At 53.8% G+C, this 57,671-nt stretch carries 40 protein-coding genes and 3 pseudogenes (2 of these 43 running past the window's edge); 14 read left to right on the top strand and 29 right to left on the bottom strand.

All coding sequences use genetic code 11. The annotated features are described in order from the left end of the window. The 19 genes and pseudogenes from MKY96_RS05910 to MKY96_RS05820 all read right to left on the bottom strand — a co-directional run. Positions 1 to 172, bottom strand: the start of a protein-coding gene (locus MKY96_RS05910; RefSeq protein ID WP_340939142.1) for a thiamine pyrophosphate-binding protein. It extends 1,598 nt beyond the left edge of the window; only the first 172 of its 1,770 coding nucleotides appear in the window; its start codon is at positions 170 to 172; its stop codon lies beyond the left edge, outside the window. Between the two features lie 43 nt (positions 173 to 215). Then, positions 216 to 1,097 carry a glucose-1-phosphate thymidylyltransferase RfbA gene (gene rfbA / locus MKY96_RS05905; protein ID WP_340939141.1) on the bottom strand — a complete coding sequence of 294 codons (882 nt, stop codon included), beginning with the start codon at positions 1,095 to 1,097 and terminating at the stop codon, positions 216 to 218. A 1,667-nt stretch (positions 1,098 to 2,764) separates the two neighbouring features. Continuing rightward, positions 2,765 to 3,205: pseudogene (locus tag MKY96_RS05900) on the bottom strand (collagen-like protein); the annotation flags it as partial. A 377-nt stretch (positions 3,206 to 3,582) separates the two neighbouring features. Beyond that, on the bottom strand, positions 3,583 to 4,464 hold the full coding sequence (locus tag MKY96_RS05895) for a hypothetical protein (RefSeq protein ID WP_445671472.1): 882 nt from the start codon (positions 4,462 to 4,464) through the stop codon (positions 3,583 to 3,585). A gap of 369 nt (positions 4,465 to 4,833) precedes the next feature. After that, positions 4,834 to 6,060 carry a hypothetical protein gene (locus MKY96_RS05890; RefSeq protein ID WP_340939138.1) on the bottom strand — a complete coding sequence of 409 codons (1,227 nt, stop codon included), beginning with the start codon at positions 6,058 to 6,060 and terminating at the stop codon, positions 4,834 to 4,836. Between the two features lie 263 nt (positions 6,061 to 6,323). Beyond that, entirely contained in the window at positions 6,324 to 7,544 is a 1,221-nt protein-coding gene (locus MKY96_RS05885) for a hypothetical protein (RefSeq protein WP_340939136.1), read from the bottom strand. Positions 7,545 to 8,014: 470 nt separating this feature from the next. Next, positions 8,015 to 8,472 (bottom strand): annotated as a pseudogene (locus tag MKY96_RS33885) (hypothetical protein); the annotation flags it as partial. A gap of 31 nt (positions 8,473 to 8,503) precedes the next feature. Beyond that, on the bottom strand, positions 8,504 to 8,803 hold the full coding sequence (locus MKY96_RS05870) for a hypothetical protein (protein ID WP_340939132.1): 300 nt from the start codon (positions 8,801 to 8,803) through the stop codon (positions 8,504 to 8,506). 258 nt (positions 8,804 to 9,061) lie between these two features. Continuing rightward, on the bottom strand, positions 9,062 to 10,183 hold the full coding sequence (locus tag MKY96_RS05865; protein WP_340939131.1) for a hypothetical protein: 1,122 nt from the start codon (positions 10,181 to 10,183) through the stop codon (positions 9,062 to 9,064). Between the two features lie 26 nt (positions 10,184 to 10,209). Further along, positions 10,210 to 11,319: a collagen-like protein gene (locus MKY96_RS05860; protein WP_340939129.1), complete on the bottom strand. Its 1,110-nt coding sequence runs from the start codon at positions 11,317 to 11,319 to the stop codon at positions 10,210 to 10,212. Between the two features lie 197 nt (positions 11,320 to 11,516). Then, positions 11,517 to 13,397 (bottom strand): collagen-like triple helix repeat-containing protein, encoded by a 1,881-nt coding sequence (locus tag MKY96_RS33880; RefSeq protein ID WP_445671471.1) that lies wholly within the window; start codon positions 13,395 to 13,397, stop codon positions 11,517 to 11,519. Between the two features lie 401 nt (positions 13,398 to 13,798). Beyond that, a complete protein-coding gene (locus MKY96_RS05855) occupies positions 13,799 to 19,999 on the bottom strand; it encodes a hypothetical protein (protein ID WP_445671419.1) in 6,201 nt (2,066 codons plus the stop codon). A gap of 147 nt (positions 20,000 to 20,146) precedes the next feature. Further along, complete coding sequence (locus MKY96_RS05850) at positions 20,147 to 20,809, bottom strand: hypothetical protein (protein WP_340944785.1); 663 nt, start codon at positions 20,807 to 20,809, stop codon at positions 20,147 to 20,149. Between the two features lie 13 nt (positions 20,810 to 20,822). After that, positions 20,823 to 21,449: pseudogene (locus tag MKY96_RS05845) on the bottom strand (hypothetical protein); the annotation flags it as partial. 53 nt (positions 21,450 to 21,502) lie between these two features. Beyond that, entirely contained in the window at positions 21,503 to 23,233 is a 1,731-nt protein-coding gene (locus tag MKY96_RS05840) for a glycosyltransferase (RefSeq protein WP_340939127.1), read from the bottom strand. A gap of 185 nt (positions 23,234 to 23,418) precedes the next feature. Next, complete coding sequence (locus MKY96_RS05835; RefSeq protein ID WP_340939126.1) at positions 23,419 to 24,471, bottom strand: sugar phosphate nucleotidyltransferase; 1,053 nt, start codon at positions 24,469 to 24,471, stop codon at positions 23,419 to 23,421. Positions 24,472 to 24,489: 18 nt separating this feature from the next. Beyond that, positions 24,490 to 25,263 carry a hypothetical protein gene (locus tag MKY96_RS05830; RefSeq protein ID WP_340939125.1) on the bottom strand — a complete coding sequence of 258 codons (774 nt, stop codon included), beginning with the start codon at positions 25,261 to 25,263 and terminating at the stop codon, positions 24,490 to 24,492. Positions 25,264 to 25,296: 33 nt separating this feature from the next. Then, positions 25,297 to 26,553, bottom strand: a complete 1,257-nt coding sequence (locus MKY96_RS05825; protein ID WP_340939123.1) for a glycosyltransferase family 2 protein — start codon at positions 26,551 to 26,553, stop codon at positions 25,297 to 25,299. Beyond that, positions 26,550 to 27,674, bottom strand: a complete 1,125-nt coding sequence (locus tag MKY96_RS05820; protein ID WP_340939119.1) for a glycosyltransferase family 2 protein — start codon at positions 27,672 to 27,674, stop codon at positions 26,550 to 26,552. The genes MKY96_RS05825 and MKY96_RS05820 overlap by 4 nt, the downstream gene beginning before the upstream one ends. Before the next feature lie 179 nt (positions 27,675 to 27,853). On the opposite strand from MKY96_RS05820, the gene MKY96_RS05815 reads away from it, so the two are divergent. The 3 genes from MKY96_RS05815 (at position 27,854) to MKY96_RS05805 (ending at position 31,942) form a co-directional block, all read left to right on the top strand. Beyond that, the gene (locus MKY96_RS05815; protein ID WP_340939117.1) at positions 27,854 to 29,020 is read left to right on the top strand and encodes a glycosyltransferase; all 1,167 of its coding nucleotides are present in this window, start codon (positions 27,854 to 27,856) and stop codon (positions 29,018 to 29,020) included. Between the two features lie 157 nt (positions 29,021 to 29,177). Then, a complete protein-coding gene (locus tag MKY96_RS05810) occupies positions 29,178 to 31,316 on the top strand; it encodes a glycosyltransferase (protein ID WP_340939114.1) in 2,139 nt (712 codons plus the stop codon). 68 nt (positions 31,317 to 31,384) lie between these two features. Then, positions 31,385 to 31,942, top strand: a complete 558-nt coding sequence (locus MKY96_RS05805) for an acyltransferase (RefSeq protein WP_340939112.1) — start codon at positions 31,385 to 31,387, stop codon at positions 31,940 to 31,942. Between the two features lie 24 nt (positions 31,943 to 31,966). Here the strand turns inward: MKY96_RS05805 and MKY96_RS05800 are convergent, their stop codons facing one another. Both MKY96_RS05800 and MKY96_RS05795 read right to left on the bottom strand, forming a co-directional pair. Beyond that, positions 31,967 to 32,626 carry a hypothetical protein gene (locus tag MKY96_RS05800; protein WP_340939110.1) on the bottom strand — a complete coding sequence of 220 codons (660 nt, stop codon included), beginning with the start codon at positions 32,624 to 32,626 and terminating at the stop codon, positions 31,967 to 31,969. Continuing rightward, entirely contained in the window at positions 32,616 to 32,921 is a 306-nt protein-coding gene (locus MKY96_RS05795) for a hypothetical protein (protein ID WP_340939108.1), read from the bottom strand. Before MKY96_RS05795 ends, MKY96_RS05800 begins: the two co-directional genes overlap by 11 nt. A 191-nt stretch (positions 32,922 to 33,112) precedes the next feature. On the opposite strand from MKY96_RS05795, the gene MKY96_RS05790 reads away from it, so the two are divergent. Then, positions 33,113 to 33,469 (top strand): hypothetical protein, encoded by a 357-nt coding sequence (locus MKY96_RS05790; protein WP_340939107.1) that lies wholly within the window; start codon positions 33,113 to 33,115, stop codon positions 33,467 to 33,469. Positions 33,470 to 33,699: 230 nt separating this feature from the next. Here the strand turns inward: MKY96_RS05790 and MKY96_RS05785 are convergent, their stop codons facing one another. The 5 genes from MKY96_RS05785 to rfbH form a co-directional block, all read right to left on the bottom strand. Further along, positions 33,700 to 34,071: a MerR family transcriptional regulator gene (locus MKY96_RS05785; protein ID WP_340944460.1), complete on the bottom strand. Its 372-nt coding sequence runs from the start codon at positions 34,069 to 34,071 to the stop codon at positions 33,700 to 33,702. Positions 34,072 to 34,279: 208 nt separating this feature from the next. Next, positions 34,280 to 35,380, bottom strand: a complete 1,101-nt coding sequence (locus MKY96_RS05780) for a glycosyltransferase family 2 protein (protein ID WP_340939106.1) — start codon at positions 35,378 to 35,380, stop codon at positions 34,280 to 34,282. A gap of 9 nt (positions 35,381 to 35,389) precedes the next feature. Then, entirely contained in the window at positions 35,390 to 36,490 is a 1,101-nt protein-coding gene (gene rfbG, locus MKY96_RS05775) for a CDP-glucose 4,6-dehydratase (protein WP_340939104.1), read from the bottom strand. Further along, positions 36,472 to 37,248, bottom strand: a complete 777-nt coding sequence (rfbF, locus tag MKY96_RS05770; protein WP_340939103.1) for a glucose-1-phosphate cytidylyltransferase — start codon at positions 37,246 to 37,248, stop codon at positions 36,472 to 36,474. The genes rfbG and rfbF overlap by 19 nt, the downstream gene beginning before the upstream one ends. After that, positions 37,245 to 38,573, bottom strand: a complete 1,329-nt coding sequence (gene rfbH, locus MKY96_RS05765) for a lipopolysaccharide biosynthesis protein RfbH (RefSeq protein ID WP_340939101.1) — start codon at positions 38,571 to 38,573, stop codon at positions 37,245 to 37,247. The genes rfbF and rfbH overlap by 4 nt, the downstream gene beginning before the upstream one ends. 198 nt (positions 38,574 to 38,771) lie before the next feature. On the opposite strand from rfbH, the gene MKY96_RS05760 reads away from it, so the two are divergent. The 4 genes from MKY96_RS05760 (at position 38,772) to MKY96_RS05745 (ending at position 46,978) form a co-directional block, all read left to right on the top strand. Continuing rightward, positions 38,772 to 40,466, top strand: a complete 1,695-nt coding sequence (locus MKY96_RS05760) for a collagen-like protein (protein ID WP_340939100.1) — start codon at positions 38,772 to 38,774, stop codon at positions 40,464 to 40,466. Between the two features lie 112 nt (positions 40,467 to 40,578). Next, the gene (locus tag MKY96_RS05755) at positions 40,579 to 42,258 is read left to right on the top strand and encodes a pyocin knob domain-containing protein (RefSeq protein WP_340939099.1); all 1,680 of its coding nucleotides are present in this window, start codon (positions 40,579 to 40,581) and stop codon (positions 42,256 to 42,258) included. A gap of 474 nt (positions 42,259 to 42,732) precedes the next feature. Further along, positions 42,733 to 45,801, top strand: coding sequence for a hybrid sensor histidine kinase/response regulator (locus MKY96_RS05750; protein ID WP_340939098.1), 3,069 nt, complete (start codon positions 42,733 to 42,735; stop codon positions 45,799 to 45,801). 43 nt (positions 45,802 to 45,844) lie between these two features. Next, positions 45,845 to 46,978, top strand: coding sequence for a response regulator (locus MKY96_RS05745; RefSeq protein WP_340939097.1), 1,134 nt, complete (start codon positions 45,845 to 45,847; stop codon positions 46,976 to 46,978). 263 nt (positions 46,979 to 47,241) lie between these two features. On the opposite strand, the gene MKY96_RS05740 is transcribed toward MKY96_RS05745, so the two are convergent. Then, positions 47,242 to 48,423: a hypothetical protein gene (locus MKY96_RS05740; RefSeq protein WP_340939095.1), complete on the bottom strand. Its 1,182-nt coding sequence runs from the start codon at positions 48,421 to 48,423 to the stop codon at positions 47,242 to 47,244. Positions 48,424 to 49,264: 841 nt separating this feature from the next. On the opposite strand from MKY96_RS05740, the gene MKY96_RS05735 reads away from it, so the two are divergent. The 6 genes from MKY96_RS05735 (at position 49,265) to MKY96_RS05710 (ending at position 55,937) form a co-directional block, all read left to right on the top strand. Then, the gene (locus tag MKY96_RS05735) at positions 49,265 to 49,792 is read left to right on the top strand and encodes a cupin domain-containing protein (protein ID WP_340939094.1); all 528 of its coding nucleotides are present in this window, start codon (positions 49,265 to 49,267) and stop codon (positions 49,790 to 49,792) included. Between the two features lie 225 nt (positions 49,793 to 50,017). Beyond that, positions 50,018 to 50,773, top strand: coding sequence for a LytR/AlgR family response regulator transcription factor (locus MKY96_RS05730; protein ID WP_340939091.1), 756 nt, complete (start codon positions 50,018 to 50,020; stop codon positions 50,771 to 50,773). Then, complete coding sequence (locus tag MKY96_RS05725) at positions 50,760 to 52,061, top strand: ATP-binding protein (protein ID WP_340939090.1); 1,302 nt, start codon at positions 50,760 to 50,762, stop codon at positions 52,059 to 52,061. Before MKY96_RS05730 ends, MKY96_RS05725 begins: the two co-directional genes overlap by 14 nt. A 117-nt stretch (positions 52,062 to 52,178) precedes the next feature. Further along, positions 52,179 to 54,218, top strand: a complete 2,040-nt coding sequence (locus MKY96_RS05720; protein ID WP_340939089.1) for a serine hydrolase domain-containing protein — start codon at positions 52,179 to 52,181, stop codon at positions 54,216 to 54,218. A 276-nt stretch (positions 54,219 to 54,494) separates the two neighbouring features. After that, positions 54,495 to 55,088: a DedA family protein gene (locus tag MKY96_RS05715; protein WP_340939086.1), complete on the top strand. Its 594-nt coding sequence runs from the start codon at positions 54,495 to 54,497 to the stop codon at positions 55,086 to 55,088. 36 nt (positions 55,089 to 55,124) lie between these two features. Next, on the top strand, positions 55,125 to 55,937 hold the full coding sequence (locus tag MKY96_RS05710) for an undecaprenyl-diphosphate phosphatase (RefSeq protein WP_340939085.1): 813 nt from the start codon (positions 55,125 to 55,127) through the stop codon (positions 55,935 to 55,937). A 116-nt stretch (positions 55,938 to 56,053) separates the two neighbouring features. Here MKY96_RS05710 and hflC read toward each other — a convergent pair whose 3' ends face one another. Both hflC and hflK read right to left on the bottom strand, forming a co-directional pair. After that, positions 56,054 to 56,920, bottom strand: a complete 867-nt coding sequence (hflC, locus tag MKY96_RS05705; RefSeq protein WP_340939084.1) for a protease modulator HflC — start codon at positions 56,918 to 56,920, stop codon at positions 56,054 to 56,056. Then, on the bottom strand, positions 56,917 to 57,671 hold the 3' portion of the coding sequence (hflK, locus tag MKY96_RS05700; protein ID WP_340944459.1) for an FtsH protease activity modulator HflK. 289 nt of this gene lie beyond the right edge of the window; the window shows 755 of its 1,044 coding nt (coding positions 290-1,044); the start codon falls outside the window, past its right edge; its stop codon occupies positions 56,917 to 56,919. The genes hflC and hflK overlap by 4 nt, the downstream gene beginning before the upstream one ends.

Raw genomic sequence — 57,671 nt, 5'->3', positions numbered from 1 at the left:
AAGCTTCAGCCGCAAAAGCACCTGCTTGTTCATGGCGAACCGAAACACATTCGATATCATTTCTAACCGAAACGGAATCAAGTAGATGGACAATGGCTCCGCCTATAAATTCAAAGACATGCGATATGCCTTGTTGCTTAAGATAATCTATTACATAATCAGATACCTTCAAGCACACTCACTCCTTACATTAATGGTCTTGAATCAGATATACCTCAGTTCGCAGTAAGGGATTCTTCGGCTATGCTTGATAAGTATTGTCCATACGCCAGCTTGTGCAGCGGCCGGGCCAGCTCCAGAAGCTGCTCTCTGGTGATATACCCCTTGTTGAAAGCAATTTCTTCTATACAGGCTACGTACAGCCCCTGCCGCTTCTGGACAGTCTCGACCAGATTGGCCGCCTCTAGGAGCGATTCGGGCGTTCCGGTGTCCAGCCAGGCCATTCCCCGTCCTAAGCGTTCCACGTTTAATTGCTCTCTCCTGAGATATTCCAAGTTAACATCCGTAATCTCGATTTCACCGCGCCAGGAGGGCTTGATATGCCTGGCGATCTCAATTACCTGGTTATCGTAGAAGTACAATCCCGGCACTGCATAATGCGAGCGGGGATACAGAGGCTTCTCCTCCAGCGTAACCGCTTTGCCCGAACTGTCGAATTCGACAACACCGTAGGCTGACGGATCTTGCACCCGGCAGCCGAAGATCGTGGCGCCTTCTTGCCGTAGGACGGCCTTTTCCAGAATAGAGCCGAAGCTCTGCCCATAGAAAATATTGTCGCCTAGAATCATGCATACCTGATCCGTGCCGATGAATTCTTCCCCGATCAGAAACGCCTCCGCGAGTCCGCGCGGCTGCTCCTGAACCGCATATTGAAGTGATATCCCCAATTGTTCACCACTGCCCAGCAAATCCTGGAACAGCCGGATATCCCGACCGGTGGAGATCAGCAGAATATCCCGAATGCCCGCCAGCATAAGGACGGACAGCGGATAATAGATCATTGGCTTGTCATATACCGGCAGAATCTGCTTCGAGATCGACTTCGTCAGCGGATGCAGCCTCGTTCCCGAGCCGCCCGCAAGAATAATTCCCTTCACTCTGTCCACGCTCCTGCTCTTAATGGCTTTTGTCTTTGTCCACTTGGTATAAAGTGAAGAACAACTCTCCGTTTCCTGAAGCTGCGGGAGTTGTTCTTCGGGTATTGCTTGTGCACTACAGAATTCCCCTCTTATTTGCTCTGTGTCTTATAGGCTCCGCTGGAGAGCGTATAGGCTAGCGGCTGATTATTAGCTTCAGGTGGAAGATCGAAGGTCCGGACGGTCAGATCATCCACGTCTACGCTGTATATATGCTGGGTTCCGATTACGACAACGAAACGGCTGTCCCTCGTGAAGTTGATTCCGCCCTGGTGAGTATAGTCTGTCATTGGAACGGTCCGTGAAGTTAACTCTGTGGTCGAGAACAACCTTAACTCACTAGTTCCCTGGATACAGATCCACTGCTCATCTGGTGAGAGCACCATAGCAAATTGGCCTTCCGGACCTGGGTAAGTGCCCACATCTTCCTTATTTCGAAAACGGGTGATTCCTGTCTCTAAGGTTGATTCTAATCCGGTACCCATTACATAAGAATCACCGTTCTCCAAATGAAGTACACCCGAAGTTACAGCAGCATTGCCGTTAATAGATTGTTCAATGAAAAAACTAAGCGGCGACCAGGTAAAATAGTAACCATATCTATTGGGAGTAAACCAAACCTCCATATTAACAGGTGTAACACCCAGCGGGTTGGAGAAGGAAGGCGGCCCACCCGATAACTCCTGCGCATATGCGAACATCCCGGTAATTGAACCTGTTGCAATCTCATAGGCATAGACCGTAGGTATATAAGCAACCTGGTTTGTGTAGACACAGAAGAAAACATAACGGCTATCAGGAGAAGCAGCGGAGAAGAGAACGTTGGATCCAAAATTAGTCAAGGTTCGGACCGTCTTCCTGTTCACAAGATCGTAGATCTGAACCTGGGGACTTGCTTCATCCGAGATGAAGAGATATCTCTCGTCAGGCGTCAGCAGCAAGTCGGTAGCGACCATGCCGGGATTCAAATCGACTCCCCAGTCCACGGTTTGTGCATTCGTATTGAACCGGTACAGTCTATCCTTCACCGCATAGTAAATATCACTGCCATGTGTAGCGGCATAGGCGGCCGTCAAGGGAGATTGGATATTGGGGTCCATCGGGACCGATTGTACTTGACCTACCAGAGCGTTGAGCGTCTGAACCCCGCCTGCAGCGAGGAAATAAACATTTTCATCTTGAGGATATGGTGTCTCCCCTCCCACTACCTCAGCCAACAAATACCGACTCTCAGCCGTCAGAGAAAAATTGCTTGGTACAGCAAAGTTTATCGCAACTTGTACTGAATACACTCCATTTCCAGGCTCAGGGGCATGGGTGAAGCTGAACGGATACTCTACACTGGCCCTCTCGTTAGGATTAGGCTGGCCGCTGCCATAGCCTTGCACAATGGACCGTAAGTCATACCACTTAATGGCTGTACCATTATAGAGTATTTCGATAGTCACCGGAATTCTGACCGCAACCGCAAGGGGCAGATAAGTGAAACGGAGATTCCCCGACAATACTACATTCTGTTCAGCCTCTGTTTGCAGAGATGCCAATTGGAGAACGGTCTGAGGAGTAGCTGTCAACACAATCGGATCTGTGGTGTATTGGTACAGGGCCGGAGGCAACACTGCTCCTGTTATACCCGTTGGACCAGTGGGTCCTGGCGGGCCGTCGGGGCCTTTCCCGCTAATGCCCGTCATTCCCATGGCTCCCCGTGCCCCTTCGGCACCCGGGTCACCCGTCGCTCCCTTAACGCTGTCACCGGTTGCTCCTGTCAATCCCGGACCGGTTGCTCCGGTCGGCCCGAATCCTGTCTGACCAGTAGGTCCTGTTGGGCCGGTCGGCCCGAAGGCGACTCCGCCGGTGATGCTTGCCGTTGCTCCCGTCTCCCCTGCATCTCCGGTAAGTCCTGTCGCTCCGTAGCCGGTCGGGCCAGTCGGGCCATTCGGACCTCCATCGCCGTCAAAGCCCGGATAGCCTGTGTTCCCCGTTGGCCCGGTCGGGCCGGTCGGGCCAGTAATGCCTGAATCCGCTCTCGCCGATTCCACCGTAGCGATAACGGCTACAGCTCTACCTATCAATGGATCGGGCTTGATATTGATGTAGCTTACCACTCTGGCTGTTATCGTGTAAGCATACGTACCTGGATTGGCCGGATGGATGATCGTGACCTGCATCGTTCTGGCCGTCTCCTCAAGACCGGCATGAGCCAGTGTAACCAATTGGGTGTGGATCAGGCTCCCGGAGCGCGACGCCTCTAGTTCAATCCGCAGCAAGGATGGGCCGGAGGTGATACTCTGGAACACAATCGGAATCTGAAAGGTAACATGCGCCTGAGACTGCGACGCAGCGATTTCGAGTGTCTCCGCCAGACGGACCACAGGTCCTGGCATTCCTAGTGGAAGAGACGTTAGGGTTGACATAACTTCACCACTCCTTTAAATTGTTACGGACTTCAGGTGTTAGTAGGAAGCACGGTGGCGGTTAACGCTGTTTGATAAATGTATATACCCCAACTCACCTGGGTGTCGCCGGATACCAGCACAGTGAGTGTTAGTGTAGTCGCCGGACCATTGTACATCACAATAAACGGTGATACTTGTCGGAATTCAGCAGGTTCAATTCCTTGTGTCTCCTTATAATCATTATATTGATACAGCATATTCCCTGCATGATCAGTAAGGGAGAACATTACTCCTAATCCCGGACCAGGTGTTGGATAAGGTGATATCATGTCTAATTCTACATAACCCTCTATTTGACAGCGTTCAGTCTCCGTAAGCGTTACGGGGAGCGTGGCAAGTACCGAAGGTTCGTTAATTATAATGGGAAGAGCATTCAGATGATAAAAGTATCTCAATATGGGAATATAAGCTCCTGCCGGAGGATCTCCAGCAGGCCCCTTGGCACCAGCCGGACCCGGGTTTCCTGTCTCCATGCCCGGCGCAGGCGCACCGGTGTAGCCGGTTGGGCCGGTAGGTCCGGCAGGTCCGGGGTCTCCCATAATCCCAGGACCGGTCTCTCCGGTAGCCCCCACTCCCGTCGCTCCCGCGGGTCCAGGATTTCCTGCTCCCTGTATCCCCGTCTCCCCGGTGGGACCCGTGGACCCTTCAACATACACCGTCGCTCCCGGTGCTCCCGTAGGGCCGGTCGCTCCAGCTGGACCGGGGAGTGATGGACCCTGCTCCCCCTCCGATCCCTCAGCCCCCCGCTCTCCGGTCAGACCGGTCGGGCCGGTCGGGCCGGTCGGGCCCGGCGGACCGATCGGGCCGTTAAAGATCACCGGCCCGGGACCCGTCTGCAGCAGCGGCGAGCCGATCAGAATATCGGAAGCGATATTCTGAGAATGAAGCAGTTTCAGTCTCAGCTCGTAACGATGGATACCCGCAGGCAATGAATCGCTGAAGCTAAGGATCGCTTCTGTCTGGACTGGACCCGCGGTGATCGCCTGGGATTCAATGAATACATCCCGGACGGTCACGAGGGCGTTCGCTCTCCATAGCTCATATTCCAGGTGCACATGGTAAGTGCCCGGGCCCAGGATATCCAGCAACAAGGGAACAGCCAGCCGCAAGTCCGCGTGTTCATCCGGCTGTTCTACATCCGTACGTATTCCCGATAGAACCACTATATTGCCGCTTCCCAACGGAAGCGACGAATAGATCTCCGTCACGTTTGCTCAACTCCTTTTTTTCAGATGCTTGTTTTAATTACCTTTTTGAAACACTCTTGCCGTAGCGTTAAATGATTGGTAGGAAACGGGTGTATTTCGGGTTATTCGGGACATGGTAGCTGAGAGATTGTAATTATTCTGACCAAGCTTCGGATTGGGATCTATTACATAAAATGCCAGAGATTGCTCAGATGGAATGGAATTGAAGGACGGATTATTTGAATAGTCATAGATCAAATTCCAGCTATGTCCACCAATAGTTATAAGATTATCCTTTATTACAAAATAATTAAGTTGATTGCTGTATTTAAAATCCGGTGGGTTCCCATAACTAATCTGAAGTGTTCCCGCAATGACCACACACTGATCTGTCGAGTCTATCCATACTGGCGGAAGTTGACCCACAATTCTTCCTTCATCCGGGCTGCTCGCCAGCAAGGTGTCGCTTACGGACATCGGCAACGCCCGGCTTGGACCCGTTGCACCTGTAGGCCCAGTCGGGCCAGTCGGGCCTGTAATGCTCGATCCCGGACCCGTCGCTCCGGTCGCTCCCGTTGCCCCGGTCTCCCCTGCCGGTCCAGGCGCCCCGTATCCGGTTGCACCGGTCACACCGCTCCCCGTTACTCCCGTCGGCCCGGTACTCCCTATGCCGTCCAGCCCCGTATTTCCGGTCGCTCCGGTGATACCTCCCCCCACATCTTCCACTGCCCCTGTCGGACCGGTGGCTCCCTTCGGTCCTTGTGTTCCTGTCGTGCCGATCCCTGTCGCCCCCGTCGGACCTGTTGTCCCTGTAGGACCTTGGACTCCCCGGGTAGGACTCGGTGCCCCTTTCACTCCTGTGGGGCCGGTTGGACCGATCTCCTCTGCTGCCACCGGTAACCCTTGTACCGATACCACAGGGGCGCCGATCAGAGGATCTGCCTCCATATTCTGAGACGACAGAACCCTCAGCTCCAGTTCAAACCGCTGTGCGCCTTCCCCGAATTTGCCTCTCACACTTGCATTCACATCGGACAGTACCGTATCCCCGGCGGTGCCGCTCCCGATATACGGATCTGTGAGCGTACGAAGCACTTGCCCGTCCTTTAGAACCGATAATTCCATAATGATGTGATAACTCCCCGACACTCTCAGCTTGAACGCCAGCGGGACGCTGAACTCTATTTGGGACAAAGGATGGCTCTCTTCCAGCAATACTGGACTTTCCAGCCGGATCGCCTCTCCCGGACTTCCCAGTGGAACCGGAATCCATGATGACATCTCGTCACAACCCTTCTGTCGATTTCTATTTGTCTTGCCTTCTGCAGGACGACAACTCTGCACATAGTATCTCTACATTCAGCTTATGCCGCAGGTAGATTGTCCAAGTCCGCTATATATCAGAAATTTAAATCCACTTAGTCCGGCAGCACAGTATATTCTAGCCGACTCAACAAAGACGCCGAAATTGGATTCCCGGCGCCTCGCTGCTCTGCTCATATAAGTGCAATGCAACCACTCTACTCTTTGAAGTTCTCCGGGCTTCAGGTGTTAGCAGGAAGCACGGTGGCGGTTAACGCTGCTGTAAAATACCGCATGGACCACTGATCCTGAGGATTGCCGGATATAAGCACAGTAAGCGTTAACGTTGTAGAAGGACCTTCATACATTACAATAAAAGGAATCACCTGCTCAATATTGAAATAATCACTCGGTTGTTTTTGCCAATAATCACTATAGTTGTACAGCACATTCCCGGCTTGATCAGTAAGCCTGACGACCATCGTTAACCCCTCGCTATTTAGTACTCCGATCATTTTATTAATATTGATGTCCGTGTAGCCCTCTATTTGACATTGTTCATTCTCTGTAAGGGTTACAGTAAGGGTGGCAATTACATGGGGAATGTTAAGAGTGAACTGATTATAATCATCAAACAAACTGTATCTCAATATGGGAATATTAGCTCCCGCCGGAGGATTTCCAGCAGGCCCCCTGGCACCAGCCGGACCCGGGTTTCCTGTCTCCATGCCCGGCGCAGGCGCACCGGTGTAGCCGGTTGGGCCGGTAGGCCCGGCAGGTCCGGGGTCTCCCATAATCCCAGGACCGGTCTCTCCGGTAGCCCCCACTCCCGTCGCTCCCGCGGGTCCAGGATTTCCTGCTCCCCGTATCCCCGTCTCCCCGGTGGGACCCGTGGACCCTTCGACATACACCGTCGCTCCCGGTGCTCCCGTAGGGCCGGTCGCTCCAGCTGGACCGGGGAGTGATGGACCCTGCTCCCCCTCCGATCCCTCAGCCCCCCGCTCTCCGGTCAGACCGGTCGGGCCGGTCGGGCCGGTCGGGCCCGGCGGACCGATCGGGCCGTTAAAGATCACCGGCCCGGGACCCGTCTGCAGCAGCGGCGAGCCGATCAGAATATCGGAAGCGATATTCTGAGAATGGAGCAGTTTCAGTCTCAGCTCGTAACGATGGATACCCGCTGGCAATGAATCGCTGAAGCTAAGGATCGCTTCTGTCTGGACTGGACCCGCGGTGATCGCCTGGGATTCAATGAATACATCCCGGACGGTCACGAGGGCGTTCGCTCTCCATAGCTCATATTCCAGGTGCACATGGTAAGTGCCCGGGCCCAGGATATCCAGCAACAAGGGAACAGCCAGCCGCAAGTCCGCGTGTTCATCCGGCTGTTCTACATCCGTACGTATTTCCGATAGAACCACTACATTGCCGCTTCCCAACGGAAGCGACGAATAGATCTCCGTCACGTTTGCTCAACTCCTTTTTTCAGATACTTTGCTCAGTTTCCTTTTTGGAATACTCTTGCCGTGGCGTTGAACGATCTGTAGGAAAAGGTTGTATTAGGCGATAATTCGACAACCCTAACAATTGCCCTGTAATTATTCAGACCCATCCGCGGATTCTCATCGATTGCATAGAATGCCAGAGATCGCTCGGAGGGAATGGAATTGAAGGATGGATTATTTGAATAATTATATCTCCAATACCAGTAAAAGGAGGTGTTCACATCGGTATTACCATCCTTTTGCACACCATAATTAATGCCGTTATTGTATATAAAATTCTGGGGATTTCCATAGCTAATCTGAATGGTTCCCTGAATGATCACACACTGATCTGCCGAGTCTACCCATACCGGCGGAAGCTGGCCAACAACCTCTCCTTCATTCGGGCTGCTCACCAGCAAGGTGTCGCTTACGGACATCGGCAACGCCCGGCTTGGACCCGTTGCACCTGTAGGCCCAGTCGGGCCGGGTGGGCCTATAATGCTCGATCCCGGACCCGTCGCTCCGGTCGCTCCCGTTGCCCCAGTCTCCCCTGCCGGTCCAGGCGCCCCGTATCCGGTTGCACCGGTCACACCGATCCCCGTTACTCCCGTCGGCCCGGTACTCCCTATGCCGTCCAGCCCCGTATTTCCGGTCGCTCCGGTGATACCTCCCCCACATCTTCCACTGCCCCTGTCGGACCGGTGGCTCCCTTCGGTCCTTGTGTTCCTGTCGTGCCGATCCCTGTCGCCCCCGTCGGACCTGTTGTCCCTGTAGGACCTTGGACTCCCCGGGTCGGACTCGGTGCCCCTTTCACTCCTGTGGGGCCGGTTGGACCGATCTCCTCTGCTGCCACCGGTAACCCTTGTACCGATACCACAGGGGCGCCGATCAGAGGATCTGCCTCCATATTCTGAGACGACAGAACCCTCAGCTCCAGTTCAAACCGCTGCGCCTTCCCCGAATTTGCCTCTCACACTTGCATTCACATCGGACAGTACCGTATCCCCGGCGGTGCCGCTCCCGATATACGGATCTGTGAGCGTACGAAGCACTTGCCCGTCCTTTAGAACCGATAATTCCATAATGATGTGATAACTCCCCGACACTCTCAGCTTGAACGCCAGCGGGACGCTGAACTCTATTTGGGACAAAGGATGGCTCTCTTCCAGCAATACTGGACTTTCCAGCCGGATCGCCTCTCCCGGACTTCCCAGTGGAACCGGAATCCATGATGACATCTCGTCACAACCCTTCTGTCGCTTGCCTATTTTCCTTGCTTCTGCAGAACGACAATAATGTACAAAGTATCCCTACTTTCAGCTTATGTTGCCGATAGATTGTCCAAGTCCGCTATATGCAGGATATTTCATATATCCGCTTGGTCCGGTAGCATGGTAATAGCAACTCTTAAAAAGCGAACAGCCTGATAGGCTCCGGGGCCGCGCAACAAAAGCGCCGAAATAGACTTCGGCGCCTGGCAGCACTGCTCAAATATATTAATTGATCCTGATAAGCTGGATGTTACCATTGAAATTAGCATCTTCTGAGATAGGTTCTCCGCTGTCATTGAACAGCCCCACACCCTGGACTCCTGTTGTCGCCATAATAGTCCCCCCGGACACAGTTGCAATAGCATCTACTATAGCGGAAGTTGCACCTCCGCCCGGGACTGCGGAAATTTTCGTTCCATTTGCCGGATCCGTGTAATATAGCTGAAATATCATAGGTGCAGGAGCAGCTAGGGCAGGATTCACACCACTCGCATAAAATTGCACTAAAATCGTAGCATCTGCCGGAAGTACAAAGTGATTATTATTAGGAGCAGCGTTAAGCACAATTTCTCCGCTTGCCGGACCCGGGTTAGTCCATGGTACGGCATCTCCGGAACCTATTGTTAAGCCGGCAGATACTGCAGAGTTATAGTCCGCGAAGAAAGCAACGCCAGTCTCTCCGGTCAGCCCGGTCAGTCCAGTCATCCCCGTCTCTCCGGTCATTCCTGTAACTCCAGTAGCTCCTGACTCACCGGTCAGTCCCGTAAAGCCCGTCACTCCAGTATCCCCTGTAAAGCCTGTAGGTCCTGTTACACCTGTGGCGCCAGTCTCTCCAGTCAGTCCCGTAAACCCGGTTATTCCGGTCTCTCCAGTAGGGCCTGTAAAGCCTGTAACACCGGTATCTCCGGTTAGCCCTGTAGGTCCAGTCTCTCCAGTAGGTCCTGTAGAGCCTGTTGGACCTTGATCTCCTGCAATTCCTTGATCTCCTTGGGGGCCTTGGGGACCTCCAGGAGCACCAGTCACACCCGTTGCTCCTGTAGCACCTACCAATATAGAAGCGGAGAGCACGGTCTCCAACTTGTTCGTGAGAATAAATTCCTTCTTGACAATGTCACGCATCATATTTCTCACACTATCATTCATGGCCAGGACATCGCCAATAGTCGCCTCAGGCGCTGTAATTCCCGGCAAGGTTCCCAGGATGTACTGCAGCTTCTCTCCTTCAGCATTGATGATATGACTAAGCCCCAATTCTTCCATAGCAATGGAAGACAACAGCAGGTTAACGGCATCATCCCGGGTAACATTTATCGTCGGGGTGATATTAGGCAGGTTAGCCTGAGACATGGAATCAGCTCCTCTGAATAAGATGGTTAGAGCAATTTGATAATCGAAATCGTGGCTGAGAGATCAGTCAGTCCCGCAAAGCTGATATTATTCAACAGCAGTGAATTGGGATTCTCAGTAATATCTGTAGGAAAAATACTTCCACCTGCAACCACATTGGGAGCTGCCGAAATAGCAGATATTGCTTGGCTCCCAGCTATGGGGGCTCCGTTGAGCGATAGCGACAGTCCCATTACCTCACCGGTCTCTGAAACAGCATGTGCCGAATATTGAACATAATATATCGCAGGCTCAGGGTTAGCAACTTCACCATTGTTCAATAAACTAAATGATCCTCCGCCACCAAGGGTAATGCTATTGCTTAAATCGGGGAAGGTAATAGTATCAAAAACCACCGGCCCCCCATCAGCCAAAGTTGTCATAGTAGAAGAAGCCGCTAACCGGGCTGTTGAAGGTACTCCTGTAGCACCGGTCACGCCAGTAGCGCCGGTAACACCGGTCGCTCCGGTCAAGCCGGTTGCTCCTGTTGCCCCCGTCTCTCCCGTAAGCCCAGTGGCTCCGGTCAATGCCGTAGGTCCGGTTTCTCCTGTCAGGCCTGTGGCACCAGTCGCACCTGTAAGTCCTGACATGCCGGTAACACCGGTCCCCCCGGTTTCTCCTGTTACACCTGTAGCTCCAGTAGAGCCTATCAGACCCGTTAGACCAACAGTCCCCGTCTCTCCGGTAAAGCCCGTTGGCCCCTCCTCGCCGGTGTCTCCCAGTGGACCTGGCAGACCTCTTGGACCCTGTGGACCTTCAAGGGGGCCTGATGCTCCAGTTAATCCAGTAGCCCCAAAATCAGTAGGCGCTGCGAGCAGGCTCTCTAATTGGCTGGTCTGCAGCCAAGCGCTTTTTACGGTTTCCCCCAACATATTCCTTACGCTCGTAGTGACATCATAAAGATTGGAAATGTTGATGACCGGAGCGGTTACTCCCGGGAGAGTACCCAGCACATATTGCATCTTCTCTCCTTCCGCATTGATAACATGGCTAAGTCCCAATTCTTCCATAGCGATCGCTGATAACATCATATTAATAGCATCGCTTCTGGTGAGAGAAATGGTTGGTGTAATATTCGGCATATTGGCCTGAGACAAATCAATCCTCTCCTTTCTTGATTAGAATAGTCCATCATATGCCGTTCGTAACAAATGGTTCATTAATCTGTCCAGGCTATTTATAGAAAATCCAAAGCATCCATATTCCTATATAAAGGAAAATAAGGCCAGCCTAAGTTTCGGCTGGCCTTATTATAGAAGCAGATGGATGAATAATTACTAGCTATGTGTATATTTTAACCAAGCAAGACAATAGTGACTTTGGCCGCAAAAAACGATGTAGGCATTCCTATAATTCTACTGGTTACGGAAGTCCCTTCAAACATAAGAGCCAATTGAACCTTTGTGAGTGCCTGAGCTTCAAGGATATGGGTTCCATGTACAATAGAGGTACCACTACTCATCGGAGCTGCAATTTGACTCAATGCTAAAGGAACACCGTCTATTATAAGCTCCAGACCAGCCGGTCTGACATTGCTAGATTGAATATTGGCTTGATACATAATCAGATAATTGCCGCTCTGTAGTACAAATTCATCGGTATCCTGACTCTCCGGCCCTATATAATCACCATTACTGGATTGATAAACGTAACCGAAATGAGGAATAGGGAAATGATCGGTGGAAGCCACAACACTTGGTACAATTGTACTAAAGACAAATTGGGCATAACTCTGCGACATGTATCCAGTCGGACCGACGATTCCAACCCCCGTAGCACCAGTTGGGCCTGCAAATCCGGTCGTTCCCGTTGCACCCGTAAAACCAGTTATTCCGGTTGGACCTGTAAATCCAGTGGCTCCGGTTAATCCGGTTAATCCGGTCTCACCGTTGTTCGGGGCGGGCGCGTCTTGTCCAGGCTTCCCTGTAGGTCCTGTTATTCCTCTAATTCCGGTAGGACCTGTTACTCCTGTTGATCCTGTTGGGCCTGTCGCTCCTGTCTCAACAACGCTTAATCCCGTGACTCCGGTTGGACCCGCTTGCCCCGTGGTTCCGGTCGGACCATCCAAGCCTGTCGTCCCCGTTGGACCATCCGGACCTGTGGTTCCTGTCGGACCGTCGAGTCCCGTGGTTCCCGTTGGACCATCCTGCCCCGTCGTCCCCGTTGGACCATCAAGTCCCGTCGTTCCTGTCGGACCGTCCAAGCCGGTGGTTCCCGTTGGACCGTCCAGCCCCGTCGTTCCTGTTGGACCATCCAGACCTGTCGTTCCTGTCGGACCGTCCAACCCGGTGGTTCCCGTCGGACCATCCAAGCCCGTCGTTCCCGTTGGGCCATCCAGACCTGTCGTTCCTGTCGGACCGTCCAACCCGGTGGTTCCCGTCGGACCATCCAAGCCCGTCGTTCCCGTTGGGCCATCCAGACCTGTCGTTCCTGTCGGACCGTCCAACCCGGTGGTTCCCGTCGGACCATCCAAGCCCGTCGTTCCCGTTGGGCCATCTAATCCTGTGGTTCCCGTTGGACCGTCGAGTCCCGTCGTTCCGGTAGGACCATCTAATCCTGTGGTTCCTGTTGGACCATCCAGACCTGTGGTTCCCGTCGGACCGTCCAACCCGGTGGTTCCCGTTGGACCATCTAAGCCGGTGGTTCCCGTTGGACCGTCCAGCCCCGTCGTTCCTGTTGGACCGTCCAACCCGGTGGTTCCCGTCGGACCGTCCAACCCGGTGGTTCCCGTTGGACCATCCAAGCCCGTCGTCCCCGTTGGACCGTCGAGTCCCGTCGTTCCCGTTGGGCCATCTAATCCCGTCGTTCCGGTAGGACCATCCAATCCTGTGCTTCCCGTTGGACCATCCAAGCCGGTGGTTCCCGTTGGACCATCCAGACCTGTGGTTCCTGTCGGACCGTCGAGTCCCGTCGTTCCCGTTGGGCCATCTAATCCCGTCGTTCCGGTAGGACCATCCAATCCTGTGCTTCCCGTTGGACCATCCAGACCTGTGGTTCCCGTCGGACCATCCAATCCTGTCGTTCCCGTTGGACCATCCAGACCTGTGGTTCCTGTCGGACCGTCGAGTCCCGTGGTTCCGGTTGGACCATCAAGCCCCGTCGTCCCCGTTGGACCGTCCAGCCCCGTCGTTCCTGTTGGACCATCCAGACCTGTCGTTCCTGTCGGACCGCCCAACCCGGTGGTTCCCGTCGGACCATCCAAGCCCGTCGTTCCCGTTTGGCCATCCAGACCTGTCGTTCCTGTCGGACCGTCCAACCCGGTGGTTCCCGTCGGACCATCCAAGCCCGTCGTTCCCGTTGGGCCATCTAATCCTGTGGTTCCCGTTGGACCGTCGAGTCCCGTCGTTCCGGTAGGACCATCTAATCCTGTGGTTCCTGTTGGACCATCCAGACCTGTGGTTCCCGTCGGACCATCCAAGCCGGTGGTTCCCGTTGGACCATCCAGACCTGTGGTTCCTGTCGGACCGTCGAGTCCCGTGGTTCCCGTTGGACCATCAAGCCCCGTCGTCCCCGTTGGACCATCAAGTCCCGTCGTTCCTGTCGGACCGTCCAAGCCGGTGGTTCCCGTTGGACCATCTAATCCCGTCGTTCCTGTGGGACCATCCAGTCCTGTGGTCCCCGTCGGACCATCCAGTCCTGTTGTTCCTGTTGGACCATCCAGTCCCGTCGTTCCCGTCGGACCATCCAGTCCTGTCGTTCCCGTTGGACCATCCAATCCTGTCGTTCCCGTTGGACCGTCGAGCCCTGTCGTTCCTGTTGGACCGTCCAGCCCCGTCGTTCCTGTTGGACCATCCAGTCCTGTTGTTCCTGTTGGACCATCCATCCCGTCGTTCCCGTTGGACCATCTAGCCCGGTGGTTCCCGTTGGACCGTCGAGTCCCGTTGTTCCCGTTGGACCATCTAGCCCGGTGGTTCCCGTTGGACCGTCGAGTCCCGTTGTTCCTGTTGGACCGTCCAGCCCTGTCGTTCCGGTAGGACCATCCAGACCTGTGGTCCCCGTCGGACCGTCCAACCCGGTGGTTCCCGTCGGACCATCCAAGCCCGTCGTTCCCGTTGGGCCATCTAATCCCGTCGTTCCCGTTGGACCATCCAACCCCGTCGTTCCCGTTGGACCGTCCAGCCCTGTCGTTCCCGTCGGACCATCCAATCCTGTGGTCCCCGTTGGACCATCTAGCCCGGTGGTCCCCGTTGGACCATCTAGCCCGGTGGTTCCCGTTGGACCGTCCAGCCCCGTCGTTCCTGTTGGACCATCCAGTCCCGTCGTTCCCGTTGGACCGTCGAGCCCCGTTGTTCCCGTTGGACCGTCGAGTCCCGTTGTTCCCGTTGGACCGTCGAGCCCTGTCGTTCCTGTTGGACCGTCCAGCCCCGTCGTTCCTGTTGGACCATCCAGACCTGTCGTTCCTGTCGGACCGTCCAACCCGGTGGTTCCCGTCGGACCATCCAATCCTGTCGTTCCCGTTGGGCCGTCCAGACCTGTGGTCCCCGTTGGACCATCTAGCCCGGTGGTTCCCGTTGGACCGTCCAGCCCCGTCGTTCCTGTTGGACCATCCAGACCTGTCGTTCCTGTCGGACCGTCCAACCCGGTGGTTCCCGTTGGACCATCTAATCCCGTCGTTCCTGTGGGACCATCCAGTCCTGTTGTTCCTGTCGGTCCATCCAACCCTGTTGTTCCTGTCGGTCCATCCAACCCTGTGCTTCCCGTTGGACCATCCTGCCCTGTTGTTCCTGTCGGTCCATCGAGCCCCGTCGTTCCCGTTGGACCATCCAGCCCCGTGGTTCCTGTTGGACCATCCAGCCCCGTCGTTCCGGTGGGACCATCCAGACCTGTGGTTCCCGTCGGACCATCCAAGCCCGTCGTTCCCGTCGGGCCATCCAAGCCGGTGGTTCCCGTTGGACCATCCAATCCCGTCGTTCCCGTTGGACCATCTAATCCTGTCCTTCCTGTTGGACCATCCAGCCCTGTGGTTCCGGTCGGACCGTCGAGACCTGTCGACCCCGTTGGACCATCTAATCCCGTCGTTCCCGTCGGACCGTCGAGTCCCGTCGTTCCAGTGGGACCGTCCAGCCCTGTCGTTCCCGTCGGACCATCCAGCCCCGTCGTCCCCGTTGGACCATCAAGTCCCGTCGTTCCCGTCGGACCATCCAGTCCTGTTGTTCCTGTCGGTCCATCCAGCCCCGTCGTTCCGGTGGGACCATCCAGACCTGTGGTTCCTGTCGGACCGTCGAGCCCCGTCGTCCCCGTCGGACCATCCAGTCCTGTCGTCCCCGTTGGACCATCAAGCCCCGTCGTTCCCGTCGGACCATCCAGCCCCGTGGTTCCTGTCGGTCCATCCAGCCCCGTCGTTCCGGTGGGACCATCCAAGCCCGTCGTCCCCGTCGGACCATCCAGACCTGTGGTCCCCGTCGGACCATCCAATCCTGTCATCCCCGTTGGACCATCCAACCCCGTCGTTCCCGTTGGACCATCCAACCCCGTCGTTCCCGTTGGACCGTCCAGCCCTGTCGTTCCCGTTGGACCATCCAACCCCGTCGTTCCCGTTGGGCCATCCAGCCCCGTCGTTCCGGTTGGACCATCCAGACCTGTGGTCCCCGTCGGACCATCCACTCCTGTTGTTCCTGTTGGACCGTCGAGTCCCGTTGGACCGTCGAGCCCTGTCGTTCCTGTTGGACCGTCCAGCCCTGTCGTCCCGGTAGGACCATCCAAACCTGTGGTCCCCGTCGGACCATCCAATCCTGTCGTTCCCGTTGGGCCGTCCAGACCTGTGGTCCCCGTTGGACCATCCAGCCCCGTGGTTCCCGTTGGACCGTCGAGTCCCGTTGTTCCCGTTGGACCATCCAAGCCGGTGGTTCCCGTTGGACCATCTAATCCTGTTGTTCCTGTCGGTCCATCGAGCCCCGTCGTCCCCGTTGGACCATCGAGCCCCGTCGTTCCTGTGGGACCATCCAGTCCTGTTGTTCCTGTCGGACCATCTAATCCTGTCGTCCCCGTCGGACCATCCAGTCCTGTTGTTCCTGTTGGACCGTCGAGCCCTGTCGTTCCCGTTGGACCATCCAGCCCCGTGGTTCCCGTTGGACCGTCGAGTCCCGTTGTTCCCGTTGGACCGTCCAGCCCTGTCGTTCCGGTCGGACCATCCAGCCCCGTCGTTCCTGTCGGACCATCCAAGCCGGTGGTTCCCGTCGGACCATCGAGTCCTGTTGTTCCCGTTGGACCATCGAGTCCCGTCGTTCCGGTAGGACCATCCAGTCCTGTTGTTCCTGTTGGACCGTCGAGCCCTGTCGTTCCCGTTGGACCATCCAGCCCCGTGGTTCCCGTTGGACCGTCGAGTCCCGTTGTTCCCGTTGGACCGTCCAGCCCTGTCGTTCCTGTCGGACCATCCAGCCCCGTCGTTCCTGTCGGACCATCCAAGCCGGTCGTTCCGGTCGGACCATCCAATCCCGTCGTTCCCGTTGGACCATCCAGCCCCGTCGTCCCCGTTGGACCATCAAGTCCCGTCGTTCCGGTCGGACCATCCAACCCGGTCGTTCCGGTAGGACCATCCAATCCCGTCGTTCCCGTTGGACCGTCCAATCCCGTTGTTCCTGTCGGACCGTCGAGCCCCGTCGTTCCGGTCGGACCATCCAACCCGGTCGTTCCGGTAGGACCATCCAATCCCGTCGTTCCCGTTGGACCATCCAGCCCCGTCGTCCCCGTTGGACCATCAAGTCCCGTCGTTCCTGTCGGACCATCCAACCCGGTCGTTCCGGTCGGACCATCCAATCCCGTCGTTCCCGTTGGACCGTCCAATCCCGTTGTTCCTGTCGGACCGTCGAGCCCCGTCGTTCCCGTTGGACCGTCCAATCCCGTTGTTCCTGTCGGACCGTCGAGCCCCGTCGTCCCCGTCGGACCATCCAATCCCGTCGTTCCCGTTGGACCGTCGAGTCCCGTCGTCCCCGTTGGACCGTCCAGCCCCGTGGTTCCCGTTGGGCCATCCAGCCCCGTCGTTCCGGTGGGACCATCCAAGCCCGTCGTCCCCGTCGGACCATCCAAGCCGGTGGTTCCCGTCGGACCATCGAGTCCTGTTGTTCCCGTTGGACCATCCAAGCCCGTCGTTCCGGTTGGACCATCTAATCCTGTCGTTCCCGTTAGACCATCGAGTCCCGTCGTTCCGGTAGGACCATCCAAGCCCGTCGTTCCCGTTGGACCATCCAAGCCGGTGGTTCCCGTCGGACCATCGAGCCCCGTGGTTCCTGTTGGACCGTCCAAACCGGTGGTTCCCGTCGGACCATCTAACCCCGTCGTTCCCGTCGGACCATCCAATCCCGTCGTTCCTGTGGGACCGTCCAGCCCTGTCGTTCCCGTCGGACCATCCAGCCCCGTCGTTCCCGTTGGACCATCAAGTCCCGTCGTTCCCGTCGGACCATCCAGTCCTGTTGTTCCTGTCGGTCCATCCAGCCCCGTCGTTCCGGTGGGACCATCCAGACCTGTGGTTCCTGTCGGACCGTCGAGCCCCGTCGTCCCCGTCGGACCATCCAGTCCTGTCGTCCCCGTTGGACCATCAAGCCCCGTCGTTCCCGTCGGACCATCCAGCCCCGTGGTTCCTGTCGGTCCATCCAGCCCCGTCGTTCCGGTGGGACCATCCAAGCCCGTCGTCCCCGTCGGACCATCCAGACCTGTGGTCCCCGTCGGACCATCCAATCCTGTCGTCCCCGTTGGACCATCCAACCCCGTCGTTCCCGTTGGACCGTCCAGCCCTGTCGTTCCCGTTGGACCATCCAACCCCGTCGTTCCCGTTGGGCCATCCAGCCCCGTCGTTCCGGTTGGACCATCCAGACCTGTGGTCCCCGTCGGACCATCCACTCCTGTTGTTCCTGTTGGACCATCCAGTCCCGTCGTTCCCGTTGGACCATCTAGCCCGGTGGTTCCCGTTGGACCGTCGAGTCCCGTTGTTCCCGTTGGACCGTCGAGTCCCGTTGTTCCCGTGGGACCGTCGAGCCCTGTCGTTCCTGTTGGACCGTCCAGCCCTGTCGTCCCGGTAGGACCATCCAAACCTGTGGTCCCCGTCGGACCATCCAATCCTGTCGTTCCCGTTGGGCCGTCCAGACCTGTGGTCCCCGTTGGACCATCCAGCCCCGTGGTTCCCGTTGGACCGTCGAGTCCCGTTGTTCCCGTTGGACCATCCAAGCCGGTGGTTCCCGTTGGACCATCTAATCCTGTTGTTCCTGTCGGTCCATCGAGCCCCGTCGTCCCCGTTGGACCATCTAATCCTGTCGTCCCCGTCGGACCATCCAGTCCTGTTGTTCCTGTTGGACCGTCGAGCCCTGTCGTTCCCGTTGGACCATCCAGCCCCGTGGTTCCCGTTGGACCGTCGAGTCCCGTTGTTCCCGTTGGACCGTCCAGCCCTGTCGTCCCCGTTGGACCATCAAGTCCCGTCGTTCCGGTCGGACCATCCAACCCGGTCGTTCCGGTCGGACCATCCAATCCCGTCGTTCCCGTTGGACCGTCCAATCCCGTTGTTCCTGTCGGACCGTCGAGCCCCGTCGTCCCCGTCGGACCATCCAATCCCGTCGTTCCCGTTGGACCGTCGAGTCCCGTCGTCCCCGTTGGACCGTCCAGCCCCGTGGTTCCCGTTGGGCCATCCAGCCCCGTCGTTCCGGTGGGACCATCCAAGCCCGTCGTCCCCGTCGGACCATCCAAGCCGGTGGTTCCCGTCGGACCATCGAGTCCTGTTGTTCCCGTTGGACCATCCAATCCCGTCGTTCCGGTTGGACCATCTAATCCTGTCGTTCCCGTTGGACCATCGAGTCCCGTCGTTCCGGTAGGACCATCCAGCCCTGTGGTTCCGGTCGGACCGTCGAGACCTGTCGACCCCGTTGGACCATCTAATCCCGTCGTCCCCGTTGGACCATCCAATCCTGTCGTTCCCGTCGGACCGTCTAACCCCGTCGTTCCCGTTGGACCATCCAACCCGGTCGTTCCAGTTGGACCGTCGAGTCCCGTCGTTCCCGTTGGACCATCAAGTCCCGTCGTTCCGGTAGGACCATCCAGCCCTGTGGTTCCGGTCGGACCGTCGAGACCTGTCGACCCCGTTGGACCATCTAATCCCGTCGTCCCCGTTGGACCATCCAATCCTGTCGTTCCCGTCGGACCGTCTAACCCCGTCGTTCCCGTTGGACCATCCAACCCGGTCGTTCCAGTTGGACCGTCGAGTCCCGTCGTTCCCGTTGGACCATCAAGTCCCGTCGTTCCCGTCGGACCATCCAATCCAGTCGTTCCAGTGGGACCGTCCAGCCCTGTCGTTCCCGTCGGACCATCCAATCCCGTCGTCCCCGTCGGACCATCCAGTCCTGTTGTTCCTGTCGGTCCATCCAGCCCCGTCGTTCCGGTGGGACCATCCAGACCTGTGGTTCCCGTCGGACCATCCAATCCCGTCGTTCCTGTGGGACCATCCAAGCCCGTCGTTCCCGTCGGGCCATCCAACCCGGTGCTTCCCGTTGGACCATCTAATCCCGTCGTTCCCGTTGGACCGTCGAGTCCCGTCGTCCCCGTTGGACCGTCCAGCCCCGTGGTTCCCGTTGGGCCATCGAGTCCTGTTGTTCCAGGACCGTCGCGTCCTGTCGTTCCGGTCGGACCGTCGCGTCCCGTCGTCCCCGTCGGACCACCCAGCCCCGTCCTTCCCGTCGGACCCGCAAACCCCGTAGTTCCTGTCGGACCTGTAGTACCTGTAGTACCTTGTAGTACCTGTCGCTCCAGTTGGACCTGTAGTGCCTCTACCTGCGGCTCCTGTGCTCCCTCTCGCACCTTGAGTACCAGCTATCCCTGGAAACCCGGTGGTTCCTGTAGGTCCTGTAGGCAAATCCTGAGATAAGTAAGAAACGGCTACACATCCTATTTCAAGGAAGGTATCCGTTTCAAAATTAAGGAAGAAGCGATTATTATTTTATACAATTAGCCTAGGGCAAAAATAGTTACAGCAGCATATGAGAATGCTGTTGGAACATTTTGCACATTGGTTGATGTAGCTGTATTTGCCGCTAAAAGCACTACTTGTATGTCAAGATCTCCGTTTGTTGCATCTATTATTCTAACAGCAGACACTTGAACTACCCGCTTGTTCGGATCACCGATTGCTCCAGAATAAATCTCCGTTCCAGGATCAACGCTCCCCTCATAATATAGACCAAGACCAGGTGCAGATGGAGTATTAGTATTTAGTGAATATTTTATAGATGCTTGATATGAGATGTAATACATATGCCCCCCAGGCAGAGTAAAGGTACTGTTGTTAGGGCCAGTTACCACGATCATATCATTAGGTCTGGGGTTATATGCTTGAAAACCTCCAATCGGCGTATTTGCTACATTGGCTACTGTTGAACTTTTAGCCGTAAATGATCCAAATATAGTTGTAATCGAACCTGTCGCTCCTGTGTTTCCTTGTGAACCAGTGAACCCGGTAAACCCGGTCGCTCCTGTGAAGCCCACTCCCGTTGCTCCGGTAAACCCGGTCGCTCCTGTAAAGCCCACTCCCGTTGCTCCGGTAAACCCGGTCGCTCCTGTGAAGCCCACTCCCGTTGCTCCGGTAAACCCGGTCGCTCCTGTGAAGCCCACCCCCGTTGCTCCACCCTGTGGCTCCCGTGAAGCCCACTTTGCTCCGGTAAGCCCACCCCGTTGCTCCGGTAAACCCGGTGGCTCCCGTGAAGCCCACTCCCGTTGCTCCGGTAAACCCGGTCCCGCTCCCCGGTCGTGAAGCCCACTCCCGTTGCTCCAGTAAACCCGGTGGCTCCCGTGAAGCCCACTCCCGTTGCTCCAGTAAACCCGGTGGCTCCCGTGAAGCCCACTCCCGTTGCTCCGTAAACCCGGTGGCTCCCGTGAAGCCCACTCCCGTTGCTCCGGTAAACCCGGTGGCTCCCGTGAAGCCCACTCCCGTTGCTCCGGTAAACCCGGTGGCTCCCGTGAAGCCCACTCCCGTTGCTCCGGTAAACCCGGTGGCTCCCGAAGCCCACTGTTGCTCCGGTAAGCCCCGTGAAAACCCGCCCAAGCCCACTCCCGTTGCTCCGGTAAACCCGGTGGCTCCCGTGAAGCCCACTCCCGTTGCTCCAGTAAACCCGGTGGCTCCCGTGAAGCCCACTCCCGTTGCTCCGGTAAACCCGGTCGCTCCGGTTTCACCGTTATTCGCGGCGGACGGGCTTTGTCCAGGCTTCCCTGGCGGTCCGGTTGGTCCAGTTGGCCCTGTTGGTCCAATTGTCATATTTTTCTTCCCCTTTCTGATAGAACACTACAATTATTTTGATTCTCATGCCGTCAGGACAGTTGTCTATTGTGAAAAGTAACGGAACTGATTCTATTCATACTTCCAGGTACCGCTACAAACTCTCCGCTAATTGGATTACAGCCGAGCACTGTCTCACGGTGAGCCAGACGGTTCCTCTGAACTCTCCATATTTCCCGGTCTATTCCTTCTTCCTGCAAGCATAGATTAAGAGAGACCATAGTTTTCTGACTCCCTAACGATTTCTTTAGACTTCCAAGTGCGCCCAGGTCTTCTCCGCTGATGTCATCATAGGGATTCAACCAGAGCACATAAGTAGCGGTGAGAGTCTCCTGTATATTCTCCCATAGCTGAAAGGGATCTCCGCCAGCGGGTAAACAAAGTACCTTTGCTTCCAATTGGTCGGCAAGCCGTCTGGCGGCCTCATCCATTCCCGCATCGATAATGATCCATTCATCCCCAAGCGGGCTCCACTTCTCAGCCCAATTGTACAGAGCGGGGAACGAATCCTCTTCCCTGCCAAGCAATACTGCTATGCACCATGCATTCTCCGGGGCATCGGTTGAACGAAGGAGGGGGGGCCGAGGAGCGGATAAGGAGAGGCTGTGGCCATCTGATGGAAGGCATCCCGCCTCTTGCCCCCCTTGATTCAGATGCGATAGCTTAACCGCAGCTTCCACGAATGCAGGCGAGTACTCCAGCGCTCGGCGATACCAGTCTATGGCTTCATCCGGCATCCCGAGCAGTTCATAGCAATTACCGAGATAATAGCAGGGGTAGAAGGTTCCCGCTCCTTTGAGAACCATATAATGAAGAGCATTCTCTCCTAGAGTAAGACAATACTCGAAAGCGGAGATTGCAGCCTCCACTTGCCCGATATGCATCAGAATGCATCCTTTATTGAGATGCAGATCCACATAATCCGGGTAGAGACCAATGGCTTTGTCAATACCGGGCCAGCCTTCCCTGAAGCTGCCCAGCGCCAGCAGACAGCCATATTTAAGCTTGTAAAAGAGTGAGGGTGGCAGCTTCTTCTCGCCAAGCGAGGCCGCTATGGCCAGATTGACCTGCCTGAAGGCATTCGCATATTCCCCAATCCGTTGATACTCACTCGCTATATGATAAAGACTCCACGGATCGGGATTCGGGTTATCTGCAGTGGATTGCTGGAGCAGCTTCAGATTGCGTTCATGTTTGGACTTAAGAGTTGTCAAGGACTGCAGGTACCCATAATGGAATAGCCGGACCGGAAGCGGGAACGGAGTGTCTATGTTCTCGCCGCCAAGTAGCCCGGACAAGCTTAATTGTTCATGGATGCCGCCGGTGAAATGGAACCCTTCCCCATTACGAAATAGACGGCACTGATTCAGCCGGTAAGCTTCGTTCGGCTCGGGCCGGAAAACACTACTGAAATGGACCGTTTCGAGAGAAGCCAGCTTGCTGTTGCTAATGCCGCTTACCTGCCTCAGCTTCGGCGCTTCAGCAAGGGCAATTTCTTCATCGGCATCCATCCACATCACCCATTTCCCTGTCGCATGGCGGAGGCTGTAATTGCGGGCCTCTGCGAAGCTCCCCGGCCAGGGGAATTGGAGAATCTTCGCGCCGAGACTATAGGCAATGTCCATCGTTCTGTCACGGGAACCTGTATCCACGACAATAATTTCATCCACAGCCTCCTGTACACTCAGCAAACTGCGCGCAATCCACGGCTCTTCATCTTTGACGATCATGCACAAGGAGATTAGAGGGACGGTCGCCTTCATTACTGTCTGTCATGCTGGAGCTGCCTCCTTTCCATAATGGATTTACCGGACCGTGCGGACGGACCGGACAGGATGATGCGGTTGCAGTTTGACATCACCTCTCTACCTTATGACAGTTGTCGCCCGCATAGAACATTGTCGGATAAAGTCGGACAGCCTGAGGTTATTTTTTTTCACTGGTTCAGTTAGTTGTTATGAAGGCCTTCCTTCCATGTCTCTAAGTCCGACGCAGGAAGCAGATGCTTCAGTTGATCCGCAGCATCTTTGCGGGCAACCAGAATCCCCCCGGGACCTGCTGCAACAATCACATCGTCAAGCCCCACAAGCATCACTGGAATATCAAGTTCATTGACAATCTGGCAATTCAATGAATTTGCGCTAATCTGGCCCCAGCCCAGGATAGAAGAAGCCATTTCTTCGGAGAGTGTGTTCCAAGTACCCAGATCCTTCCAATTATTCAGATAGGGGACACAGATCAGGCGGCCGTTTCCCTCCAATACCTCAACATCGAAGCTGCTCTTGGGAAGGGTGTGATATTCTTTCTGTAGTTCCGCATAATCCGCCGGGAAGCCCTCTGACTCCAGCCGGTTCAGAAGGTCGCAGAGACGAAAAGCAAAGATACCGCAATTCCACATTGCTTGCTGCGCCAGGAGGGTCTCTGCCGTCCTCCTGTCAGGCTTCTCCACAAAACTATCTACATGCGTATACGTTTGGTTCTCCCCAGTCCTCACCAGAGAGCCGGGGGAACTCGCCGGAACAATATATCCATATTTCTCCGACGGTTCACTTGGTCTCGCGCCAAGCAGGGCAATTTCCGCTCCGGAGTGACGGAGAACCTGATCCAGTTCGGACAGCTTGTAAAAGAAATCCTCGCTCACATAAGCGTCCACGGGTAAGACGATTATCGTCTCGTCCAGGGAAATCTTCTCCACGGAATGAAGATAGGCTGAAGCCAGACATACTGCGGGGAACGTATCTCTGCGCCGGGGTTCAATGATAATCGGCGGCATTGCTGCACCAAGCTGCTTCCGTATCAGCGTTTCCTGTCCGCTGGATGTTGCTATATACGCTTCCTGGTTAAGACCCGCAGCAGTCAACTGCCGCCATATGCGCTGGAGCATTGATTCGCGGCCGCCGCCCGGAGCAGGCAGTACTTGAAGAAACTGCTTGCTTCGGATACTGCTGGAGAGCGGCCACAGGCGTGTGCCGGAACCGCCGGATAGAAGTACCAGCTTCATGGTTCCACCTCCATTCTCCTATTCAAAGCTGTCCGGTGTAAGCCCGACCGCAGCAAACTGCTCCTCCGTATCACAGAAGGTTAGCACTCCATACTTCTTTCGGTTGTCCAAATATTGCGGGATTCCCGCCTTTCTCAAGCCGTCGCTAACGATGACATATTCGTGACGGCCGCTGCCGTCCTCGTACTGGACATAATCCAGAATTTCGCGGCGCATCAGATACGTGCAATGAATAACATCAACCTGTACCAGCCCTATTGCAATCTGATACAAGTAGTTCATATACATATCAGACTTTAGGAAATAGCCAAATTCATCCACTGTATGATGGAAATTGGAATAATAGCTTAATGGAGACTCAGCCACTGTAAGCAATGGACCGATTACCGGCAAATGAGTGGAAAGAAGACTCTTTAGCGTATCGGATGCGATGAAATTATCACAATCGGGCACAAAATAATGAGAATTCCTGGCTTTAGCCCATTCGATGGACTCCTGCCGCACTCTGCCCATGACTCTTAGACGGAGATAATTCCATTCATGCGGAGCAAAGTCCTGAACAGGTTCTTCCACATCGCTGGCATCAAAATGTACCTCGTGGTATCTTTTGCCTACCCGCTCTAACCATTCTTCAAGAATTTCTTGGGTATTGTCATTGTTGTTGTTCGTACGAATATACAGATTGATCCGGGAGGCGGGGTACGTCTGTCTCTCAATCAGTTCAAGGTAGAGCGGAAGTACATGTGCCTTATCCTTGGCAAGTATAGCAATCGTGACCAAATCATCTTCCATATATATCCTCCTTTTCTATGATGATGCTGCATTCTACATATCAGAGGGCATTGTAACGACAACCTTCCGGTCTTCCTGCTCTAACCAGCTGCTTATGGTTACTCCGCTGGAGTAGCCAAAAAATGTGCTCTCTCTCGTTTTTTTGACATCCTCCGGATAGATTCTCTCGCCAGCTTGCCTTATCAAATAACGGTCACCATCTGCACCAGAAAGAAGCACAACCTGGTATTCGTGGAACAGGGATAGCTTAAGCCCCATGAATCTCCGGCGTTCATCTGCAGTCAGAACATCGCCTTCCTGAAGCCAGAGGATATAGGGCTCTACCGACATACGGGTAATCCATTCACGGCAATCCCACATGCTTAGTTCACCTTTAGCTGAATAGACCTGACGGGTATAGCGGGCCGCAGTTTGGACAATGTCTTCATTTCCTGAGGTGTTCACAACAATAACCTGTTCAGCCACATCCGTAAATGAAGACAGCGTATCCTCCAGTGCAGCTGCATTGCCGGATGCGATGATCCCTACACATAGGCGTATAGGAGGGGCGTAGATTAATGAGTGAATGTCCGCCCCCCATTTCTGGAACGCCCTCTTCTTATTCTGCTGCAAAAGCGTGGACAGATCGAAGGAAGGATTCTGTCCCATACTGGCATGGCCGATATGGTGAATGAACGAATCCTCTGCGATAAGCAGCTTATACCCGTGTAAAATCGCCCGGAGACACAAATCATCGTCTTCGTAATTCCCAAGTCCGTAACGTTCATCGAACCAGCCAATCTCATCCAGAACGCTGCGTTTGACCAGCAGACAGAAGCCAATCAGACGGCGAACCTCCATCACTGAGCCGCGTTTCGTTTCGCAGTACTCCCGGGCAAATTCCTCCATATCCTTCACATCACTGTAGGTCACAGGAATACGCTGATGTCCGCTGATGTAATTCGTCACAGGTCCCGACATGCCAACTGTACTTTCACTGTGCAGCGCCTTGAGCATGGGCGTCAGCCAACCGGGCGGGACTACGGTGTCATTGTTCAGGAAGAGTATTGAATCCCCTTCCGCTACCTCAATCCCTTGGTTGCAGCCCTTGGCAAAACCCAGATTTTCCTTATTTTCGATTAATTTTAACTCCGGGTAATAAGTCTTTAGATAACTCGGGCTTCCGTCCGTGGAAGCATTGTCAACGATAATGATTTCATGCTCTTCCGGAGTTCCTCGTTTGATGCTCTCCAGACATTGAATGGTTAAGGGAAGCTGATTGAGGGTGAGAATAACGATGCTCGTCTTCATTGGATCAACTCCTTTTGTTCTTCAAGCTTGAAGCCTTCTATTTGCACATGGTTATCTCCGAGAAATTGTGTATAATAATTCCGGTTATATTGGGCGCTGGGATTGGCAGGGTATTGCGCAAATGAAACCTCATTGCAAAAGTCAGCATGCTTATGCTGGCCCACCTTGTCATAGCAGACACAGAGCTGCAAATGGGGTAGCCAGGTTCGGGAAGAGATATTATCTATTCCCAGTCCTTCTCGTTTCGGCAAGGACACTGCAAGCTCAAACCAGTAAATCGCCTGTTCATACTGCTGTAGATCCATGAAATAGTAGGCTATTTTACAGCAAGTTTCTGCACGTGGAATGTCATAATCGAAGGCGTGGACCAGAGACAGTAGTTGCTCCACTTTCTGTCCAAGCGCCCCGTAGCTGTCCGCCATCCTCGAACATGCTTGAATATTATCCTCTGCCCAACCCTTGCCTTCAGACAGGAAGATCTCATAGTTCTCAAGCGCCTGATGATAGTAGCCATGATCGTATAACTCATTGGCGAAATATAACCGGTCTCTAGGGGTGAATTCCTCCCCGGCAGCCTTCATCTTCCGGAAAATGTCCAGATTACGTTCCGTATACTCTTTATCTTTTTTATGCGTAACGCATACATCGCTCTCCAGCGTAGGCCATGTAACCTCAATATATTCGTGTACAGCGCCACTCCACTGGAAGTGGCAGTCGCGTCTAAGCAGACGGTTTCGCCTCAAGGTTGAACTCGGCTTACCCTCAGCATCAGTGAGTAGAATATAGGTCATGGACACCGCATGGTATTCGGAAGACAAAGAGGCTTTCAAGGCCTTGAAACGTATCCTGTCTGCTTCTTCAATGACATCATCAGCATCAAGCCATAACAGATACTCACAGGTTCCTAAGCTGAATGAATAATTACGTGCTGCTGCGAAGTTGTCAACCCATTCAAAGTCATAGATCCGGGCTCCGAATTCTGCTGCAATTTCTTTGGTGCGGTCTGTGGAGCCTGTATCCACAATAACTATCTCATCCACTATGTCAGCCACCGATGACAGGCATCGCCCCAGGCTCTTCTCTTCATTGCGAACAATCATGCACAGACTGATGGTCGGCAAGTCTTCTCCTCCTTCTTGCATATTGTGAAATTTCGGATGTACCGGATTTCTCGTATATGTATATGCAGGACCTGCCGGATCATTCAACCGGATTTGCCGCATGATTTCCATTCCGGTTCATAAGCTAGTACAGATGCAGCACCTTATACGCTCATATCAGATGAATGAAGGAGGCTCACATGAAGTATATTTCCCCCTCTCTCTTTTATCGTTTATACCGGTACGGAACTGGCTGCAGGATCGCCATGGACGGATTCCTCTCACTGCCGGAACAGACGGCCTTCGGTACCGATGTAAAGATTCGGGCAGGATACCGGTTGGATATCCCTGTTCCTGCGGAGAACGGCTCCCCCAGAATAGTTATCGGGAACCGCTGTGATTGTAGTAACTTTCTGACCATAAGCGCAATAAACAGGGTGGAACTGAAGGACAATGTGATGACGGGTCCCCATGTGTTTATAACCGATGCCAGACAAGTGTGGGAGAAGGAGGGCAGCAGCGTCTCAACGGTAGTGATCGGTGAAAACTCCTGGATCGGGGCACATTCCTCCATCTTGGGGAATGTGAAGATTGGTACAGGCTGCGTGGTTGGAGCAGGCAGTGTTGTTCTACGTGATATACCGGATTATTGCGTAGTCGCCGGTAATCCGGCCGAATTCCGCCGGATCTACGATCCTTCAAGCGGAGATTGGGTCCGGGTGAACAGCGAAACAGAGGCCCGGGAGCTGCTGGACCGGAGGAGAAAGGATCCGCTATTGTCCATATGCTTGACTGTACACGACCAGACAGAGGAGTTGCGACGCTGTCTGGAGTCTATCTATACGCAAATCGGTGATGACGGGCTCATTGAGGTCTGCGTCCTTGATGATAGCGCGGCAGAGGAGACAGAAGAAGCAACTTGCTATTACCGGAGCCAGCACACCAACTTCCGTTATATTCGTAATTCGGCTTCCGCCAGTGACAACAGTCTGTTTCTTCAAGCTGTAAGCATGGCGCGCGGGAGATTCGTAATGCTGCATAACTCAGAGACATGCCTGGCCGAAGGTTCTCTTCTTCCCTTTCTGAACGTGCTGCACACTCATATGGATTGCGCCTTCGTGTTGATGGAGCATATGCATATCCCCAGCGCTCCACAAACGGAACGGCTAAAAGGCTTGTCAGATTACCTCAAGCACACCGCAGCGCAACCTCCTGTGCAGTACCCGTTTGTTCTAAACCGCCGGGAGTGGGAACAGTTGATCGGTTCTTTCCAACCCGGGGAATTGGACCCATGGGTGCACCTGCATTACGCACTACTGAAGACCAATCCTCATTTCTGCCTCTGCCGGTACAAATTGTCCGAATAATACCGGCCTCTGCCAAATTTTATTGATGTTTGGGCGTTCTATGAATATACATAGACTAAGCTCAAGCAAATAACAATACCGCAAGCTCCGGGTCCGGGAAGTCCAGCAAATCAAAAAAAGACCCGACTCGGAGGGTGAAAGAGAGGATATCAGCGACATGGATGACCGTAAAGTTTGTTTTATCTCGTGTGTGAATGATAATGAGCTGGCGGAACACAGCCTCAAGAATCTTAAGCAGTTAATAGTCCCGGACGGATTCACTGTAGACATTCATATGGTGACCGGCGCCTCCGGACTGGCTGCAGGATATGATGAGGCCATGCGCCAATCAGACGCCAAATACAAGGTGTATATTCATCAGGACGTCCATATCCTCAATCCCCAATTCATTGCAGACATCGTCCGCCTGTTCACCGATCATCCGTCATTGGGCATTCTTGGAGCGGTGGGGGCTAAAGTACTGCCGTCTTCTGGAACCTGGTGGGAAGCCCCACACAAATATGGCAGAGTGATAGAGAGTCATACGGGTACGCTCAAGCCAATGGAATTTCTGCAGCCGGTGGGAGATTATGAAAGTGTGGAGACTCTCGACGGACTGCTGCTGGTCACGCAATATGATCTCCCTTGGCGTAAAGACTGGTTTGAAGGATGGCATTTCTATGATATATCGCAATGTCAGGAGTTTCTCGCAAATGGTTATGAAGTGGGCATACCCAAGCAGTCTCTTCCCTGGTGCCTGCATGACTGCGGTATTCCCAATACGGCCAACGGCTTCGCCGAAGCCCAGCAGGTCTTTCGGGAACGTTATGGCTATGGCCAAAGCTCTGGCCGGCACCAATTCCACAGGCTGGGCAACGGATGCGATATCCATCCCACCTGCGATTTATTTGGCACACACGGCATAGCTCTGGGCAATGACATCAAGCTTCAGGCTGAATGCTGGATGATGCTGCCTTACAACAACTACAGCGGTGAGCCGCGGATCGTGATCGGCTCAGGAAGCGACATCGGACGCAGGTGCTGCCTATCTGCGGTTAACCGTATCGAAATCGGTTCCCAGGTAATCATTTCGCCGGGTGTCCATATCTCGGACCATAACCTCGCCTATCAGAACCCCGATCTCCCCATCAAGCAACAGGGAGTGGATTCTTGGAGCCACACCGTAACCATTGGCTCCGGAAGCTGGATCGGTATGAATGCCGTGATCGCAGGACAAGTGTCCATCGGCAGAAACTGTGTCATTGGTGCAGGCGCGGTTGTGACATCCGGCACGGTGATTCCCGATTACTGTGTGGCAGTCGGTGCTCCGGCACGGGTAATCAAACAGTATGATTCTACGATCCGGCAGTGGCGAAGAGTAGGTGTACGCTCCGATGAAGAAGAGTATTTGCCAGAAATCCATACCCGGCCCCTCCTGCTAAGCATTTGCATTCCTACCTATAACCGTGAAGAGGAGCTTAATCTTTGCTTGAACAGTATTTACAGCCAGAACGCCAGAATGGAAGACTTCGAGGTGGTCGTCTCGGACAATGCCTCCACAGATCGCACTGAGGAGCTCGTCCGAAAGTATCAATTACGTTACTCCAACCTCCGCTACTACCGCAACGAACGTAACGAAGGCGCGGACTACAACTTCCTGAAATGTGCCGGCTATGCCCGCGGTGAATTCATCAAGCTGCACGGTGACGATGACTACTGGCTGCCGGGCTCTCTTGAGGCTTTGTGCAGTGTTACAGAACAGAACAAAGACTGTAGCCTAATCTTCCTGGATATTCTTCAGAACACCGGACAGGTCGATCGGGGGGCTGGCATAAGCGATTATGTAAGGCATGTCTCTATCTACAGCACATTTGTATCCGGAATCACCATGCGCAGGAAGGAATTTGAACAGATTCCCACGCCAGAGCTTTTCATTGGCTCCAATCTTATCCAGGTCTATTTGGAATTCTCCATTCTTGGTATTACACCGGATTATTGTGTCTATCGCCGCAAGCTGCTGACGAGCAGCGGCAAGATAACCGGCGGATACAGCTTCGCCCAAACGTTCATTCATTCTTATCTGAATATTCTAAATTACTTCTTGGATAAAGGATTGAGTGAAGCCGCGCTGGCGATCGAGAAAAAACATATTGCCTACTCCTTTCTGCTCTGGTGGTACAACTATTTACTGGAGAACAACCTCCAGCAACTGCAGCCCGCAGATTTCGAAGGAGTCTTAGTCGAGGCCTACCGCAACGAGTCATACTTTGAGGACCTCCATACACAAATCAAAACGATTCAGGCCAGACACCAGTAAATCTGACAAACACAACATTGGGCGGGCCTGAGAAGGTACGCCCGGTGTATTGAAAGGTGGATTCTAAGATGGACTTCATCAGCGAGGATGTTCAAAATCGGTTCTACCAATACGGACCCGGCAGTCTGATCATGCAAAAGGCCGATATCAACTGTCCGGAGAAAGTCGCTATCGGCAGCAAAGTGCATATCCTTGAGAACAGCTGGTTCACCGTGATACACCCCGGTCAAGGGGAGCCACCCGCCATCACCATTGGAGACGGCTGTTATTGCAGTCGCAATCTGGTTATCGCCGCTGCAAACAGTGTTGTACTGGAGGAGAATGTCGTCGTCGGACCTGATGTCTATATTGCTGACACAGACCACCAGTACCGCCAGATCGGCATTCCAATTCGTGACCAGTGGATCACCTCAACCAGCCAATGCGTGCGGATCGGTGCCGCAAGCGAGATCGGCGCCCACTGCGTCATTGTGGGCAACGTCAGCATCGGTCAAGGATGCAGGATCACACCCAACAGTGTAGTTACCAGAGATTTGCCGGATTTCTGCATTGCAGCAGGAAACCCTGCCAGAATTGTGAATCATTACGACCCCGAAGCCGGAGTATGGCAGCTTCCCGGCGGCTGACAACGGCCGGCGGACTGGCATACTCTAGAAGGAACGCTTCAGGTTGGACGAGGTTACAATTCCTGAATATTCTACGGGTTGACTTGCCTTCAGGTTTGGTGTTTTCTTCGACGACTGCGGCTTCAGCTCGAGCTTAGGCTTCGGCAACTGCGGCTCCGGTCTTTGCTTCGGCGACTGCGACTCCAGCTTCTTCTTGGGCGGCTGCGGCTCCAGCTTAGGCTTCATCACCTTCGGCTCTGGCACACTGGGCTGCCGCAGCGTCCTTGTACGTTCTCCTGTTGTACGCACATGCTCCGTCCGGCTTCTCTTCGCGCTGGAAATGCGCTTGCGCTTAACCTGCGGAGAGCGCTTCTGTATGAACCGGCCTGCTTTACGCTGGGCAAAGGCAGGCTTACGCATGGATACAAATGGAGCAGCGGCGGGACGGACGGCGTTCTGGACAGCCTTCTTAATGAACGCCGCAACCTCTACTTCGGGCTCTTTCCATTCTTTCTCCGGCTCCTGGCCGGATGTCTGAACCTTGTCAAGCAGCCTGCGGGTCTCCTGCATGAACAGCGCCAGCTCCTCATCTGCATTGACTGAGAGGCGCAGACAGGCGTGCTTCAACTGCTCCATTTGTCCCATGGTTTTATGGATCGCGTTCACCAGCAGTTCATCCTCCGATTTCCGGGATTCAGTATTCATAGTCATTCACCTCTCCCAGCAGCCGCCTGCTGGTATCCAGTGTCCTGCAGATCATGGCCTGTTTCTGTGCCAAGGCTAGAATGACTCTGGCTAACGCCTCCCTCAAAGCGCTGAGATTCTCTATATTCGATTCTGTCCACAAGCTTCCTTCGGCGGCCATCATATATTCAAGCTTGCGGATTTCAGCCGCGATCAAAGCTGAGACCGCCTCCTCTTCCAGTGCCGCAGCCAGAATAATCGCTTTGATCAACTGTTCACGCTTCTGCATCGCTTCTTCACCTCCGCCGCTTAGCATCATTTCTATACCGTTATATATATGTGCTTTTGACTTGTCCCTATCACCTTCAGTCCAAGGTATATCGGATTTGGCGGATTTCAAAGAATAACAGGCATAGGACAATCTGTATCTGATGTATACATAATATGACCAGACGGCACAACGCAAGGCAAGGCAAGGCAACCTTTCACGCTTTGGAGGAGATCTGCATGTCAATGCCCCACATTCCCAATATAACCCCTGATATCTCGCTTACGCGGGAGGACAGCATCTCTCTCCTGCTCACCTCTATCGCTATTAACGAGATGTCATTGTCTCACATCATCAATGCAGAAGCGGAAGCTATGCAGGCCTTCGTACTATCCAATCCCGGAAATATGAACTTCCGCAACATGATCCAGTTAAATAATACAACCGCCAGATTGTTGGAAGAGATCACCAAGGGCCAATGGCTGAGTCTAAGCAAGATGGACCGGATTCTGCGCCTGCTGAGTGACACTGGTGTCTTGTCGGAAACATTGCTGGAAGAAGAGCTTGAAATAGACATTGAAGAGGAGGAAGAATAACAGGCTTCCGTCTTTCTTCAGCCAGCTCGTAACAATATACTGAGGGTTGCGGCGCAGCAGGGGGACACCCGATGCTACGTACAGGCGGCTGACCTACTTTCTGCCTGTTCCGGGGACTGGAGCCCTCAGTCTTGGTGTATACTCGAACCGGCAGGCACTCTGGTATATGGACATGGACAAGCCTTAATCACAGAATGAACAACTCAAAGAATTCTCCGGGACTTGTGCAGCTATTGCACCTTCCAGTGATTCAGATGATCCGCAATCCGGACAAGCTCACTCGCAAGAGACGATAGGGAGGCGACAAGCTGCTGCTGTCTGTCAGGCTGCGGAGACTCGGCAGCGTCGATTTCCGTTCGCTCTGAAGCGGGTGCCTCTTGTTCTGCCTTGCCGTACATTGGGAATCCTTCCTCTATCAGCAGACGCACAATAGTGCTTAGGTGATAACGCTCCATGCGCAGTTCACTGATCCGTTTTAGCAGTTTCAAAGTTTCATAGGGATAGAGCACTTGGTCTCCCTGACGGGTTCCCGGCACAAAATAAGAAAAATACTCCAACCATCTCTTCACTGTAGTGGGGGGCAATTTCGATAAATTGATCATTTCCAGTTGTGTGTAGTGGCGTACCATATAACATCTCTCCTCTATTAAGTGGATAAATGGACTTATTTACTTTAATGGTATTCATGCGCCTCAAAATAAATGTGTAAAAATACCTATTTTCGTTTGTTACATCAAAAAAAGAACGGGCAACTGCCGTGAAAGCAGTTGTCCGTTCTTTCCTGCGGCTATGGAAAACACCAGCCTTGTCTTACGAGGATGCTTGAATTAAGTTCACATAGGAGTCACCCAGGAGGTCCTGGAAGTATTTACGATTGCTCTGCATGCTGGGGTGTGACGGATAGTAGGTAAGTGCGACCTCATTGTGGTAATTTGCTTTGACATGCTGCCCCAAACGGTCATAGCATACACATAATTGCAGATGGGGAACCCAAGTGGTGGAAGTCATATCCTGTAAACCCATCGTTGCTCTCTTGGGAAGCGTGGTTGCCTTCTCAAACCAGTAAACCGCATGGTCAAACCGGCCTTGATCCATCAGCTCGAACCCAAGGCGGCAGCAGAACTCCGACCGGGGAATATCATAGTTCAAGGTTCGGTACAGCGCCTGCAGCTTCCCCTTCTTGTTCTCCAGACGTTCATAGCATTCAGCCATCTTCAGACAGGCCTGGTAGTTATCCTCGACCCAGCCTTGGCCGGTCTGTAGGAACTTCTCGTAATACTCTAATGCTTCTTCATTGAAGGCATGATCCCGGAGCTCGTTGGCAAAATAATATAGATCGCGCGGAGAGAAGTCCTCCCCTCTGGCCTCGCGTCCGCGGTAAATCCGCAGATTGCGGTCCGTGTAAGATTTATCTTTCCTATGTGTGATGCATACCTCGCTCTCCAGCATGGGTCCTCCCGCTGCCAAATATTCATGCACCGGGCCTATCCACTGGAAATTGCAGTCCCGCCGAACCAGCCGGTTCCGCCGGAGGCTTGAGGTCACCCTTCCTTCGCTGTCCACTCCCAGATTGTACGGCATGCTTACAGAATGATACCCTGAGGACAGTGAAGCCTTCAGCTTCTTGAACTTCTCCCGGTCTACTTCCTCAATAATATCGTCAGCATCCAGCCACAGAATATATTCCTTAGTCGCCTTGCTGAAGGCTACGTTGCGTGCTGCGGCGAAATCATCAATCCATTCAAAGTCATAGATCACCGCACCATATTCCGCAGCAATTTCCTTGGTCCGGTCCGTTGAGCCGGTATCAACAATGACAATTTCGTCTGCAATATCCTTTACGCAATCCAGGCAACGGCCCAGACCATTCTCTTCATTGCGCACGATCATACATAGACTGATAGTAATCATTTCGCCCTCCTATGCGTTCTCTGTCATATATTCGCGTATTTGAAGCTCACTGAATCCCCGCATATCCTGCCCTGCTTCCAGCGCCCGGTGCCATTCCACCGTCTTCTGCAGTGCCTGTTCTACACCCCAGCGCGAGCGCCAGCCCAGCAGGCGGCGGGATTTGGTACTGTCAAGCTGCAGCTCCCCGGCTTCGTGCAGTCCGGAGGAAGCGGCAAGATCCACACCTGCCCCTTCTCCCCAGAGCGCCGCAAGCCGGACTGCAACGGCTTCCACACTGGTCACGCTCTGCTCCCCGGGGCCGAAATTCCAGGCGGCTGCATAGTCCGCCCCTCCCCGCACCAGCATCTCTGCTAGCAGCAGGTAGCCGCCAAGCGGCTCCAGCACATGCTGCCAGGGCCGTGTTGCCCCCGGACTGCGCAGCAGCGGCCGCTCCCCCGCAGCGAATGCCCGCAGACAATCCGGTACCAGCCGGTCCGGTGAATCGTCGCCGCCTCCAATGACATTGCCCGCTCTGGCGGTTGCGACAGCGACTCCATGCTCGGCATAACGCGCCGGTAGGAAATAGCTGCTCCGGTAAGCCTGTGTAACCAGCTCCGAACATGCCTTGCTGGCAGAATAAGGATCATAGCCGCCCAGCGGATCAGTCTCCCGGTAGCCCCAAATCCACTCACGGTTGTCATAGCATTTATCCGTAGTCACATTGACGACAGCCTTAATTCCCATTCCGGAATCCACGGCGCTGCATACAGCCTCCAGCAGATTCACCGTACCCATCACGTTCACCTCAAAGGTGTCTGCGGGGATTTGGTAAGAAGTGCGGACCAGCGGCTGGGCGGCAAGATGGAACACTACCTCCGGTGCAGCCTCCCGCAATGCTGCATCGAGACGCTGCCGGTTCCGCACATCTCCCCAGACGGTCTTGACCTCCCGTTCGGCTCCGGTTAGTGTGAAGAGCTTATGCTTATCCCGGTCCCAAGCGTACCCGCTTACCCGTGCGCCCAGCATCGTCAGCCACAAGCAGAGCCAGCTGCCCTTGAAGCCGGTGTGTCCGGTCACGAAGACGCGCCGCCCCTTCCAGAATTCCGCCGGTATCAGTGCGTTTTCATCCATGAGAGGCCTCCCTCCCGCCACAACTGCTCCAGATACCGCTTATCACGAAGCGTATCCATCGGCTGCCAGAAGCCGTGGTGCTTATAGGCCCTCAGCTCATCCCGGGCGGCCAGCTCCCGGAGCGGCTCCTGTTCCCAGACGGTGCTGTCGTCTTCAATCAGGGAGAATACCTCAGGCTGGAGTACGAAGAAGCCGCCGTTTACCCAGCCCTCGTCTCCCTTAGGTTTCTCCACGAACCCAGTCACCCTGTTGTCCTCTGCGATATCCAGTGCACCGAAACGGCCACTCGGTTGAACAGCCGTTACCGTTGCCAGCTTCCCGTGTGAGCGGTGGAAGTCCAGCAATTCCGGTATATTGACATCCGCAATACCGTCTCCATAAGTCAACATGAACGGTTCATTGCCGATGTATTTCTGGACTTGCCGGATTCTTCCGCCAGTCATCGCCTCTTTGCCTGTGTCCGCGAGCGTTACCTTCCAGTTCCGCAGCTGACGGTTATGACGGGTGATCTGGTTGCCATTGCCGAAATCGAACGAAATATCCGAGCTCTGGAGATAGAAATCAGCGAAATATTGTTTAATGACATGCCCTAAATACCCCAGGCAAATGACAAAATCATCGTAGCCGTAAGCGGCGTAATTCTCCATAATATGCACCAGGAGGGGCTTGTCGCCGATCTCAATCATCGGCTTGGGCTTCACATCTGTCTCCTCGCTGATGCGCGTCCCGTATCCCCCAGCCAGAATAACCACCTTCATGGTCTAACCTCCTTGCCCTTCAGCAGGCCGAGCAACACCTCGGCAGTGTAGTCCAGCATATCCGGGGTTAATCCCGGATAGATGCCTGCCCAGAACGTGTCGTTCATGATTCTGTCTGTCTGTGTCAGCGGCGCGGCAACGCGGTGGGCAACGCCGGAATAAGCCGGCTGCTTGAGCAGGTTCCCGGCGAATAAGAGCCGGGTGCCAATCCGCGCCTCCTCCAGCTTTCGCACGAGAGTATTACGCGAGAGAGGGGCATCTTCTCTCATTGTTATCGGAAATCCGAACCAACTCGGCTCACTCCGAGGCGTAGCCTCCGGCAGAATAAGCCATTCTTCGGCAGGCTTCAGCGCAGCCTTCAGATACTCAAAGTTGCGTCTACGTGCAGCATTAAAGCCATCCAGCTTATCAAGCTGAGCCACGCCGATGGCAGCCTGCATATCGGTCGCCTTCAGATTGTAGCCGATGTGGCTGTAAGTATATTTATGGTCATACCCGGACGGAAGTTCTCCCTTCGTCCAGTCGTACCGCTTACCGCAGGTATTGTCGTCTCCCGGCTGGCACCAGCAGTCCCTGCCCCAGTCGCGGAGAGATTCGACAATTTTTTTGAGCCTCGCCCCGGAGGTAAGTACGGCACCGCCCTCGCCCATGGTCAGATGATGTGCAGGGAAGAAGCTGACGGTCGCCAGATCGCCGAAGGAACCGGCCGGCCGGCCTTCATACAGCGATCCGACAGCATCGCAGGTATCCTCGATCAGCCAAAGCCCGTGCCGGTCGGTGAATGCCTTGACGCTGGCCAGGTCGAAGGGATTCCCCAGCGTGTGCGCCAGCATAACCGCTTTGGTACGGGGGCTGAGCGCGGCGTCCAGCTGGGCTGTATTTATATTGTAAGTAGGCAGCTCAACATCGACGAATACCGGAATAAGTCCATGCTGGATCAGCGGATTGACCGTGGTCGGAAATCCGGCGGCAACGGTAATCACCTCATCGCCCGGGAGCAGCCGTCGTTCGCCTAGCAGCGGCGAAGTAAGCGCCGCAACCGCTAGAAGATTGGCACTGGAGCCGGAGTTGACCAGCAAGGTGTGCTTTCTGCCCATGATCTGCGCGAAACGCCTCTCGAATTCACCGGTATATCTCCCTGCCGTTAAATGGAAATCAAGCGAAGCATCGACCAGACTCATTAATTCATCCCCGTCGAACACCTTGCCGCTGACCGGCACATAATCGCGTCCCGGCACAAATGACCGGCCAGGCCAACGGCTGCTGTAGAATTGGCCGGTCAGCTTCAGAATCTGTTCACGCAAGATTGAAGCTTCTGTGGACAAAAGATCCCCTCCTTCACTAGCTGTCTGCATTTTGTGGATTTAACGGACTTAGTAAATCATTTATATGCAGGCCGGAGGTTAAATACGAATGAAAATTAATGGAATTTATTTGGACCTTGTCTCTAACCTAATGTCCAGCACCGACAAGAATCGTCAAGAATACCATATATGATCCCACCAAATAAGGAGGTTTTTATTTTGTCTACACCCAATATTCCTAATATATCCCCGTCGATTACATTGACACGGGATGATGTTGTGAACCTCTTGTTCTCTTCTATCGCTATGGAAGAGCTTGGTTTGGCGCATATCATTAATGCGGAAGGAGAGAAAATTCAGTTCGCCCTGGGTACGCTGCCGGGAATTACCGGACCAGGGGCTACCCTGCAGCAGGTGCTGGATGTGAACAGCAGCACGCAAGACATGCTGAATGCGATCTTACGGCAGGAAATGATGCTGGACTCGAAGCTGTCGACGGCCGCCAGTGTTCCTACCCTGATTGGACCTACAGGTGCTTCCGGCACCACGGGTGAAGCGGGTGAAGTCACCAGCGTCAACGGCCAGATCGGGGATGTGGAACTTGACGCTGCAGACGTAGGCGCATTTCCCATAACTGAGGAGTATTCTGGTTCTGATCTTAACTCCTTCATAGAGGCCGGTGTTTATAGCTCCAATGACCCCACTGGCCCAGCACCCCAGAATGGTCCGACGGGAGTAGCGCATCCGCCGGTCTGGACCTTGTATGTCTCCCAGGTTGGGGAATATGTGCAGCAGATCTATATCTCGAACCCTGTACTCTTCTACCGCAGCAGCCAGGATAGCGGGAACACATGGCCCAACGGCTGGCTCCCAATTGGACAACAGGGGGCGACTGGCTCTACTGGGGTTACCGGGACAGGGGTCACCGGACCCACAGGGGTCACGGGCCTTACGGGCGCCACGGGCGTCACAGGTTTCACTGGCCCTACCGGTGATACTGGCGTGACAGGCTTTACCGGCCCTACCGGTGATACCGGCTTTACCGGCCCTACTGGCGTTACCGGCCATACTGGCGTTACTGGCATCACAGGCCCTACTGGCTTTACCGGCCCTACTGGCTTTACAGGCGTCACAGGCCCTACTGGCGTTACCGGCCCTACTGGCGTTACAGGCGTCACAGGCCCTACTGGCGTTACCGGCCCTACTGGCGTTACAGGCTTTACCGGTGTCACCGGCTTCACCGGCATCACGGGGTTTACCGGCCCTACTGGCGTTACCGGTGATACCGGCGCTACCGGAATCACCGGTATGACCGGCATTACGGGCTTTACAGGCCCTACCGGTATTACCGGCTTTACCGGCGCTACCGGCGCTACCGGCGCTACCGGCGATACCGGCATGACTGGCGCTACCGGCTTTACTGGAGCTACCGGCTTTACTGGCGCCACCGGGATAACTGGAGCTACCGGCGCGAACTTGAATGCTATGTTCCAGCCTGCTGCTGCAGTTTTGACTGCCACGCCAGCTACGATAGGATTGTCTGAGCTATTTAATAACAGTAACGGATCAATTACACTAACTGGTGGAAATACCCTTTCATTACTTACGGACAGCACTTATTATCTTTCATTTTCATTTAGAGTGACTATAAATCCAGGTAATGTCGCTGTAACTCAAGGGGTTGTACAACCCTATCTGAACGGCGTTGCCCTCCATATCTCCAATGTTGGAGGCAAAGGTCCTGGTCCTAACGGAAATGCAACAGCCATGACACTGGAATCAAGCGGGTTATTCCAAACAGGCCCTACCGGAAATCAGATACTTCGACTGGATGCAAGTATGACTTTTGCAGGAACGACTACCGGTACGATATATCAACCATGGTCCAATGTGAGCATCTTCCTAATAGAGTAAGCTTCATAGGCTAAGGAAATCCCCTCTTGCGAAATTGTCTTCTGGCGCAAAGAGGGGAGCTTAGCTTAAGAACCGAAGTGAAATCTAAAGTACGAGCGAAGGAGGGGTTTCATTGTCAACACCCAATTTACCCAATATTACCCCGTCCGTGTCATTGACACGGGATGATGCCGTTAATCTGATCTTCTCTTCCATCGCTATGGAAGAGCTGGGTCTGGCACACATTATTAATGCAGAAGGTGAGAAAATTCAGTATACCTTGGGGACCCTGCCGGGCCTAAGCGGCCCGCCCGCTACAGTGGCACAGCTACTGCAGGTTAACAACAACGTGCGATCCATGCTCAACACGACCTCCATGCTGGAAATGATATTGGATTCGAAGCTGGATACCGCCGCGGATCTGCCTGTTGCCGTCATCGGGGCCACCGGACCTACAGGCCCTACGGGTGCCCCCGGTGGGGCAGTTATCGTCAACGGCCAAGCCGGTATAGTTGTTCTGGACGCTGCCGACGTTGGCGCAGTATCCTATAACGAGGAGGACTCTGATTCCCCTCTGGAATCCTTCAATCAACCAGGCGTCTACAGCTCTGATGATCCTAATGGACCGGCGCCCACGATCAACCCGCCGGTCGCCCATCCAACGGTTTGGACACTGTATGTCTCCAGAGTCGGAAATTACGTACAGCAGCTCTATATCTCTAACCCCGCACTGTATTACCGCAGCAGCCAGGACGGAGGGGGCACCTGGACAACATGGGAACAGATCGGACAGAGTGGTGCTACAGGACCTACGGGCCAGACTGGTTCAGGTCCAGGCGGAACAGGCGGAAACACTGGACTGACCGGCATTACCGGTGTTACAGGGGCTACAGGAGACACGGGGGTTACCGGCGTCACGGGAGCAACAGGCGGCACAGGTGCCACGGGGGACACCGGCGTTACTGGTATTACAGGGGGTACTGGGACTACTGGGACTACTGGCGTTACCGGGGCTACCGGGGGAACTGCCGTTACTGGAGATACTGGCGTTACCGGGGCTACCGGCCTCACCGGCGATACCGGCGTTACCGGGGGGACCGGCATTACCGGGGAGACCGGCTTCACCGGGGCTACTGGCGTTACCGGGGACACCGGCGTTACAGGGGATACTGGGGCTACTGGCGTCGTAGTGACTGGAGCCACTGGCGTTACCGGAGATACTGGCGTTACAGGCGTTACCGGGGCTACCGGTATCACCGGGGCTACCGTTACCGGCGCTACCGGCGTCGTAGTGACCGGAGCCACTGGCGTTACCGGACTCACCGGACTCACCGGGGTTACAGGGGCTACGGGAATTGTCGAAGATATAAATAACCCTAATGCAATGTTCACACTTACTACCGTCACCGTGCCCCCTACTCTTACAAGACTTGTATTTTCAGAAGTATTTAATAACAGCGATGGAAGTATAACACTAGTTAGCCTTGGCCAAGGAATAGATCTACTGGCAAATCGAGTGTATCATGTTTCTTTTTCCTTTCGGATAACAGCACCTGCAAATTTTGATGTGAATTCTATTGAAATATTAACCAACCTTGGTTCAAACATTACCCATATTACCTATTTCGCCACTGAATCAGCAGGTTCTACAACCGATGATTGGGATTATACGGTTCAATCAGCGGGTATAATCCAGCCGACGGCGGGTTCAATAGAACTCTATCTCAGAGCAAGCAGTACATTAAGCGGAGGGGGAACTCAGACATTTGATGCTACTCTGTCCAACCTAAGCATTTACGAATTATTATTTTAGATTTGGCTTAAATACAGCAGCCCCTCCAGGCAGACTAAGATACTTCTGCACAAGGGGGCTGCTTATTTCTGTATTGAGAATTACTGGAATTTAAATTCCAATTTTGTTCAGTTCTTGTCTATGAGGTCTCTCTATAATGGGCTTGACTTGAAACGAAACTTTCATGGAGGGATATACAATGGGGAGACTCAGGGCCATTAATGAAAGAAAATGCACGATAGAGAACTGCGACAGAAGGCATTATGCGAAAGGGTTGTGCAAGCAGCACTACTGGCCGGCCTGGAAAGCAGGACAAAAGACCGAATCTGACACCAGTCAAGGTTCCAGTGACAATTCGCCGCCGCAGCTCCAGTTTGTTCAAGAATTTATTTGATGTTGTAGAAGGTTAAGCCTTTCCTTTGTCGAACTCATTACACTATGATGAATACAAATTCCAAATATTACTTCAAGCATTTGACTTTAACAATGTTATATATGTCTTTGCTCTTGGGAATGCACACGGTATGGCAGCAGATTTTTGCTGCTCCGCAGCAGCCCGGGGCGTCCAGAGGCGCGCTGGATTTGCGCGGCTGGCATCTCAAGAATGCCCACTCGCTGGTTCTCGACGGTGAATGGGCCTTTTATCCGAACCGGCTCGTGACAGCGAGCGATATCCGCTCAGGGACTGCCGGAGCTCCGCTCATGATGAATGTTCCGGGTAACTGGAAGTCCGCCCTGTCCGGCTCTTCTCTCGGCTACGGGACTTATGCTCTGCGTGTTCTAGTGGATCAGCCCCTGGATGAGCCCTATTCCTTCTGGGTACAGCAGATCCAGGCCTCTTCCCGGATCGAAGTCAACGGCCGGGTGTATCCGGCGATGGGTCAGCCTGCTGTAGACAGGGAGCTACACCGGCCGATGGCTGTTTCATATACGGTTGACTACCCCCTGCCTGCGGGAGAGCAGGAGATGCTTGTGCTGATCCAGGCAGCCAATTTCGAGCATGGGGAGAAGGGAGGAATCTCTTACTCCATCCGCTTCGGCGCCCAATCCTCCATTCAGAAGGAGCGCTGGTACTCCACCGCTTTTCAGCTAACCACTATCGTCATCCTTCTGCTCCACGCCCTGTATGTCTGTATCCTGTATGTGCTTGCCAAAAAACAGCGGGTCTTGCTGCTGTTTGCTCTTATGCTGATTACAACAGCTCTCTCCATTGCAGCGGACAACGATGTCCTGCTGCTAATTGTGCTGCCGCTTAACTATACGTGGATGATCAAGATCAGGCTCCTGTCTTATGTATGGATGGTCTTTTTCATGCTGCTGCTGACCTACAAATTCTACAGCGCTCAAGCCGTAGGGTGGGCCTTCAAGATCTACAGCTTCCTCCTTGTTCTATACACTCTCTGTATAAGTGTGCTGCCGATCCATCTCGTATTGTCCAATGCCACTATTTATTTCAGCCTTTTGTATATGATTCCCCCGTGCTGGATGTTTGTAATTTTCGGAATAATGGTATATAAACGGAAAAGGGACGTCAGCTTTCTTACCTTCATCGCTTCCTGTATTGTATCAGGGGTCGTATGGGGGAATACGCTGAACGGTGAACGGCAGAACCTCCCGTTCTACTCTATTGACATTCTGGCTGCTATTGTCGGATTCTCCGCCTACGGACTGAAGCAATATATCAGGCGCTCCGACGAGAGCAGAGTGCTCTATGAACAGCTGGTGCAAACAGATAAGCAGAAAGAACGCTTCCTGATCAGCACCTCGCATGAGCTGCGGACTCCGCTGCATGGAATGATCAGCATTGCTGAGACCGAATATGACAAGAGGCGGGCAGCCTGCCCTGAGGAAGAATCCGGCGGCCTGGAGCTGCTTGTCCGCATCGGGCGCCAAATGTCGCAGCTGCTGGATGATCTTATGGATCTGACCCTGCTGCGGGAGAACCGGATGGTTCTTCACCCCGTACCGTTATCGGTCTATACAATTGCGGCAGGAGTTGCGGACATGCTCCGTTATTTGACGGAAGGCCGTAACCTGACACTTCATGTAAGCGTATCCGAAGCGCTCCCGAGCGTATGGGCGGACGAGAAACGGCTGATTCAGATTCTGTTCAACCTGATCCATAACGCCGTGAAATTCACCGAATCCGGCAGTATACGGATATCTGCCGAGGAAGCGGACGGCCAGCTGCTGATCAGCATTGCCGATACCGGTGAAGGGATCGGTGAGGAAGTACTCAGCCGTATCTTCCAGCCCTATGAACAGGCGGGCGGGCAGGACAGGGGCGGCCTGGGTCTGGGCCTGAGCATTACCCGGCAGCTCGTGGAGCTGCACGGGGGCAGGCTAATGGTGGAGTCCCGGCCGGGGGAAGGCTCCGTCTTCCGCTTCAGCCTGCCGCTGGCAGACGGGGCTTCCTTCACAGACGGCAGATTCGTCGGGAGCGAAGCAGAGGAATGGCCGGACTTTACGCTGAACGCCCAGTCACCCTATTTCCAAGGCAGAGGCGAAGACCCGCTCCTTGCCGCTGCTCCTCTGTTCGCAGCAGCTGAGGAGCAGCAGGATGAAGCTGCACTCCACATCTTAGTGGTTGACGATGATCCGGTGAATCTTCGGGTACTCTCCACTATTTTGCATGAGGATATCTACCGGCTGACTCCTGTGCTCAGCGGTGAGGAGGCGCTTAAGCACCTGGGAGAGGAATCCTGGGATCTGTTAATCACGGATGTGATGATGCCTCAGATGTCCGGGTATGAGCTTACCGGCAGAATCAGAGAGCGATATTCGGCATCTGAATTGCCGGTGCTGCTGCTGACGGCGCGTGCGCGGCGTGAGGAGATCTATTACGGATTCCGGCTGGGAGCCAATGATTATGTGACCAAACCGGTCGATAGCCTGGAATTGAAGTACCGGGTTACGGGGCTGGCGAGGATGAAGCAGAGCATCCAGCATAACCTGCGCCTGGAGATCGCTTACCTTCAGGCGCAGATCCGTCCTCATTTCCTGTTCAATGCGCTGAATTCGATCTCGACGCTCAGCCAGATTGATATCCGCCAGATGCAGGAGCTGATTGACGCCTTCTCCTCCTTCCTGCGCGCGAGCTTCGATCTGATGAATACCGGGAAGCTGGTTCACTTGCGTCAGGAGCTGTCGCTGGTCGAAGCCTATTTGTATATCGAGAAGGTCCGGTTCGGGGAACGGCTGGAGGTCGCGTGGGAACGGAATTACAGCGGACTGCTCTTAATCCCTCCGCTGATCCTGCAGCCGCTGGTAGAGAATGCCGTCCGGCACGGACTGCTTAGTCTTATCGAGGGAGGCACCCTCATGATCCGCATTGAAGAGCTGGGGGATCATGTCCGCTTCGAGGTTCAGGATAACGGCAAGGGCATGGAGCAGGCTGAAATTGAACGCTTGCTGAAGAAGAACAAAGACACGGGCTCCGGTATCGGTATTTGGAACACGAACCGGCGGCTGATTGAACGTTACGGGCAGGGCTTGTCTATCCGGAGCCGTCCCGGCCATGGAACCACCGTCTCCTTTATTGTTCCCGTCCGGTGGATGGAGTGAACCCTTCCTCCACCGGCTATATCCTGTATGAGGAGGTGAGGCAATGCTTCGGGTAGTGCTGATTGATGATGAACGACTCGCTCTGATCCAGTTGGAATCGACACTCAGAGCGCTGGGATCTGCCGTTGTAACGGCAACCTATACCAATCCGCTGCTGGCCTTAAGCGAAGCGTCCGGCTGGGATGCAGATATTATTTTTCTGGATATTGATATGCCCGGGATAAACGGAATGGAGACTGCGAAGAGGCTGGAGGAGATTTGCCCCTGTTCAGCCATTGTATTCGTAACCGCCCATAACAGCTTCGCGCTGGAGGCGTTCGAGGCCAGTGCCCAGGATTACCTGCTCAAGCCCGTCCCCAGGGAACGGCTCAGTAGAACCCTTCAAAGAATCAGGAACCGCAAAAATGCCATGCATAAAGAAATCAAAAAACACTCGCTGCTGATCCGCGGCTTCAATTCCATCCAGTTCGAGCGGGATGGAATACCGATCAGAGATTTTCGCTGGCGGACCTCCAAGTCTCAGGAACTGTTCGCTTATCTGCTCTATTACCACGACCGGATTGTCGTCAAGGACAAGCTCGTTGAGCTGCTGTGGCCCGAAATCTCGCTCAAGCGGGCGTCCACCCATCTGTATACGGCGATCTATCAGCTCCGGCAATCGCTGAAGCGGTCGGACATCAGTCTCGTCATCAGTAATGCAAGCGTGGGTGAAGGTTATATGCTGGAGAGCGGGGACGCACAGATTGATTTTGTACTCTGGGAAGAAGGCATTGTCTCGCTGGACCCGGTTGGTGATCACAACGTCACGGAGCATGAAGAGCTGCTGAAGCTCTACACTGGCGATTTCCTGGGCGATTACGATTACCTCTGGGCCGAGAGTGAGCGCCAGCGGCTGAGAAATCTCTCCCTGCAGCATGCCACAGAGCTGGCCGATTATTATACCGTCAAGGAGAATATCACCAAAGCCGTCAACACCTATCAGCAGATCGTGGAGCTACACCCCTATCATGAGCCGGGCTACCTGGCGCTTATGGAATTCTACAACCGGCTGGGAGAGCTCAGCTTCGTCCAGGAGCAATATGAGAAGCTCCGCAACCTGCTCTGGCGGGACCTGAAGCTCACTCCTTCCGCGAAGGTCGAGCGCTGGTATGGGAACTGGAAGCGGCTATATACCTGACCCTTATGTATACAAAAACGGTATGCCGGCACCCCCGGTCAGGGGTTAGGCATACCGTTTCTTGTTGCACCCGCAGCTCCATTCCAACGGGAGGACCTGCGCATGGCGCTGTCCCGTCCTTTCAGTGAGAAGCTGCGGGACATGCGAATCCGCTGACATAACCGGTGTACACAGGTTCTCATGCAGTAGCTACCCATGTCAGGCGGACCCTCACTCTTTCATTGTACCCGGTAGGGAGAAGTTAAAACGCTTCTGCCCGAGGTTTAGAAATTCATGTAGACCACCTCGTAATCAGAGAAAGGCTCCATCCATTGCACAATCGTCTTCGGCAGCTTGCTGGTGCCGGGATCATTCGTATAGAACCGGACATAGGGGTCAGCGATGTCTTCCAGTTCATCCCCTTCATCGGAGTCGAGTGCAGCTGCCCAGTAATGGCCCTGCTTATCATACATGATGATGGCTTCCGTAAGGGTGAACAGCCCTCTCACGCCGCCCTGTACCACTCTTGCCCCCTTACCATCCAGATCCTTCGGCTCATCCAGCAGCTGCATACTGTACAGGAACAGATCATAATCTTCCCCTACCAGCTTACGGAAGGCTTTGTCCTCCGCCGCCGTTTTGAAGACGCCAGTGTCCTTCAGCGTGTAGACCTTCTCGTTCGGATCTCTTGTATATTCGCCGGTGTAGGTTACATTAGCTCCGGCAGAATACACCGGCGAAGGGCTGGTTACGTACAGCTTGCCGTTCAGCAGATAGAAGAAGACCACCGAACCGTCCTCTTCCTTATAGACGGCCATCCGTTTGCGGACCACTGCCGTTTCGCTCTCCAGTTGACCGGAATGGGCGCCATCGTAGGCATCCATAGAGAAGACCAGCTTATCGCTCTTCACATTGCTGAATTCCACATAAGATCCATAGAAGGGCGAATTACTTGCCATATACCATTCCCCGCTCCAATCGGCAGCCTTAGGAACCTTGAGGCCCGCTGCCGCTGCGCTAGTCAGCGCTTCAACCGGCAGCTGCCGGGTACCGTCCGGGTTGCTCCATACCCCGGCGAAGCCGGTGCCGGGAATCCACCAGCCCTGGAAATGGCCGGTCTCCTTGCCTTTGGCGTCATACTCATACATATGAGCGATTTTGCCGTTGACATTGCCGGTGAGCCTGATCGTCTGTTTGTATTTGTCATAATAATAACTGCCGGTCAGCTTGCCGCCGCTCTCCACCTTGATGGACATATGGATCGGCAGATTGCCATTGATCGCCCCTGTGAGCGGCACCTGGCCGTTCGTTACCGGACTCGGTGTTGCTGAAGCGGCAGCAGCCACCGTCCCGGCCGATGCAGCCTTCGCCTGTGCCGGAGCAGCCCCAGCTCCCGGCGGCAGCAGGATGGCAGGCAGCAGAACTGCAGCAGCCAGCAGGGTACTGATTTTACGGATAATTCTCACTATAACCCCTCCCTTTCACAACCCTCTATAACAGCTACGTTACACTGTATGCCATCAATTACCCTTTTACAAGCAGATAGAAAATAGCCCCGCTATATTTATTGCACTTATAATTTCACCAATCGCAGGCTGAGGATATGCCATATCCAAATTAAGGTATTACCGGACCTTAACGAACCAGCGTCTCATTCGCAGAGGAGTCATTCGGATGCTGTAGGTGCTGGAACGACAGTAACTGCATTTTGTACAATGGAAGGCTGGAAAAAAGGCTTCGAAATAGAATCTACTGCATTCCGTACAATGGAATGTTGAACAAAGGCCATTTTTCACCCGAAACACAACATTCTACTGTATGAAATACAATAGAATCTCCTTTTACGGTCAGCTATGCGTTTTCTATTGCAGGAAATACAATCACCTACTTGAATGTAAGGACAGAAATCGGTATCGGGTGCAGGATCAGCCCAATATCGGTAAGGGATGAAGCTGCGTTCGTAACGAAAAAACAGGGATAAGTGTATTCTGTGCAACTAGAAACAGTGAAACAGGAGTCCTTCTTCTTCTAATTGTAGTCTGTACAACTAAATTTGCCCGGATGGGCGAAAATCCAGGTATAGAGGCATTTTAATTGCACGAAATACAGCTAAACAGAGATTCGGCGGCACATCGGACGAATTAGTTGTACAAAATGCACTTAAGCCTATCCCTGCACCCTAATCGGGGTGAGTTAACCCCTCAGCAAGCCATTAGTTAAAGTAATTCTCACACGCACAAGATACATTACCAACATTAGGGTAATTCTATATATATACCAAAATTCATGTAGGAAGAGATGATCCGTATGTCAGAATATAACTCAACAAGCCGGGAGCAGGACGAATCTATAGTGAAGCTCAGCTTCCAGGCGGATGGCCTGCTGCCGAACAATCCGCAGCTTCCGGCCCTGCTGTATAAGGGTGTTCTCCGAGACCACCCGGAAGATACTGAACAGATATTTAATGCCAACGGGTGGCTGAATAGCTGGGTGAACGGCGTCTTTCCTTATCACCATTATCACAGCAATGCGCATGAGGTTCTCGGTGTGATCTCCGGCAGTGCCAGCCTCCAGCTTGGCGGAGATGCCGGGTACACCGCCGACGTTAAGGCCGGGGACGTTGTGGTGCTGCCTGCCGGAACCGCGCATAAGCGGCTCTCCGCTACGCAGGACTTCCAAATAGCCGGTGCTTATCCCGGCGGAGCGGACTACAACACGCGTCGGGCCACTCCGGAGGATCTCGCTGCGGCGGTGCCCGAGATCCGCAGGGTTCCGCTGCCGGAGCGCGATCCCATCTATGGCGAGGCCGGGCCGCTGCTGCGGCTGTGGAAGTGACAACAGTTCCTGGAGCATATACTTAAACAGCGGAGCGGGCGGAACGGCCCCCGTAAAAGCGTAGCGTTCGCCTTGATCTCCGGATTTTCAGCACTCCGCTTGTGCAGTCCAGGGATTAACTTCTGCGTTTGGCCCCCTGTTCTGCTCATTTCTCTGGCCATACTATATAATGTTGTGTACAACTATCCACTTAGGCCGTGCGCCTGAATAAAGGGGGGCACTTGGATGTATCGAGTAGCGGTATGTGAGGATGAAGAACAGCAGCGGGAGCTGGTGAAGAGGATTCTGGTCGGCTTATCCGTTAAGACGGATACCGAATTTGAAATTGAACTGTTTCCTTCGGGAGAAGATTTAATCTCACACTATGAACGGGGCGGAGCCCCCTTCCATATCCTGATTCTGGATGTGGAGATGGGCGGGATGAACGGGATTCAGGCGGCGCACCGGCTCAGAAGCCGGAAACATTTTGACGAACAGATTATCTTCCTGACCAGCTACCCTGAATATATGGTGGAGAGCTTCGACGTGATTACCTTCCAGTATCTGATCAAGCCGGTCGCCCCGCAGCTCCTGGAGGAGAAGATTCTTAAGCTGTGTGACTACTTCCAGGCGCAGGATAAGAAGTTCATGGTCATCAAGTCCGGGTATGAGGAGGTCGTCTTGCGGCATGATGATATCATCGGCATTGAGGCGGCCAAGAGCCTGACGGTCAAGAGCAAGCTGAATGTGATTACCACCACAGAGATCTATGAGACCAGAGGAATTATTGCAGAGTACGCTTCAGCACTGCGGGACAGCCATTTCCTGCATATCCACCGTTCAATTATTATCAACCTGCTGCATGTCCACAAGTTCGCGGGCGGCTCCGTGCTGATGTCGGGCGGGCAGGAGTTCCCCATCGGCCGGTCCAAAATCAAAGAGGTTAAGGATTTCTACACCAAATTCATGATCATGAAGGGCAGCTCCTATGACTCACTATAATCTGACCCTTGTCGTCTGTGTCGTACTGGTGATGTGCTTTCAGACCCAATTCTTCTTTGCCTCCGTATTTGATAAGTCCGCCAGGAAGCCTAACCGGATCATGTACTTCCTCATCTACGGGATACTCTGCTTCCTCTATCTGGTCACCCCGTTGTCCCCTCTCTTCTCCTCCGGCATAGCTCTGCTGATGATCTTCAGTATGGCGCAAGCCTATAAGGTGGAGATGAAGACTCAGGTGATCTTCTCCCTGCTGTACGCTGTGCTGATGACGGTGGTCAGCTTTATGTCGCTGTATATTTTCTCAATGATAGATTCGGTAGACTACACCAGCATGAACTCGGGTGCGGGGATTGACCGGCCGGCCTTCATCAAGGGGCTGATCCTGAGCTGCATTATTATGTTCCCTGTCATTCAGATCATCCGGCTGATCTCCAAGCGGCGAAGCGTATCCCTGCCCTACCGGTATTATGTGATGTTCCTGCTCGTCCCGCTCATCAGCACCTATCAGATCAACGTCCTTACGGTGAACAACACGAAGGATTTCTATTATTTCTTTGCGATTCTCGGCTTCCTGTTCCTGAATGTGATGATCGTCTATATCTTCGATACGATAACGGATAAGTTCCAGTTCATGCATGAGAACGCCCAGCTCCAGCACCAGATGAACTATCAGGACGCCAACTACGAGAAGACGGTGCACAGCTTCAAGTCGATTAAAAGAATCATCCACGATACCCATCAGCAGTTCCTCTACATTGAAGAGTGTATCCGGCGGGATGATCCTGCCGCGGCTCTGGAGCATATCAAGCTTACGCAGAATAAGGTAGAGGCTGCCTACCAGCGGGTCAACACCGGCCATCTGGCGGTGGATGCGCTGGTCACGAACACACTGAATATCGGACAAGCGAACGGCATCCGGATCGATACCCGGCTTAAGCTGCTGCCTGGTGAGCTTCACATCGACCGTTATGACCTGTGCGTCGTGCTGGGCAACATGCTGGACAATGCCATTGAAGCCTCCAAAAAAGTACGGCTCGCCGAGGATCGCTACATTCTGATCCAGATGCACTCCAGTGAATCCGCGCTGTTCATCCGCATCCTGAATCATACCGTCCCGGAGACTACCTCTTTGCAGAGCCGAAAGCCGGACCCGGAATACCACGGTATCGGCCTGACCAATATCTCCAGAATCTGCGAGAAGTACGGCGGCAATATGACGATTGAAGCCGGGCATCGGGAATTCAACAATATGGTGGTCCTCCCCTTCTCACGCGAAGCTTCTATATAAAATGCGCTTAAGGGATCGTAATCCGCGTTTCAGGGTTATTCGACCCACGCTCCTCTCTTCTGCCTGTATGATAACTTCAGGAAGATTACCCAAGAGACACAAGAGGAGGAATTCAAGATGAACAAGTTAACTTCAGTCGTATTGGCGGCCATGCTGGTGATCCCTGCAGCCCAGGTGTCTGCGCAAGATAAGGAGAGCCCGGTGCAGGAAACGGCCCGCCTGCTTGGCTCGAAGATCGTATCCGATTACGGTGTAAGCGGCATGCAGTATGCAATCAGGGATAAAGGTGCCATTACAGTGTCGGGCGGCTTCGGTGTGTCCGATCAGGCTGCCGGGACCCCCATCACGAAGGATACCATGTTCGGCATCGGCTCAGTCAGCAAAATGCATGTCTCCGCAGCCACGATGATGCTTGCCGAAGATCAGATCATTGACATTGATCAGCCGCTGACTACGTATCTGCCGCAGTTCAAGATGGCCGATGAGCGCTACAAGAAGATTACACCGCGCATGTTAATGAACCATTCCTCGGGCCTGTATGGCAGCCACTACGGGAACAGCATTCTGATGGATGATAGCGATACACAGAATCATGATGACCTGCTGACAAGGCTTCAGTCTGAGCGGCTCAAATCCGATCCCGGCGCATATTCCGTATATTGCAATGACGGCTTTCAGCTGCTGGAGCTGATGATTGAGCAGGTGACCGGCAGCAGCTATACAAAGTTCCTGGAGCAGCACATGAGCAGCCCGCTGAAGCTAAGCTCTACCAAGACGCCGCTGGATACCTTTAACCGGCAGCAGCTTGCCAAGACCTACTTCCCTGGACTAAAGCAGGCATTGCCCAGTGAGAATGCCAATATCCTCGGAGCAGGCGGCCTCTATTCCACAGCCGAGGATCTGACTACATTCGCCGAGATGCTGAACGGAAAGCATCCGGACATTCTGTCAAAAGCCTCTGCTACAGCGATGCAGCAGCCTGAATACAAGAACGGGCTCTGGGTGCCTGAGGAGAGAAACAGCTTCAATTACGGTCTGGGCTGGGATGCCGTAGATCTGGCACCCTTCGGTGATTACGGAATCAAAGCCTTATCCAAGGGCGGAGATACCATCATGTATCACGCTGACCTGATTACCCTTCCGGAATCCGATATATCCATCGCGGTGCTCTCTTCAGGCGGAAGCTCAATCTATAACACTATTTTCGCCACCAATGTGCTGCTGGCTTACCTGAAAGATACCGGAAAGATTAAGAAGATTCTGCCGGATGCTACCTTCACCCCTCCGGTCAAAGCGGCTATGCCTGCTGAGCTGGGAGCCTATTCGGGATTATACGGGACCGTCGGAGCAACCACCACAATAATCATTAAGGACGGGGCACTGGATCTGCCTGCGCTAGAAGGGGGGCTCATTCCTGCACAGAAGTATATCTATACCGGCAAGGGACAGTTCACAAGCCCGGACGGCAGCGCAGCCGTGAGCTTCGATAAGCAGAAGAACGGCAAGACGTATCTGAAGCTGAACACCCACCTGAACATCCCCGGGGTCGGTCAAATGCTGATGGTCACGTACGAGTACCAGAAGCTGGATGGAAATCCGCTGAATGCTTCTACGAAGCAGGCCTGGGCGCTGAGAGACGGGAAGCATTACTACGCGGTGGATGAGAAAATCAATTCCTTCTTCTACCTCTCCCCTTCCATCTTGACAAAGACGATTGAGGTTGAACAAGGCTATGCCACCGGGACGCGGATTGTGGACGAGAACACAGCCGTCAATGCGGCTGAAATTCCGGTGATGAACGGTAGAGATGCCTTCGATCTGACCTTCTCCAAGCAGAACGGTGCCGAATATTTAACCATTGACGGTAATGCTTATATCAGCGAAGATGCCGTGAAGCCGATCTACGGAGGGCCGGCCTCTACCAGCACCGTTCCGGCGGGCGGACAGAGCGTATGGTTCAAGATTGATAAGAAGGCCGCCGGCAAAACCATGACCGTTACGGCTCCCTCAAGCGGCGGATACGTTGTCTATGATGCGGACGGGATGATCGTAAGCCACTCCAGAGTGAGTCAGGGCCCGTCGGTCAAGTTGCCGCAAGGCGGAATGGCCGTCTTCGGCGGTCAGGCGGGCGATGTTTTCAAGATTGAGCTGAGATAACGCTTTCATATTTTCATCCAAAATTTCTCCCTTCTCTCAAACTTGCTTAATGGGTTACAGGTATGTTTTAATGTTATCAAATTGAATAATACTCTTATCCAGAGTTCGGTGGAGGGCATGGCCCGATGATACCGCTGTGACTGGTGTGCGATTAGCATACAGGTTACAGCACTAGAGGCATCCCGGATGCCTTGCAAAGATGAGAGGGTGCTGACAGTTGATGAGACTGCCCCCTTTAATTAGGGGGCTTTTTTATTGCAGAAAGGAGAGAACTATATGACAGCATGGATTACGGAATTTATACTCTTTTTCAAAGATTTGTCGTATGCGGGCATCGTCCTCGCCCTGTCGTTTGAATTCGTGCCTGCCGAGCTCGTGCTTCCGCTTGCCGGGTACTGGGTGTATCTGGGGGACATGAAGCTTGTGCTCACGATCCTTGCCGGTACGCTCGGAGGAACCTTTGGCCCGTTAACATTATATGCCCTGGGCCGGTTTGGCGGCAGACCTGCAATTGATAAGTACGGAAAGTACTTTTTCATCCGTCCGCATCACCTTGAAGCCTCTGACCGTTTTTTTGAGAAATACGGCAACGGCGTAGCTTTCTACGGGCGCTTCATTCCGGGCGTGAGAACGCTGATCTCTGTCCCTTGCGGGATTGCCAAGATGAATGTGTTTGCCTTCAGTCTCTACACCTTCCTGGCCATGCTTCCGATCACCTCCATCTATGTCTACCTGGGCTTCAAATTAGGGGCGCAGTGGGAGCATGTGGACGAAATTGTCAAGCCTTACATTCTTCCGGCGGCAACCCTGTTCCTGCTTGGCTTCGGGCTATACGTCTTTTCCAAGCGGTACCGGAGACGGCAGGCTTAATCCACATTATTTGCAGTTCAAATTCAGGAGGAACTCATGGAGAATTGGTTCGATTGGCTAAAATACTTATTGTTAGGGCTCGTACAGGGAGTGACGGAGCCGATCCCCGTCTCTTCCAGCGGGCATTTGATCATCGTACAACGTCTGCTCGGCATGAAGCAGAATGGGCTATCTTTTGAAATCTTAACGAATACAGCATCCTTGATTGCCATTTGCTTCATCTTCCGCAAAGACATCATGGACTTAATCACAGGCTTCTTCCGTTACTTGCAGACGCGCGATACGAAGTACCGGTCAGAGTTCATGTTCTGCATCTACATTGTGATCGGGACGATTCCCGCGGCGGTTGCTGCCGTATTCTTCAAGGATACGATCGAACGTGTCTTCACTTCCGTACATACCGTTGGCATCAGTCTGCTGGTTACCGGAGTGGCGCTCTGGCTGATCCGCAATCTTCGCGGGCAGAAAAGAGACGGCAACCTCACCGTGAGAGACGCCATCATCGTCGGGCTCGCTCAGGCGGTAGCGCTGATTCCCGGGATCAGCCGCTCCGGTTCAACGGTCATCGCCTCGATTGCCGTGGGAATGAAGCAGGAGACGGCCCTGAAGTTCTCCTTCATGCTGTACATTCCCATCAGTATCGGGGGCCTGATCCTAGGTGCATCCGATATCGCGAATGACCCTAACCGAGCTGCGCTGGCGATGCCTTACCTGATCGCCTTCCTCACCACGCTGGTCGCCACCTACTTCGCCATGCGCTGGTTCATCGGCATTATGGCGAAGGGGAACCTGATTTATTTTTCCTATTACTGCTTCGTGGTAGGTACGCTGCTGCTGATCTTCCTGTAAAAAGGAGCCGCCCTGGCGGAAATCCACCTCTTGCCCGAATGGCGTTACTCTCAACTAAAAGAGCAGCACTTCTTCCATCTCAGGAAAAGTGCTGCTCTTTTTATTGTAACACTATTCTATTGTCCCATCAGTATCTTCGCATATGGCGAATCGATCGGGATCATGATCACCGGCTCATTCTTCAGCGTGGTCACATAACTCTGCAGCGTACGGTAGAAGCTATAGAACTGTGGAGACTTGCCGTAGGCCAGATTGTAGATTTTGGCGGCTTCCCCTTCCCCTTCGGCAATAATCTTCTTGGAGTCGGCTTCAGCCTGGGCCATCAGCTCCCGGGAAGCACGATCCGCCTTGGAGGTGATCTTCTTGGATTCCTCATCCCCTTCAGACAAGTAACGCGCAGCAATGGACTGGCGGTCCGAGATCATCCGGTTGTATACACTTTGTTTGTTCCCTTCCGGCAAATCGGTACGCTTGATCCGTACGTCAATAATTTCAATGCCGTAATTGTCACGGGTTAAGGCAGTTACTACGTCTTTGGTGATCTCATCGTTAATATTGCCCCGTCCGGTATCCTCACTGATAATATTCTCATAGTTGATCTCCGACAGCTTACGGCGTACCGAGTTATATACCGCCTCATCAATACGCTGCACTCCCCCGCTGACCGTCTGAACGGTTCTTAAGAACTGCGAGGCGTTGGTAATTCTCCAGACGGTATAATTATCAACGACAATCGGCTTCTGATCCTTGGTCAGAATGTTGGTCGGCGTGCTTTCATAGGTCATCTGGTATTTGGGAAGCTCCGAGACATTCTCGATAAAAGGAATCTTGAACTTCAGGCCCGGCTCCTCCACCGTACGCATCGCTTCACCGAAACGGAGGACTACCTTATATTCCCCTTCCTTCACGATGTACATAGAGCCGGCCAGCAGAATAATCAGGACGATCGATGATATCAATAGGATGATCGGGTTTCTTTTCACTTGGCATCTCCTCCTTGCGGTGCGGCTGAAGGCGCCGGATTCACAGCAGCAGGAGCAGAGGGGCTATCCTTGGTGCTGCGCATCAGCTCATTCAGCGGCAGATAGTTCACAGTGTCACTGTTCGAGTTGGTAATGAAGATCTTGGCGTTAGGCAGGATCGTCTCCAGGGTCTCCAGGACCAGCCGGCTCTCGGTGACACTCTGATTATTGGCATATTCGGCAAAAATCGCATTGAACCGCGCAACATCACCCTGCGCATTCAGGATACGCGACTTCTTCTCGCCTTCGGCCCGCTCCAGCAGGGCCTGCGCTTCACCACGTGCCTTCGGAATGATATCGTTCTCATACTTCTTGGCGTTGTTGATCTTCGTGTTCTTCTCTTCACGGGCGTTGGTGACCTCGCGGAAGGCTTCCTCTACCTGGCCGCTCGGCGGCTCAATATCCTGGAATTTGATATCAATGATCTGAATGCCGGTATTGTATTTCTTGTGCAGGTCAACCAGCAGCTCCCGGACTTTATCCTGAATCACGGTCTTCCCGTCGGTAATCGCAAAATCCAGCTTCTCGGAACCAATCACTGCACGGATCGAGGAACTGGCCGAATTCCGCAGAAATTGCTCCGGTTCATCAATGTTATACAGATAATCACGGATATTGCTGATCTTCCACTGGACTACAGCGTCGGCAGAGACGATGTTCTCATCACCTGTAATCATCATGGCTTCTTCATCCACCGGCACAGCTCCTCCAG

This window comes from Paenibacillus sp. FSL R7-0302 (assembly GCF_038006885.1).
Classification (GTDB): domain Bacteria; phylum Bacillota; class Bacilli; order Paenibacillales; family Paenibacillaceae; genus Paenibacillus_AQ.
Note: the sequence above shows the minus strand (reverse complement) of the source record. Positions and strands in the feature narration are given on the sequence as shown.

Bases quoted from the DNA above. Each gene is read 5' to 3' on its own strand.
- MKY96_RS05890 (WP_340939138.1), bottom strand. From the start codon at position 6,060: ATGTCATCATGGATTCCGGTTCCACTGGGAAGTCCGGGAGAGGCGATC.
- MKY96_RS05870 (WP_340939132.1), bottom strand. From the start codon at position 8,803: ATGTCATCATGGATTCCGGTTCCACTGGGAAGTCCGGGAGAGGCGATC.
- MKY96_RS05865 (WP_340939131.1), bottom strand. From the start codon at position 10,183: ATGTCTCAGGCTAACCTGCCTAATATCACCCCGACGATAAATGTTACC.
- MKY96_RS05840 (WP_340939127.1), bottom strand. From the start codon at position 23,233: ATGAAGGCGACCGTCCCTCTAATCTCCTTGTGCATGATCGTCAAAGAT.
- MKY96_RS05835 (WP_340939126.1), bottom strand. From the start codon at position 24,471: ATGAAGCTGGTACTTCTATCCGGCGGTTCCGGCACACGCCTGTGGCCG.
- MKY96_RS05830 (WP_340939125.1), bottom strand. From the start codon at position 25,263: ATGGAAGATGATTTGGTCACGATTGCTATACTTGCCAAGGATAAGGCA.
- MKY96_RS05825 (WP_340939123.1), bottom strand. From the start codon at position 26,553: ATGAAGACGAGCATCGTTATTCTCACCCTCAATCAGCTTCCCTTAACC.
- MKY96_RS05815 (WP_340939117.1), top strand. From the start codon at position 27,854: ATGAAGTATATTTCCCCCTCTCTCTTTTATCGTTTATACCGGTACGGA.
- MKY96_RS05810 (WP_340939114.1), top strand. From the start codon at position 29,178: ATGGATGACCGTAAAGTTTGTTTTATCTCGTGTGTGAATGATAATGAG.
- MKY96_RS05805 (WP_340939112.1), top strand. From the start codon at position 31,385: ATGGACTTCATCAGCGAGGATGTTCAAAATCGGTTCTACCAATACGGA.
- MKY96_RS05800 (WP_340939110.1), bottom strand. From the start codon at position 32,626: ATGAATACTGAATCCCGGAAATCGGAGGATGAACTGCTGGTGAACGCG.
- MKY96_RS05795 (WP_340939108.1), bottom strand. From the start codon at position 32,921: ATGCTAAGCGGCGGAGGTGAAGAAGCGATGCAGAAGCGTGAACAGTTG.
- MKY96_RS05790 (WP_340939107.1), top strand. From the start codon at position 33,113: ATGTCAATGCCCCACATTCCCAATATAACCCCTGATATCTCGCTTACG.
- MKY96_RS05785 (WP_340944460.1), bottom strand. From the start codon at position 34,071: ATGATCAATTTATCGAAATTGCCCCCCACTACAGTGAAGAGATGGTTG.
- MKY96_RS05780 (WP_340939106.1), bottom strand. From the start codon at position 35,380: ATGATTACTATCAGTCTATGTATGATCGTGCGCAATGAAGAGAATGGT.
- rfbG (WP_340939104.1), bottom strand. From the start codon at position 36,490: ATGGATGAAAACGCACTGATACCGGCGGAATTCTGGAAGGGGCGGCGC.
- rfbF (WP_340939103.1), bottom strand. From the start codon at position 37,248: ATGAAGGTGGTTATTCTGGCTGGGGGATACGGGACGCGCATCAGCGAG.
- MKY96_RS05750 (WP_340939098.1), top strand. From the start codon at position 42,733: ATGTCTTTGCTCTTGGGAATGCACACGGTATGGCAGCAGATTTTTGCT.
- MKY96_RS05745 (WP_340939097.1), top strand. From the start codon at position 45,845: ATGCTTCGGGTAGTGCTGATTGATGATGAACGACTCGCTCTGATCCAG.
- MKY96_RS05735 (WP_340939094.1), top strand. From the start codon at position 49,265: ATGTCAGAATATAACTCAACAAGCCGGGAGCAGGACGAATCTATAGTG.
- MKY96_RS05730 (WP_340939091.1), top strand. From the start codon at position 50,018: ATGTATCGAGTAGCGGTATGTGAGGATGAAGAACAGCAGCGGGAGCTG.
- MKY96_RS05725 (WP_340939090.1), top strand. From the start codon at position 50,760: ATGACTCACTATAATCTGACCCTTGTCGTCTGTGTCGTACTGGTGATG.
- MKY96_RS05720 (WP_340939089.1), top strand. From the start codon at position 52,179: ATGAACAAGTTAACTTCAGTCGTATTGGCGGCCATGCTGGTGATCCCT.
- MKY96_RS05715 (WP_340939086.1), top strand. From the start codon at position 54,495: ATGACAGCATGGATTACGGAATTTATACTCTTTTTCAAAGATTTGTCG.
- MKY96_RS05710 (WP_340939085.1), top strand. From the start codon at position 55,125: ATGGAGAATTGGTTCGATTGGCTAAAATACTTATTGTTAGGGCTCGTA.